Annotated in this window: 52 protein-coding genes and 1 tRNA gene (1 of these 53 cut by a window edge); 22 read left to right on the top strand and 31 right to left on the bottom strand. The window is 64.5% G+C overall.

Annotated features, from left to right (window positions below; translation table 11 throughout):
- A protein-coding gene (locus tag EG244_RS09275) for an ABC transporter permease (protein ID WP_124964730.1) crosses the window boundary here: on the top strand, positions 1-1,693 show its 3' portion. 851 nt of this gene lie to the left of the window's left edge; 1,693 of the gene's 2,544 nt are visible here — the last part of the coding sequence; its start codon lies beyond the left edge, outside the window; the stop codon is at positions 1,691-1,693.
- Positions 1,694-1,815: 122 nt separating this feature from the next.
- Here EG244_RS09275 and EG244_RS09270 read toward each other — a convergent pair whose 3' ends face one another.
- Positions 1,816-2,775, bottom strand: a complete 960-nt coding sequence (locus EG244_RS09270; protein ID WP_124964729.1) for a phosphoribosylaminoimidazolesuccinocarboxamide synthase — start codon at positions 2,773-2,775, stop codon at positions 1,816-1,818.
- A gap of 89 nt (positions 2,776-2,864) precedes the next feature.
- A complete protein-coding gene (locus EG244_RS09265) occupies positions 2,865-3,284 on the bottom strand; it encodes a DUF1178 family protein (protein ID WP_124964728.1) in 420 nt (139 codons plus the stop codon).
- Between the two features lie 168 nt (positions 3,285-3,452).
- On the opposite strand from EG244_RS09265, the gene ygfZ reads away from it, so the two are divergent.
- Positions 3,453-4,214, top strand: coding sequence for a CAF17-like 4Fe-4S cluster assembly/insertion protein YgfZ (gene ygfZ, locus EG244_RS09260; protein WP_124964754.1), 762 nt, complete (start codon positions 3,453-3,455; stop codon positions 4,212-4,214).
- Between the two features lie 7 nt (positions 4,215-4,221).
- Here the strand turns inward: ygfZ and EG244_RS09255 are convergent, their stop codons facing one another.
- The 5 genes from EG244_RS09255 to EG244_RS09235 form a co-directional block, all read right to left on the bottom strand.
- Positions 4,222-5,340 carry an N-acetylglucosamine-6-phosphate deacetylase gene (locus EG244_RS09255; RefSeq protein ID WP_124964727.1) on the bottom strand — a complete coding sequence of 373 codons (1,119 nt, stop codon included), beginning with the start codon at positions 5,338-5,340 and terminating at the stop codon, positions 4,222-4,224.
- Positions 5,340-6,185 carry a BadF/BadG/BcrA/BcrD ATPase family protein gene (locus EG244_RS09250; protein ID WP_124964726.1) on the bottom strand — a complete coding sequence of 282 codons (846 nt, stop codon included), beginning with the start codon at positions 6,183-6,185 and terminating at the stop codon, positions 5,340-5,342. Before EG244_RS09250 ends, EG244_RS09255 begins: the two co-directional genes overlap by 1 nt.
- Positions 6,186-6,297: 112 nt before the next feature.
- Entirely contained in the window at positions 6,298-6,615 is a 318-nt protein-coding gene (locus EG244_RS09245; RefSeq protein ID WP_124964725.1) for a hypothetical protein, read from the bottom strand.
- A 137-nt stretch (positions 6,616-6,752) separates the two neighbouring features.
- Complete coding sequence (gene lepA, locus EG244_RS09240) at positions 6,753-8,552, bottom strand: translation elongation factor 4 (protein ID WP_124964724.1); 1,800 nt, start codon at positions 8,550-8,552, stop codon at positions 6,753-6,755.
- 182 nt (positions 8,553-8,734) lie between these two features.
- A complete protein-coding gene (locus tag EG244_RS09235) occupies positions 8,735-9,376 on the bottom strand; it encodes a hypothetical protein (RefSeq protein ID WP_124964723.1) in 642 nt (213 codons plus the stop codon).
- 123 nt (positions 9,377-9,499) lie between these two features.
- On the opposite strand from EG244_RS09235, the gene infC reads away from it, so the two are divergent.
- A complete protein-coding gene (gene infC, locus EG244_RS09230) occupies positions 9,500-10,120 on the top strand; it encodes a translation initiation factor IF-3 (RefSeq protein WP_267900266.1) in 621 nt (206 codons plus the stop codon).
- Between the two features lie 142 nt (positions 10,121-10,262).
- Here infC and EG244_RS09225 read toward each other — a convergent pair whose 3' ends face one another.
- From EG244_RS09225 to EG244_RS09205, 5 genes are all read right to left on the bottom strand, one after another.
- Positions 10,263-11,573 carry a branched-chain amino acid ABC transporter permease gene (locus EG244_RS09225; protein WP_124964722.1) on the bottom strand — a complete coding sequence of 437 codons (1,311 nt, stop codon included), beginning with the start codon at positions 11,571-11,573 and terminating at the stop codon, positions 10,263-10,265.
- Positions 11,570-12,580 carry a branched-chain amino acid ABC transporter permease gene (locus EG244_RS09220; RefSeq protein ID WP_124964721.1) on the bottom strand — a complete coding sequence of 337 codons (1,011 nt, stop codon included), beginning with the start codon at positions 12,578-12,580 and terminating at the stop codon, positions 11,570-11,572. Before EG244_RS09220 ends, EG244_RS09225 begins: the two co-directional genes overlap by 4 nt.
- A 77-nt stretch (positions 12,581-12,657) precedes the next feature.
- On the bottom strand, positions 12,658-13,368 hold the full coding sequence (locus EG244_RS09215) for an ABC transporter ATP-binding protein (RefSeq protein ID WP_124964720.1): 711 nt from the start codon (positions 13,366-13,368) through the stop codon (positions 12,658-12,660).
- On the bottom strand, positions 13,361-14,152 hold the full coding sequence (locus EG244_RS09210) for an ABC transporter ATP-binding protein (RefSeq protein WP_124964719.1): 792 nt from the start codon (positions 14,150-14,152) through the stop codon (positions 13,361-13,363). The genes EG244_RS09215 and EG244_RS09210 overlap by 8 nt, the downstream gene beginning before the upstream one ends.
- 107 nt (positions 14,153-14,259) lie before the next feature.
- Positions 14,260-15,447, bottom strand: a complete 1,188-nt coding sequence (locus EG244_RS09205) for an ABC transporter substrate-binding protein (RefSeq protein ID WP_124964718.1) — start codon at positions 15,445-15,447, stop codon at positions 14,260-14,262.
- A gap of 299 nt (positions 15,448-15,746) precedes the next feature.
- Between EG244_RS09205 and EG244_RS09200 the strand changes: the two genes are divergently transcribed.
- From EG244_RS09200 to EG244_RS09190, 3 genes are all read left to right on the top strand, one after another.
- Entirely contained in the window at positions 15,747-16,121 is a 375-nt protein-coding gene (locus tag EG244_RS09200) for a DUF805 domain-containing protein (RefSeq protein ID WP_124964717.1), read from the top strand.
- A 19-nt stretch (positions 16,122-16,140) separates the two neighbouring features.
- Entirely contained in the window at positions 16,141-17,241 is a 1,101-nt protein-coding gene (locus EG244_RS09195) for a PQQ-dependent sugar dehydrogenase (protein WP_124964716.1), read from the top strand.
- A 98-nt stretch (positions 17,242-17,339) separates the two neighbouring features.
- Positions 17,340-18,710, top strand: a complete 1,371-nt coding sequence (locus EG244_RS09190; RefSeq protein ID WP_124964715.1) for a class II 3-deoxy-7-phosphoheptulonate synthase — start codon at positions 17,340-17,342, stop codon at positions 18,708-18,710.
- Positions 18,711-18,874: 164 nt separating this feature from the next.
- Here the strand turns inward: EG244_RS09190 and EG244_RS09185 are convergent, their stop codons facing one another.
- The 3 genes from EG244_RS09185 to EG244_RS09175 are packed head-to-tail and all read right to left on the bottom strand — an operon-like array spanning position 18,875 to position 21,589.
- Positions 18,875-19,516: a hypothetical protein gene (locus EG244_RS09185; RefSeq protein WP_124964714.1), complete on the bottom strand. Its 642-nt coding sequence runs from the start codon at positions 19,514-19,516 to the stop codon at positions 18,875-18,877.
- 1 nt (position 19,517) lies between these two features.
- Positions 19,518-19,994, bottom strand: a complete 477-nt coding sequence (locus EG244_RS09180) for a DUF6869 domain-containing protein (RefSeq protein ID WP_124964713.1) — start codon at positions 19,992-19,994, stop codon at positions 19,518-19,520.
- Entirely contained in the window at positions 19,991-21,589 is a 1,599-nt protein-coding gene (locus EG244_RS09175) for a peptide chain release factor 3 (protein ID WP_124964712.1), read from the bottom strand. Before EG244_RS09175 ends, EG244_RS09180 begins: the two co-directional genes overlap by 4 nt.
- A gap of 845 nt (positions 21,590-22,434) precedes the next feature.
- On the opposite strand from EG244_RS09175, the gene EG244_RS09170 reads away from it, so the two are divergent.
- A complete protein-coding gene (locus tag EG244_RS09170; RefSeq protein WP_124964711.1) occupies positions 22,435-22,872 on the top strand; it encodes an MmcB family DNA repair protein in 438 nt (145 codons plus the stop codon).
- A gap of 1,025 nt (positions 22,873-23,897) precedes the next feature.
- On the opposite strand, the gene cobT is transcribed toward EG244_RS09170, so the two are convergent.
- Positions 23,898-24,908, bottom strand: a complete 1,011-nt coding sequence (cobT, locus tag EG244_RS09165; RefSeq protein WP_124964710.1) for a nicotinate-nucleotide--dimethylbenzimidazole phosphoribosyltransferase — start codon at positions 24,906-24,908, stop codon at positions 23,898-23,900.
- Between the two features lie 65 nt (positions 24,909-24,973).
- Between cobT and cobS the strand changes: the two genes are divergently transcribed.
- Together cobS and EG244_RS09155 are read left to right on the top strand one after the other, a co-directional pair.
- The gene (cobS, locus tag EG244_RS09160) at positions 24,974-25,765 is read left to right on the top strand and encodes an adenosylcobinamide-GDP ribazoletransferase (RefSeq protein WP_124964709.1); all 792 of its coding nucleotides are present in this window, start codon (positions 24,974-24,976) and stop codon (positions 25,763-25,765) included.
- Positions 25,766-25,794: 29 nt separating this feature from the next.
- Entirely contained in the window at positions 25,795-28,230 is a 2,436-nt protein-coding gene (locus EG244_RS09155; RefSeq protein WP_124964708.1) for a heavy metal translocating P-type ATPase, read from the top strand.
- An 11-nt stretch (positions 28,231-28,241) separates the two neighbouring features.
- Here the strand turns inward: EG244_RS09155 and EG244_RS09150 are convergent, their stop codons facing one another.
- From EG244_RS09150 to EG244_RS09135, 4 genes are all read right to left on the bottom strand, one after another.
- Positions 28,242-28,877 carry a hypothetical protein gene (locus EG244_RS09150; protein WP_124964707.1) on the bottom strand — a complete coding sequence of 212 codons (636 nt, stop codon included), beginning with the start codon at positions 28,875-28,877 and terminating at the stop codon, positions 28,242-28,244.
- A gap of 76 nt (positions 28,878-28,953) precedes the next feature.
- Positions 28,954-29,823 carry a DMT family transporter gene (locus EG244_RS09145; protein WP_124964706.1) on the bottom strand — a complete coding sequence of 290 codons (870 nt, stop codon included), beginning with the start codon at positions 29,821-29,823 and terminating at the stop codon, positions 28,954-28,956.
- A 98-nt stretch (positions 29,824-29,921) separates the two neighbouring features.
- Positions 29,922-31,199: a phosphopyruvate hydratase gene (gene eno, locus EG244_RS09140; RefSeq protein WP_124964705.1), complete on the bottom strand. Its 1,278-nt coding sequence runs from the start codon at positions 31,197-31,199 to the stop codon at positions 29,922-29,924.
- A 39-nt stretch (positions 31,200-31,238) separates the two neighbouring features.
- A complete protein-coding gene (locus EG244_RS09135; protein WP_124964704.1) occupies positions 31,239-32,138 on the bottom strand; it encodes a DMT family transporter in 900 nt (299 codons plus the stop codon).
- A gap of 140 nt (positions 32,139-32,278) precedes the next feature.
- Here EG244_RS09135 and ribB point away from each other — a divergent pair, with 140 nt between their 5' ends.
- The 6 genes from ribB (at position 32,279) to EG244_RS09105 (ending at position 35,941) form a co-directional block, all read left to right on the top strand.
- Positions 32,279-33,403, top strand: a complete 1,125-nt coding sequence (gene ribB / locus EG244_RS09130) for a 3,4-dihydroxy-2-butanone-4-phosphate synthase (RefSeq protein WP_124964703.1) — start codon at positions 32,279-32,281, stop codon at positions 33,401-33,403.
- Positions 33,404-33,405: 2 nt separating this feature from the next.
- Positions 33,406-33,921, top strand: coding sequence for a 6,7-dimethyl-8-ribityllumazine synthase (locus tag EG244_RS09125; protein ID WP_124964702.1), 516 nt, complete (start codon positions 33,406-33,408; stop codon positions 33,919-33,921).
- The gene (gene nusB / locus EG244_RS09120) at positions 33,918-34,436 is read left to right on the top strand and encodes a transcription antitermination factor NusB (protein WP_124964701.1); all 519 of its coding nucleotides are present in this window, start codon (positions 33,918-33,920) and stop codon (positions 34,434-34,436) included. Before EG244_RS09125 ends, nusB begins: the two co-directional genes overlap by 4 nt.
- 18 nt (positions 34,437-34,454) lie before the next feature.
- Entirely contained in the window at positions 34,455-34,808 is a 354-nt protein-coding gene (locus EG244_RS09115) for a CidA/LrgA family protein (RefSeq protein ID WP_124964700.1), read from the top strand.
- Entirely contained in the window at positions 34,801-35,517 is a 717-nt protein-coding gene (locus EG244_RS09110; RefSeq protein ID WP_124964699.1) for an LrgB family protein, read from the top strand. Before EG244_RS09115 ends, EG244_RS09110 begins: the two co-directional genes overlap by 8 nt.
- Before the next feature lie 103 nt (positions 35,518-35,620).
- Entirely contained in the window at positions 35,621-35,941 is a 321-nt protein-coding gene (locus EG244_RS09105) for a hypothetical protein (RefSeq protein ID WP_124964698.1), read from the top strand.
- A gap of 68 nt (positions 35,942-36,009) precedes the next feature.
- Here EG244_RS09105 and EG244_RS09100 read toward each other — a convergent pair whose 3' ends face one another.
- The gene (locus tag EG244_RS09100) at positions 36,010-37,113 is read right to left on the bottom strand and encodes an outer membrane protein transport protein (protein ID WP_124964697.1); all 1,104 of its coding nucleotides are present in this window, start codon (positions 37,111-37,113) and stop codon (positions 36,010-36,012) included.
- Positions 37,114-37,231: 118 nt separating this feature from the next.
- Positions 37,232-37,651 (bottom strand): Fur family transcriptional regulator, encoded by a 420-nt coding sequence (locus tag EG244_RS09095; protein ID WP_124964696.1) that lies wholly within the window; start codon positions 37,649-37,651, stop codon positions 37,232-37,234.
- 175 nt (positions 37,652-37,826) lie between these two features.
- Between EG244_RS09095 and argE the strand changes: the two genes are divergently transcribed.
- The 3 genes from argE to cysS all read left to right on the top strand — a co-directional run bounded on the left by argE (position 37,827) and on the right by cysS (position 41,809).
- Positions 37,827-38,987, top strand: a complete 1,161-nt coding sequence (argE, locus tag EG244_RS09090; protein ID WP_124964695.1) for an acetylornithine deacetylase — start codon at positions 37,827-37,829, stop codon at positions 38,985-38,987.
- The gene (locus tag EG244_RS09085; RefSeq protein ID WP_124964694.1) at positions 38,984-40,327 is read left to right on the top strand and encodes an NAD(P)/FAD-dependent oxidoreductase; all 1,344 of its coding nucleotides are present in this window, start codon (positions 38,984-38,986) and stop codon (positions 40,325-40,327) included. Before argE ends, EG244_RS09085 begins: the two co-directional genes overlap by 4 nt.
- Before the next feature lie 87 nt (positions 40,328-40,414).
- Positions 40,415-41,809 carry a cysteine--tRNA ligase gene (gene cysS, locus EG244_RS09080; protein ID WP_124964693.1) on the top strand — a complete coding sequence of 465 codons (1,395 nt, stop codon included), beginning with the start codon at positions 40,415-40,417 and terminating at the stop codon, positions 41,807-41,809.
- A gap of 751 nt (positions 41,810-42,560) precedes the next feature.
- On the opposite strand, the gene EG244_RS09075 is transcribed toward cysS, so the two are convergent.
- From EG244_RS09075 to mazG, 6 genes are all read right to left on the bottom strand, one after another.
- Positions 42,561-42,634 (bottom strand) — tRNA-Gly (locus EG244_RS09075).
- A 65-nt stretch (positions 42,635-42,699) separates the two neighbouring features.
- The gene (locus EG244_RS09070) at positions 42,700-43,371 is read right to left on the bottom strand and encodes an SDR family oxidoreductase (RefSeq protein WP_199737912.1); all 672 of its coding nucleotides are present in this window, start codon (positions 43,369-43,371) and stop codon (positions 42,700-42,702) included.
- Between the two features lie 103 nt (positions 43,372-43,474).
- The gene (purF, locus tag EG244_RS09065) at positions 43,475-44,950 is read right to left on the bottom strand and encodes an amidophosphoribosyltransferase (protein WP_124964691.1); all 1,476 of its coding nucleotides are present in this window, start codon (positions 44,948-44,950) and stop codon (positions 43,475-43,477) included.
- An 83-nt stretch (positions 44,951-45,033) separates the two neighbouring features.
- Positions 45,034-45,627 carry a CvpA family protein gene (locus EG244_RS09060; RefSeq protein ID WP_124964690.1) on the bottom strand — a complete coding sequence of 198 codons (594 nt, stop codon included), beginning with the start codon at positions 45,625-45,627 and terminating at the stop codon, positions 45,034-45,036.
- 41 nt (positions 45,628-45,668) lie between these two features.
- Positions 45,669-47,033, bottom strand: a complete 1,365-nt coding sequence (gene radA / locus EG244_RS09055; protein WP_124964689.1) for a DNA repair protein RadA — start codon at positions 47,031-47,033, stop codon at positions 45,669-45,671.
- Positions 47,034-47,132: 99 nt separating this feature from the next.
- Positions 47,133-47,993, bottom strand: a complete 861-nt coding sequence (gene mazG / locus EG244_RS09050; RefSeq protein WP_124964688.1) for a nucleoside triphosphate pyrophosphohydrolase — start codon at positions 47,991-47,993, stop codon at positions 47,133-47,135.
- 64 nt (positions 47,994-48,057) lie between these two features.
- On the opposite strand from mazG, the gene EG244_RS09045 reads away from it, so the two are divergent.
- Positions 48,058-49,221, top strand: a complete 1,164-nt coding sequence (locus tag EG244_RS09045) for a M20 aminoacylase family protein (protein WP_124964687.1) — start codon at positions 48,058-48,060, stop codon at positions 49,219-49,221.
- Positions 49,222-49,798: 577 nt separating this feature from the next.
- Here EG244_RS09045 and EG244_RS09040 read toward each other — a convergent pair.
- From EG244_RS09040 to ccmI, 3 genes are read right to left on the bottom strand one after another with little or no spacing between them, the layout of a single operon-like run.
- Positions 49,799-49,996, bottom strand: coding sequence for a DUF1289 domain-containing protein (locus EG244_RS09040; RefSeq protein WP_233588957.1), 198 nt, complete (start codon positions 49,994-49,996; stop codon positions 49,799-49,801).
- Positions 49,997-50,001: 5 nt separating this feature from the next.
- Complete coding sequence (gene ruvX / locus EG244_RS09035) at positions 50,002-50,478, bottom strand: Holliday junction resolvase RuvX (RefSeq protein ID WP_124964685.1); 477 nt, start codon at positions 50,476-50,478, stop codon at positions 50,002-50,004.
- Positions 50,475-51,713 (bottom strand): c-type cytochrome biogenesis protein CcmI, encoded by a 1,239-nt coding sequence (gene ccmI / locus EG244_RS09030; RefSeq protein ID WP_124964684.1) that lies wholly within the window; start codon positions 51,711-51,713, stop codon positions 50,475-50,477. The genes ruvX and ccmI overlap by 4 nt, the downstream gene beginning before the upstream one ends.
- Positions 51,714-51,881: 168 nt before the next feature.
- Here ccmI and purQ point away from each other — a divergent pair, with 168 nt between their 5' ends.
- The 3 genes from purQ to EG244_RS09015 are packed head-to-tail and all read left to right on the top strand — an operon-like array spanning position 51,882 to position 55,703.
- A complete protein-coding gene (gene purQ / locus EG244_RS09025) occupies positions 51,882-52,547 on the top strand; it encodes a phosphoribosylformylglycinamidine synthase subunit PurQ (protein ID WP_124964683.1) in 666 nt (221 codons plus the stop codon).
- A gap of 45 nt (positions 52,548-52,592) precedes the next feature.
- A complete protein-coding gene (locus EG244_RS09020) occupies positions 52,593-54,365 on the top strand; it encodes a sensor histidine kinase (RefSeq protein WP_124964682.1) in 1,773 nt (590 codons plus the stop codon).
- Between the two features lie 6 nt (positions 54,366-54,371).
- On the top strand, positions 54,372-55,703 hold the full coding sequence (locus EG244_RS09015; RefSeq protein WP_124964681.1) for a sigma-54-dependent transcriptional regulator: 1,332 nt from the start codon (positions 54,372-54,374) through the stop codon (positions 55,701-55,703).
- Positions 55,704-55,865 lie beyond the last annotated feature (162 nt).

Below are 55,865 nucleotides of genomic sequence, written 5' to 3'. Positions count from 1 at the left end.
CTCAGCCGTGCGCGCCTGGGCCGAGAGCAAGACCGCGACCATTGCCACGCTGAAGACTTTGGGCGCAGGCCAGGGGCTGATTTTCCGCATCGGCTTTTTGCAGATCGGTCTGCTGACGCTTTTGGGGATTGCGATTGGTCTGGTGCTGGGAACCGTTTTGCCGCTGCTGGCGGCCCCGGTGCTCAGCCGTCTGCTGCCGGTGCCGGCGGTCTTTGAGGTCTCAGGCCTGGCGCTGGCGGAGGCGGCTTTTTACGGCGCGCTGACGGCGCTGATTTTCACGCTCTGGCCGCTGGCGCGGATGGCGCGGATCCGGGCCGCTTCGCTTTACCGCGATGGGCTGGGGCGCGGCGAGGGGCCGGGTCTGGCGGCGGCGCTGATGGTGGCTTTGCTGGCGCTGGTGCTGCTGGGCGGTGCGGTGGCCTTTTCGGGCATGCCGGAGATTACGCTGGCGGCGGGCGGCGGCATCGCCCTGGCGCTGGGGGTTCTTTTGCTGGTGGCGGCGGGGCTGCGCCGTCTGGCGGGCTGGCTGGCGCGGCGGCCTTTGCTGCGGGGGCGGGTGGCTTTGCGTATGGCGCTGTCGTCCATGGGCGGGCCGGGGGGCGAGTTGCGCGCCGTGGTTCTTGCGCTGGGACTGGGGCTGACGGTGCTTTCCGCCGTGGGGCAGATCGATGCCAATCTGCGCCGGGCCATCGGGGATGAACTTCCTGAGCGCGCGCCTTCATACTTCTTCGTCGATATCCAGAATGACCAGATCGGTGACTTCCTGGCCCATCTGGAGGCGGATGCGGCGGTGCGCGATGTCGAGACCGCGCCGATGCTGCGCGGGGTTTTGAGCAAAATCAACGGCCGTCCCGCCAAAGAGGTGGCGGGCGAGCATTGGGTGGCGCGGGGCGATCGCGGGCTGACCTATGCCGATGCTTTGCCCAAAGGCACCAGGATCACCGCAGGCCGCTGGTGGGAACCGGGCCATGCCGGCCCCCCGGAGGTGAGTTTCGCGCAAAAAGAGGCCGATGAGATCGGGCTGAAGCTCGGCGACCGGGTCACGGTCAATGTGCTTGGCCGGGAGATTGAGGCGCAGATCACCTCGTTTCGGGAGGTGGATTTCCGCACCGGCGGCATTGGCTTTGTGATGCTGCTGAGCCCCGATGCCCTTGCGGGGGCGCCCCATACCCATATCGCCACGGTCTATTCCTCGCCCGAAGAAGAGGGCCGGGTGCTACGGGGAATTGCGCAGAAATGGCCCAATATCACCGCGATCCCGATCCGTGATGCGGTGGCGAGCGCCTCAGATGCGCTTTCGGCGCTGGCCACGGCGACCTCGGCGGCGGCGCTGGCGACGCTGCTGACCGGCTTTGTGGTGCTGGTCGGGGCCTCGGCGGCCGGAGAGCGGGCGCGGGTCTATGAGGCGGCGGTGCTGAAGGTTCTCGGGGCCTCGCGGGCGGCGGTGCTGGCGGGCTTTGCGCTGCGCTCGGCGCTGGCGGGGGCGGCGGCGGCCCTGGTGGCGGTGCTCGCGGGCTCCGTCGCCTCCTGGGCGGTGATGCGCTTTGTGATGGATCTGCCCTGGCGCTTTGCAGCGCTGCCGGCCGCGCTGATCATCGGCGGCGGTGTGCTGGTGGTGCTGGTCGCGGGGGCGGTGTTTTTATGGCGACCGCTGGCGGCACGGCCTGCGGGGGTGCTGCGGGCGCAGGACTGAGGGCGCAGGACTGAAGGTGCGGGCCGTTGGCCCCGGCGGAGAGGCCGGGGAGGGCGCTGCCCTCCCCGGACCCCACCCGGAGTATTTGGAAAAAGCCAAAGACCGGGCGGGGGAGAGGCGGCTTACCGCGTGAAGTAAGGCGCGAGGTTTTGGCGGACGCGGTCGAGCACCGAGGCCCCGGAGGCATCGGGGATGAAGGTCTGGCCGGTGATCATCTCAAAGGCCTCGATATAGGTGGCCGAGGTTTGGGCGATCATATCCGCCGGGATTTCGGGGATCGCGTCTTTATAGGGATCGACGCGGGCGGCGACCCAGGAGCGGATGACGTCTTTGTCAAAGCTTGGCGGGCGCGCGCCGGCCTCGAAGGCGGCTTCATAGCCGTCGGCCTTCCAGTAGCGGCTGGAATCGGGGGTGTGGATCTCATCAGCGATGCGCAGCACGCCGTCTTGATCGAGGCCGAATTCATATTTGGTGTCGCAAAGGATGAGGCCTTTTTCGGCGGCCTCTTTCTGGCCGCGCTCGAAGAGGGCGAGGGCGACGTCGGAGACCTGATCCCAGAGCGCTTTGGGCAGCAGGCCGGTGTTGATGATTTCATCGGCCGTCAGCGGCTCATCATGGCCGCCGTCGAATTCTTTCGAGGTGGGGGTGATGATGGCCTGGGGGAGCTTTTGGTTGTCGCGCAGACCTTCAGGCAGGGTATGGCCATACATCTCGCGCACGCCCTGTTTGTACATGGTCAGCACCGAGGTGCCGGTGGTGCCTGCGAGATAGCCGCGTACCACCACTTCGACCGGCAGGATCTTCAGGTGACGCCCGATGACCACATTCGGGTCCGGATAGGAGAGGACATGGTTGGGGCAGATGTCTTCGGTGCGGTCAAACCAGTAGCGCGCAACACCGGTCAGCACCTGGCCTTTCCAGGGGATGCAGGCGAGGATGCGGTCAAAGGCCGAGATGCGGTCCGAGGAGATCAGGATGCGGCGCGCGCCCTCCCCCTCATCGGGGAGGTCGTAGCAATCGCGCACCTTGCCGCGATAGAGGTTCGGCAGTTCCGGGATAAGGGCGTCGGGAAGGGTGCGCATGATGCCTCGCTTGGATCTTGAGCGGCGTCGGGGGTGACTGCGCGCGCTATCCGCCCTTTCGGGGGGCAAAGTCAAGCGAAGGGGGGCTTTCAGTTCGCCTTGGCCGCCGGTTTGAACGGCAGCGGCAGCACCGGAAGGCCGTCTTCGATCATGGCGCGGGCGTCTTCGGGCTTTGCCTCGCCCCAGATGGCGCGTTCGGGGGCGCGGCCTTCATGGATGTCGCGGGCCTCGCGGGCGAAGGAGACGCCGACATATTCGGAGTTCTGCTCAACCTCGCGGCGCAGCTCTGCGAGGGCGGCTTCGCGCTCATTGCGGGGCTGGGTGAGGGGCGCGGGCTTTGTGGCGGTTTTGCTGACCGCCGGGGCCATCAGCATTTTGTCGATCTTCACCGAGCCGCAGTCGGGGCAGCCGACATGGCCGGCGGTCTGCAGCCGCTCAAAGGCGGCGGCTGAGGCAAACCAGCTGTCGAATTCATGGCCCTGATCGCATTTCAGATCATAGCGGATCATTTCATCGTCCCCGTCGCATCCCTTGGGGGAGACTTAACCTCTCGGGCTGCGGTTGCAAGGGGGCGGCGGGGAAGCTGAGGTCTGTCGGTAAAAAATCTTAAGGCTCTGGCTGTCCTGGGGTGGTGGCCTATATGTGGGGAAAGGTTCACGAAAGGGGCGCAGATGTCGATGGGTGAGGCAGATCCGGGTCGGGTGGTGCTGGAGATTGCGGGGGCAGACCGTGAGAGTTTTCTCCAGGGGCTGATCACCCAGGATATCCGTCGGCTGAGCGCGGGGCCGCTTTATGCGGCGCTGCTGACGCCGCAGGGCAAATATCTGGCGGATTTCCTGCTGGTGGCAGCGGGAGAGGTGATCCTTCTTGATGTGAGCGCGGCTCAGGCGGGGGATCTTTTGCGGCGGCTGACGATGTACCGGCTGCGGGCCGATGTGCAGATCACGCAAAGCGCGCTGAAGGTCAGCCGCGGTCTGGGCGAGGCACCTGAGGGGGCGGTCAGCGATCCGCGCCACCCGGCACTTGGCTGGCGGCTTTATGCGCCGCTTGAGGGGGGGGCGCCTTCGGTGGACTGGGATGCGATCCGCGTGGCCCATGTGATCCCCGAGGCCGGGATCGAGCTGATCCCCAATGAGACCTATATTCTGGAGGCCGGTTTTGAGCGGCTGTCGGGGGTCGATTTCCGCAAGGGCTGCTATGTCGGCCAGGAGGTCACCGCGCGGATGAAGCATAAGACCGAGCTGCGCAAAGGCTTTGCCCAGGTCTCGGTCGAGGGGGAGGCGGTGCCGGGCACGCCGATCCTTCAGGGCGGAAAAGAGGCGGGTATGCTGTTCACCCGCGCGGGCGGGCGCGCCATTGCCTGGCTGCGCTTTGACCGGGCAGAGGGCGAGATGCAGGCCGGAGAGGCCAGGGTGCGGCGGGTGGACCCCGCCGCCTGAGGCACGCTTAGGTCAGGCGGGTGCCGTTTTTCCAGACGGCACCCAGCCGCCCCTCGGGCGAGAGGGTCAGAAGATCCGCCGGATGTCCGGCTGCGATCCGGCCTGCCTTTGCACGGAGAAGATCGGCCGGGACTGAGGTCGCCATGGCAAGCGCGCGGGCCGGGTCAATGCCCGCCTCGCGGCTCAGCACGGCCACGCTTTCGGGCAGGGTGATATCTGCGCCCGCCAGAGTGCCGTCCGAGAGCGTCAGCCGCCCGTCCTGGCGCAGCACCTTGCGTCCGTTCAGGGTGAAGGACAGATCAGGCGTGCCCGCCACCGCCATCGCGTCTGAGACGAGATAAATCCCCCTCGGGCGGGCGCGCAGCGCGATCTGCATCATGGGGATCGAGACGTGATGGCCATCCGCGATCAGACCGGCGCAAAGCGATCCCGCCAGCACGGCCCCGGCCAGTCCGGGCGCACGGCCCTGGGGCTGGCTCATGGCGTTGAAAAGATGGGTGGCACAGCGGGCTCCGGCGCGGGTCGCCGCTTCGGCCGCCTCAAAGCTGCAGTCGCTGTGGCCAAGCGCCACGATCACGCCGCCCGCCGCAAGCCGTGAGATCTGCTCTGAGGTGGCCGCACCAGGGGCAAGGGTGACCATCAGCGCCGGAAGCGCCGCCGCCGCCGCCAGCAGGCGGGTCAGATCCGCCTCTGTCATGGGGCGGATCAGGGCGGGGTCATGGGCGCCCTTGCGCGCCGGGTCGAGATGCGGCCCTTCGAGATGCAGGCCGAGAAAGCCCGGCAGATCGCGGCAGGCGAGACCGGCCTCAATGACCCGCGCGGTGACTTCGGGGCTGTCGGTGATCAGCGTGGGCAGGATGGAGGTCGCGCCGAGCCGGGCATGGGTGGCCAGCAGACGGGCGATCTGCGCGGCATCGGTCCGCGGCCCCAGCATCTCGCCGCCGCCGCCATTGACCTGCAGATCGACCATGCCGGGGGTGACCAACCCCTCGGCACGCAGTTCGGGCAGGCTGCCGCTGCGATCGGAAAGCGCGGTGATCCGGCCCGCTTCGATCTGCACCACGACATCCTCGTGGAACCTCTCGCCGTCAAAGAGACGCGGGGCAATCAGGGCAAAGCGGTCCATCACGCCTCCCGCAGTGAAAAGGCCAGCGCCAGAGCGCCGTCGAGGGCCGAGCCGCAGGGCGCGCGCGCGGGCCAGCGGCTGCCGATCCGCGCGGCCCAGAGGGGCCCCAGCCCGCCGGTCCAGGTGACGGGCAGGGGGGCACCCGCCTGCAGGCGCTCGATCAGGGCGGCGACCTCCTCTGCGGCAGCGCTCAGGATGGCGGCGGCCATGGGGTCTGTCGCCTGATCAAAAAGCGCCGGTGCCAGGCGTGCGTAATCTGCGGGGGCGGCGCTTTGCGCGAAACCCGGGAGTGCCGCGGCACCGCCCAGGGCCTGGAGCGTGGCCTGACCAAGGGGGGTCAGCGGGGCGATTGCATCGACGCCGCGCAGGGTGGCGCTCAGACGCATCCGGCCCAGCACAGCGCCCGAGCCTTCATCGCCCAGATGAAAGCCCCAGCCGCCAATCTGGGTATAAACCCCGCCCCGCATCGCAGCAAAAACCGAGCCGGTGCCGATGGCCGCAACAAGGCCGTCCTGCCCCCCAAGCGCACCACGGGTGCTGGTCCAGGCATCGGTTACCACCTTTGCGCGCGCATAGGGCAGCGCCTGCGCCCAGGTCTCAGCATCCGAGACATTGACCCCGGCAAGCCCCAGACCTGCCGTGACCCCGTCCAGCGCCGAAGCCGGCAGGCCCGCCTCGTCCAGAGCCGCCCGGCTGGCTGCGAGAATGTTGCGCAGCGCCCCCTGCGGATCGGTGGCGATATTCGCCGGACCCTCTGCCGTTTCCGCCAGCACCCGGCCTGCGCTGTCGCAAAGCCGCAGACGGCATCCGGTGCCGCCGCCATCAACCCCAAGGAAATACTGCATAAACCTGCTCCTTCCCGGCCAGTTTAACGCGCCGGGTCTGTCTCTGCCAGGGGGTCTGTCATGGGGGGGCGGTCGGCAGCCGTATCGGCAAAGAGCTGCGCGGCCCCGGTCCTTAATCTTCCGTCGCCGAGCAGACGGCAGAGACGACATTGTTGTCAGGATGGCGGATCGGGACCGTGGTCTCGGGGGCCACGCTGACCCAGGAGTTGCGCGACAGGGCCTTGCCGGCGCCATCGCGAAGAATGCAGGTGATGGTGCGCCCGGCGGTGGGGGTGGCCGCCGTCACTTCATAAAATCCGGCGGTGCTGGGTTTCAGCGAGGTGACCTTCACGCTGTCACCGGCAAAGCCCGGCTGCGGCAGGGACAGCCCGAACAGCAGCGCCATCAGAGGGCGTGTCAGCAGGACAGGGCGGCAGGACAGGGAAATCATGATCATGGTCCGTGAGCGGCAGAGACTGAGCGGACAACGCGGCCCGTCAAAAGGGGCTGCGCCGGAGCGAAGGCAAAATCGCGTGACCGAAAAACACAAGGTCGGCAACCCTGGGGCTGCCGACCTGAACTCGTGGATCAGTTGTCCATTTTCAGCGCGTTGATGAAGGCTTCCTGCGGAATCTCCACCTTGCCGAACTGGCGCATCTTCTTCTTACCGGCCTTTTGCTTCTCCAGAAGTTTCTTCTTCCGGGTGGCGTCGCCGCCATAGCATTTCGCGGTCACATCTTTGCGCATCGCGCTCAGGGTTTCGCGGGCCACCACGCGGCCACCGATGGCCGCCTGGATCGGGATTTTGAACATGTGACGCGGGATCAGCTCTTTGAGCTTTTCCACCATCGAGCGGCCACGGCTTTCGGCGCGGTCGCGGTGGACCATCATCGAAAGCGCATCGACCGGCTCATCGTTCACCAGGATCGACATCTTCACCAGGAAATCTTCCTGATAGCCGGTGATCTGATAGTCAAACGAGGCATAGCCCTTGGTCACCGACTTCAGGCGGTCGTAGAAGTCAAAGACCACCTCATTGAGCGGCAGATCATATTCGACCATGGCGCGCTGACCGGCATAGGTCAGGTTCTGCTGCACACCGCGGCGATCCTGGCAGAGCTTCAGAATATCGCCAAGATATTCATCGGGCACCATGATGGTCGCTTTGATGCGCGGCTCTTCGATGTGATCGACATAGGTCAGATCGGGCATATCAGCCGGGTTGTGAAGATCCTTCACGGTCCCGTCTTTCATATGAAGGTGATAGACCACCGAAGGCGCGGTGGTGATCAGATCCATATCATATTCCCGCTCAAGGCGGTCACGGATCACTTCGAGGTGCAAAAGCCCCAGGAAGCCGCAGCGGAAGCCAAAGCCCAGAGCGGCCGAGGTTTCCATCTCATAGCTGAAGGAAGCGTCATTCAGCGCGAGCTTTTCGATCGCATCGCGCAGCGCCTCAAAGTCGGCAGCATCGACCGGGAAAAGGCCACAGAAGACCACCGGCTGTGCCGGCTTAAAGCCCGGCAGCGCCTCAGCGGTCGGCTTTTTCTCATGGGTGATGGTGTCACCCACGCGCGTATCGCGGACCTGTTTGATCGAGGCGGTGAACACACCGATCTCGCCCGGGCCCAGCTCGGGCCATTCGACCATCTGCGGACGCAGAACGGCCAGGCGGTCGATGCCATAGACCGCGCCGGTCTGCATCATCTTCACCCGGTCGCCCTTTTTGATGACGCCGTCCATGACGCGGATCATCACGACCACGCCCAGATAGGCATCATACCAGCTGTCAACCAGCATGGCTTTCAGCGGCGCATTGCGGTCGCCCTTCGGCGGCGGCAGGCGGGTGACGATGGCTTCCAGCACATCGGGGATGCCAAGGCCGGTCTTGGCCGAGATCATCACCGAGTCGGACGCATCAATACCGATGACGTCTTCGATGTTTTCTTTGACGCGCTCAGGATCAGCGGCGGGCAGGTCGATCTTGTTGAGGACCGAGACGATCTCATGGCCCGCGTCAATCGCCTGATAGACATTGGCGAGGGTCTGAGCCTCGACGCCCTGCGAGGCATCCACCACCAGCAGCGAGCCTTCAACGGCGCGCATCGAGCGGGAGACCTCATAGCCGAAGTCAACGTGGCCGGGGGTGTCGATCAGGTTCAGAACATAGGTCTGCCCGTCCTTGGCCTTATAGTCGATCCGGACGGAGTTGGCCTTGATCGTGATACCGCGCTCGCGCTCGATATCCATGCTGTCGAGCAGCTGCGCCTTCATATCGCGGTCAGCCACCGTGCCAGTGCCCTGGATCAGCCGGTCGGCGAGGGTGGATTTGCCGTGGTCGATATGGGCCACGATGGAGAAGTTGCGGATGAGGTTCAGCTCGGTCATGGCGGGCGTATATCCTGCCCGCAGTGAGCCGTGAAGAGGAATTGCGAGACCGCGAAAATGATTTTGCCGCAGGCGGCTGTCGCGGGGACCCGGAGGGGGCCTTTCCGGGGGGGAACCGGCCCGGAAATGGCAAAGGGGCCGCGCTCAGGCGCGGCCCCTTTTCTGGTTCAGACCGGCAGGTTTCAGCGGCCGAGCGCGGTGCGCAGACGCTCCAGCACCGGCTCGATGAGGGCCGGATTGCTGCGGGTGGTTTCCACCGCGAGTTTCAGCTGTGCTTTGGTGGCCGCATCCAGCGAGGAGGCCTCGATCAGCTCCAGCGCGCGCTCAGCGGTGAAGTTCGCGGCATCCAGCGCGGCTTCGCCTGCAGCGGCGGCGGCATTGCCTGCGGCTTCAGCGGCCTGATCGGCGGCGGTGGCTGCGGCTTCGGCGGCTGCGCCGGCAGAGGGGGCGAGGCTGTCTTTGACGGCGCCCATCGCCTCGGCTGCGGCATCGGCGGCTTTCTCAGCGGCGTCTGCAGCGGCGTCTGCGGCCGCACCGGCGGCCTCCCTGGCCTTTTCGGCGGTCTCGCGGGCGGCGGCTTCGGCGGCGGCAGCGGCCTCCTGCGTGGCCTTTGCTTCGGCGGCGTCAGCTTCGGCTTTCAGGCGGGCGGCTTCGGCGGCATCGGCCTCGGCTTTCACGCGGGCTTCTGCAGCCGCTTTGGCTTCGGCGGCGGCGCGTTCGGCCTCAAGATGCGCGGCCTCCTGGGCGGGCAGGTGAACGAGTTGATAATAGCCGCCGCCTGCCAGAAGAACGAGCAGAGCGCCGAAGAAAACGGACTTGTTCATGAAACCTCCTCATGATCTTTGACACCCCGGGCGCCGCGCGCCTGAGGGATTACCGGGGTTGATTATGCGCAAATCCGGCATTTTGCACGCTGTTTTGCGACCGTCAGGACGGCTGCGCAGGGGGTGCGCTGCGAATGCGGGTTGAAACTCAGGCCCGGTAGGATTATTTTGCGCGTAAGTTTTCCCTGCTTACGGAGAGAGACCATAGCACGCAGACCTCATAATGCCCCGCCGCAACGTGAAACGGGGCCGCGCGTAAACGATCGTATCCGCGCAACGGAGATTCGCCTCATCGGGGCGGATGGCGAGAACGTCGGCGTTGTTACGCCCGCTCGCGCTATGGCAATGGCCGAGGAGGCCGGGCTTGACCTGGTCGAGATCTCGCCCAACGCCGAGCCACCGGTCTGCAAGATTATGGACTTTGGTAAGTTCAAATACGAATCGCAAAAGCGCGAAGCCGAAGCCCGCAAGAAGCAAAAGATCATTGAGATCAAGGAAATCAAGTTCCGTCCGGGTACGGATGAGCATGATTACCAGGTCAAGATGCGCTCGGTCGTCAAGTTCCTGACCGAAGGCGACAAGGTGAAAGTCACCCTGCGCTTCCGGGGCCGTGAAATGGCGCACCAGCAGCTTGGTATGGAACTGCTGAACCGCGTTTCGGCTGAAGTCACCGAGATCGGCAAAGTGGAATCGATGCCGAAGCTTGAAGGCCGTCAGATGGTCATGATGATCGGCCCGAAATAAGGCTTTGATCCTTAGACTTCAAAAGCCCCGCCCGGATCTCCGGGCGGGGCTTTTTGCTGTCAGTCGCTTTCAGGGCGGGGTGAGTGTCCTGCCGTGGCAAAAGAACCGCAGGGCCGGGCAGAGGCCCGGCCCTGGGCGGCAGTTACTTTTCGGGCAGCAGCCCGCGCGGGCTGAAGCGCAGCACCAGCAGCAGGATCACCCCCATGGTCAGCATCCGCATATGGGCGGCGCTTTCGATCAGGTGTTTCTTCAGCCAGTAGCCCTCAGCCATGCCGGAGGTGATGAGCTGCATCAGCCACAGGCCCATCGGCTCCACCATAATCCAGAGCCACCAGATCAGCATCCCGCCCAAGAGCGAGCCCCAGTTGTTGCCCGAGCCGCCGACGATCACCATGACCCAGATCAGGAAGGTAAAGCGCAAGGGCTGGTAGCTTCCCGGCGTCAGCTGCCCGTCAAGCGTGGTCATCATCGCGCCCGCAACCCCGACCACGGCAGAGCCGAGGACGAAAATCTGCAGATGGCGGCGGGTGACATCTTTGCCCATGGCGGCCGCCGAGACCTCATTGTCGCGGATGGCGCGCATCATGCGGCCCCAGGGGCTGCGCCAGGACAGCTCGACCAGGGTGATGAGGATCAGCAGAACCATCAGAAACAGCCCGGCATAGCTCAGCTTGACGATGATGCTGGACGCCGTGGCCGCACTCGCGCCCCAGTCCGCCGCCCAGGCCAGAAAGCCCTGATCCTGCTGCAGCTGCACCTCATAGGGGACGGGCCAGGGCCGCGGGATGCCGATGACGTTTTTGACGCCGCGGTTCAGCCAGTCTTCGTTCTTCAGGATCGCGATGATGATCTCTGAAATCCCCAGCGTGGCAATCGCGAGATAATCCGAGCGCAGACCCAGAGCAGTTTTTCCGATGATCCAGGCCGCACCCGCAGCGAGAAGACCGCCTGCGGGCCAGGCAAAGAGAACCGGCAGGCCCAGACCGCCCAGAAAGCCGGTCCCGGCCGGGTTCACCGCCTCAACCGCGCTGACGGCGGGCGAGAAGATCTTGCCGTAAAGCCAGAATCCTGCGACCAGAAAGATCACGATGATCAGCCCGCGCAGCTTTCCGGGCGGCAGTTTCTTCCACAAAAGAACCGCGCCCGCGATGGTCGCAGCCCCGATCAGCAGACCCAACACAACCCCCATGCCGCCCGCCGCCCAGGCCTCGGGCACCGGCGGGATCGAAATGAGCACCGCCGCCAGACCGCCAAGCGCCACAAAGCCCATGATGCCGATGTTGAAAAGCCCGGCATAGCCCCACTGCATATTGACGCCGAGCGCCATGATGGCACCGATCAGCCCCATATTGACGATGGCCAGCGTCAGGTTCCAGCCATAGACATAAGCCGTCGCCAGATAGAGAAGCGCCACCGCGCCGAAGAGAAGAACGGGACGAAGACGCGCGCTCATACCGATTTTCCTTTGAAGATGCCGGTCGGTTTGATCAGCAGAACCACCACCAGGATCGCGAAGGAGACGGCGAATTTGTAATCCGTCCCCATCAGCTGCATCAGCCCCTCAGGCGCAAGGCTCTCGGGCAGCACATAGGTCGCCACCTTCTTCCAGGCATAGGTGACGGTGACCTCAGAAAAAGCGATCACGAAGCCGCCGGCGATGGCCCCCAGCGGATTGCCAAGCCCGCCGACAACGGCAGAGGCAAAGATCGGCAGCAGAAGCTGGAAATAGGTGAAGGCTTTGAAGCTCTTATCCAGCCCGTAAAGCACACCCGCCGTGGTCGCCAGCGCCGCCACGATCATCCAGGTCACCCGCACCACATGGTCCGGGTTGATGCCCGACAGCAGCGCCAGATCTTCGTTGTCCGAAAACGCCCGCATGGATTTGCCGGTGCGGGTGCGGTTGAGAAACCAGAACAGCAGCGCCACGGCGATGGCGGCCGTCACCAGAGTAATCACCTGGGTCATGCGCAAAGCCAGCGGCTCTGCGAGGCCTGTCGCTTCGCGAAAGCCGCGGGCGGTGATCAAAAAGCGCTCGCCATCGACGAAATTGATGTCTCCGACCCCGATGATAAAGCGGTTCAGGCCGTTCATCACAAACATGATCCCCATCGAGACCATGACAAAGATCACCGGCGCGGCCTTCACGCGGCGGTAAAAGCGGTAGACCAGCCGGTCGGTGCCCAGCAGCAGCGCAATGGTGGCCGCGATCCCGAAGGGCAGAGCCAGCAGCGCGGTGGGCAGCGGCCCGAAGGTGATGCCAAGCGCCGTCAGCCCCCAGGTCACCAGAATGGTCGCCGCGGTCCCGAAGGCCATGGTGTCGCCATGGGCAAAGTTAGAGAACCGCAGGATGCCGTAAACCAGTGTCACCCCAAGCGCGCCAAGCGCGAGCTGCGCGCCATAGGCCGCGCCGGGGATCACCACGAAATTGAGAAGCGCCACAATGGCGTTGAGGATATCCATCAGACAGTCTCCCCGCGGAAGGGAACGGGGCTGCGCGGCGCAGGGCGCACGCGATGTGAAACGGGGTTCATCATGCCTCAGCCTCCCAGGAAGGAACGGCGGACCTCCGGGTCGGCCATGAGGGCCTTGCCGGTGTCGGTGAAGCGGTTGGCGCCCTGGACCAGGACATAGCCCTTGTCGGCGATCTCCAGCGCCTGACGGGCGTTCTGCTCAACCATCAGGATCGAGATGCCGCTGCGGGCGATCTCAATGATGCGGTCAAACAGCTCATCCATCACGATGGGAGAGACCCCGGCCGTCGGTTCATCCAGCATCAGAACCTTCGGGCGCGTCATCAAAGCGCGGCCCACGGCGACCTGCTGGCGCTGACCGCCCGAAAGCTCGCCCGCGGGCTGGTTGCGCTTTTCTTTCAGAATGGGAAACAGATCATAAACCTGCGCCATGGTATCGCGGAAATCATCGCGCCGGATGAAGGCGCCCATCTCCAGGTTCTCCTCCACCGACATGGAGGTGAAGATATTCTGCGTCTGGGGCACAAAGCCCATGCCCCGGACCACCCGGTCCTGAGGGCTGAGGGCGGTGATATCCTCACCGTCAAAGCGCACCCGGCCTGCGCGCAGCTTCAGCATGCCAAAGACGGCTTTCATCGCGGTGGATTTCCCCGCGCCATTGGGGCCGACGATCACGGCAATCTCGCCGCGCTCAACCGCCAGAGTGCAGCCGTGCAGAATATCTGCGCCGCCGTAACCCCCGGTCATGGTCTCGCCGATCAGGAAGGGCTCAGCCATGAGCGGCCTCATCTTTCACTTTGTTTTTCAGCCCCGTGCCGAGATAGGCCTCGATCACGCGCTCATCGTTTTTGACCTCATCAACGGTGCCTTTGGCGAGGACCTTGCCCTCTGCCATGACGATCACCGGATCGCAGAGCCGCGCGATGAAATCCATGTCATGCTCAATCACGCAGAAGGTATAGCCGCGCTCACGGTTCAGCCGGATGATGGCATCGCCGATGGTGTTCAGGAGCGTGCGGTTCACGCCCGCGCCCACCTCATCGAGAAAGACGATTTTGGCATCGACCATCATGGTGCGGCCCAGCTCAACCAGCTTTTTCTGCCCGCCCGAGATCTGGCTCGCCTTCTGGTCGGCCAGATGCGAGATGGTCAGAAACTCCAGCACCTCATCGGCTTTGGCGCGCAAAGCCCGCTCTTCGTCCGCAATGCGTTTGCGGCCAAACCAGGTGTTCCACAGCGTCTCTCCGGCCTGATGCGGCGGGACCATCATCAGATTCTCGCGCACCGTCATGGAGCCGAATTCATGGGCGATCTGAAAGGTTCGCAGCAGACCTTTGTGAAAGAGGACATGCGGCGGCAGGCCGGTGATATCTTCTCCCGCCATGGTGACACGGCCCGATGTGGGCGGCAGTCTTCCTGCTATAACGTTGAATAATGTGGTTTTTCCGGCTCCGTTCGGGCCGATCAGCCCGGTGATGGATCCGGTTTCGATGGTCAGTGATGCACCGTCAACGGCGTGAAATCCGCCGAAATGTCGGTGGAGATTCTCCACGACAATCATTTGCAGCTCCCCGTGCGGGCCGTGCCTTCCGATGGGCCGGCCGCGTTTTCTTCTGGGTCTTTGAGAAAGGAGCTGCCTGCGACGGTGCCGCAGGCAGCCCCGTCAGATCAGCGGTACTTCACCACAGTGAGTTTGCCGTCCTTCATCTCGGTTTCGCGGTAGTTGCCCGCACTTTCGCGACCGTTCACGAAGGTCACCGAAGTGGCGCCTTCATAATTCACCGTGCCGCCACCGTTGAGGATCTCCAGCGCTTTGGCCAGCTCGCCCGGATAGATTTTCTCGCCTTCGCCATTGGCGACGCCGAGGATCTCTTTTTTGTAGACGGCCGGATCGCTGGATTTGGCTTTCGCCATGGCCAGCAGCATCAGCGCTGCGGCGTCATAGCCTTCGGCGGCAAAGGCAGAGTTGCCGTCAAAGCCTGCGGCTTTGGCCAGTTCCATGAACTTGTCACGGCCTTCACCCTCAGAGGCGGGGTTGGTGCCGAAAGAGCCGTCAATCTGGGTGCCGAAATTGGTCTCCAGCGGGGTGCCGACCATGCCATCGGGGAAGAGGAAGGTTTCAAACGCGCCCGAATCCAGCGAGCCGCGGATGATGCCCGAGCCGCCCTGATCGACGTAGCCGGCCAGCACAAGGACCTCGCCGCCGGCCGAGGCCAGCGCGCCGACTTCCGCGGTGTAGTCGGCTTTGCCGTCTTCATGCGGGGCGTTGATGGTGACTTTGCCGCCGATGGCTTCAAAGGCAGCCTGGAAGGCATCGGCCAGACCCTTGCCGTAGTCGTTGTTGGTATAGGTCACGGCGACGGTTTTGAAGCCGCGCTCCTGCAGTACTTCGGCCATGACCACGCCCTGACGGGCGTCAGAGGGCGAGGTGCGGTAGAAGAGGTCATTGGCCTCAAGCGAGGACAGCGCCGGCGAGGTGGCCGAGGGAGAGATCATCACAACGCCGTTCGGCATGGCGACGTTTTGCAGCGTGGCGGTGGTCTCGCCCGAGCACATGCCGCCGACGATGCCGCGCACTTTGTCCGAGGTCACGATGCGCTCCATCGCGGCCGTTGCGGCGGCGGCGTCGATGCAGGTGCTGTCGGCCTTGTACGTGGTAATGGTCGAGCCATCAAGCAGCAGACCGGAATCGCTGGCCTCTTTGAAGGCCATCTCAGCCGCAGCCGTGATCCCCGGAGCCATCGATTCCAGCGGCCCGGTATAGCCGATCGAGATGCCCATCGGGATCACCTCACCGGCCTGGGCAGCGGTGCCCAGAGCGAAAACAGCGGTGGAGGCAAGCAGAAGTTTTTTCATATCAATCTCCCTGTTTCGGAGGGCTGTGCCCCCCTGGTCTGCGGATCTTATGCCCGCTCCGGCCCTGACAGCCATTGGACGCCCCGCCGCGAAACACTGCGACGGCACGGTCAGGATCCGGCAAGCGCCGGAGAGGCAGAAAAAAGGCCCTGCATAAAGTGCTAACTGACAAAAACCACTCTGGATAGCCCCCGCGTAACGGCAGCCCCGCGCATCGGCGTTTGCGTCAAAGAGCGAAGCAGGTTTAACCTTTTGCCGGCTGCACAGCGCAGCAACAGCGATGGCAGCGGAGGACGGGAATGAAGATTGTGAAGGCGACCGGGCGGGCCTGGCGCGGGGTCACCGATTACCAGGGCCGGGCGGGGCGCGGCGAATACTGGTGGTTTATGCTGTTTTGCGTGCTGGTCGCTGCGGTTCTGATCGGCCTCGATATGATGACGCAGGGCTGGTCCTACCGCTTTGGTCTGGCCGATATCTGGGCGCTGATGAGCGTGGTGCCACTGGCGGCAGCGGGGGCGCGGCGGCTGCATGATACCGGGCGCTCCGGCTGGTGGCAGCTGGTGGTGCTGGTGCCGGTCTTTGGCGCACTTTTGCTGATGGCCTGGCTGGCAAAGCCCTCTGATGCAAAGAAAAACGCCTTTGGTCGCCCGGTGCCGCCTTTGGTGAAACTTTAAAAGGTAAAGGACGATCGTGATGCGCTGGCTTCTGGCTTCTGCTTTTCCTGCGGCCCTTTCTGCCGCCCCGATGGCTGCGGCGCTGCCCTCTTCTGCGGGGGAGCTGAGCATTGAGCGCATCACCGATGGTCTGACCGAGCCCTGGGCTTTTGGCTTTCTGCCCGGCGCTGAGGGCGTTTTGATCACCGAGCGCGGCGGGCGGCTGTTGTGGCTTCGGGACGGTCAGCTGAGCGCGCTCGGCGGGCTGCCGCAGACGGCGCAGGGCGGGCAGGGCGGCCTGCTGGATCTGCTTGTTCCGAAAGACTTTACCCGCAGCCGCGAGGTCTATCTGCTGTATTCTGCCGCCGCGCCCGGCGGATCAGCCATCACTCTGGGGCGCGGGCGGCTTGACGTCGGGTCATCAGCGCTCAGCGGCTTTGTGCCGCTCTGGTCTGGTGACGGCGCTTCGGCGACCCGGCATTTCGGTGCGCGGATGGTTGAGACGGCAGAGGGGCATCTGCTGGTCGGGCTGGGCGACCGCGGCACCGGCCCGGGCGGTCAGGAGGCGCAGGATCTGAGCCTGAGCCACGGCAAGATCATCGCGCTGTCGCGCGCGGGCGCGGCGCTGGCGCTGGCACCCGGTCTGCCGCGCGGCGTGCTCAGCTATGGTCACCGCAATATTCAGGGCGCAGCGCTTGATGCAGAGGGGACACTTTGGGTGAGCGAGCATGGCGCGCGCGGCGGCGATGAGATCAACCGCATCCGTCGCGGGGGCAATTACGGCTGGCCGGTCATCAGCTATGGCCGCAATTATACCGGCACGAAGATCGGCATCGGCACCGAGGCACCGGGGATGGAGCAGCCGGTGCTGTACTGGGACCCCTCTATCGCGCCCTCCGGTCTTGTGGTGCTGCAGGGCGGGGGCTTTGCGGGCTGGAACGGCAGCCTGCTGGCGGGCAGTCTGAAGGCGGATCACATCGTCCGTCTCGACCCGAAGGCGGGCTTTGCGCAGGAGGTGCTGCGCGCCCCCGAGATGGCCCGGGTGCGCGATCTGCGCGAGGCGCCGGACGGAAGTCTGTGGTTCCTCTCGGTTGGCAGGGGCGCGCTTTACCGGCTCAGCCCCGCCGCTCCGTCACGCTGAATTGCACCCGCCCTGAGGGGCGGGCGCAAATACGGGTGGCGCGGCGAAGCACCGCGGCCTATATCCCAAATATTAACTGCCGTTTACGGAGAGACCCCATGACACTGGGCTGGAACAAATCTGACTGGCGCAACATGCCGCGGATCCAGATGCCGGATTATCCGGATCAGGATGCGCTGCACGCGGTTGAGGCTCAGCTGGCGAAGTTTCCCCCCCTGGTTTTTGCGGGGGAAGCGCGCAAGCTGAAAAAGCAGCTCGCAGAAGCGGGCGCAGGCCGCGCCTTCCTTTTGCAGGGCGGCGACTGCGCCGAGAGCTTCGCGGAATTCTCTGCCGATAACATCCGCGACACCTATAAGGTGCTGTTGCAGATGGCGGTGGTGCTGACCTTTGGCGCGAAAGTTCCGGTCATCAAGATCGGCCGGATGGCCGGGCAGTTCGCGAAACCGCGTTCGGCCCCGACCGAGGTGATCGGCGGCGTCGAATATCCGAGCTACCGCGGTGATATCATCAATGGCTTTGACGCCACCGAGGCTTCGCGCCGTCCGGATCCGAACCGGATGCTGCAGGCCTATACCCAGGCCGCGGCCTCGCTGAACCTGCTGCGGGCGTTCTCGATGGGCGGCTATGCCGATATCCACCGGGTGCATTCCTGGACGCTGGGCTTTGCCGAATACGACAAGGTTGAGCGCTATAAGGCGCTGTCGGACCGGATCTCGGATGCGCTGGACTTCATGCGGGCGGCCGGGGTGGACGGCGGCAATGTGCATCAGCTCTCGACGGTGGATTTCTACACCAGCCATGAGGCGCTGCTTCTGGAATATGAAGAAGCGCTTTGCCGGATCGATTCGACCACCGGTCTGCCGGTGGCAGGCTCGGGCCATATGATCTGGATCGGCGACCGCACCCGTCAGCCTGAGGGCGCGCATGTGAATTTCTGCCGCGGGGTGCAAAACCCGATCGGGCTGAAATGCGGCCCCTCGATGAGCACGGATGATCTGAAAAAACTGATGTCGCTGCTGAACCCGGAAAATGAGCCGGGCCGTCTGACCCTGATTGCGCGTTTTGGGGCGGGGAAGGTGGGCGATCATCTGCCGCGTCTGGTGCGGGCGGTGCAGGAAGAGGGCGCCAATGTCGTCTGGTCCTGTGACCCGATGCACGGCAATACGATCAAAGCGGCCAGCGGTTATAAGACCCGGCCCTTCGATTCGGTGCTGCGCGAAGTGCGTGAGTTCTTCGGGGTGCATAACGCCGAAGGCTCGATCCCGGGCGGCGTGCATTTTGAGATGACCGGTCAGGATGTGACGGAATGCACCGGCGGTCTGCGCGCGGTCAGCGATGAGGATCTGTCGGATCGCTATCACACCGCCTGCGACCCGCGGCTCAATGCCTCGCAGTCGCTGGAGCTGGCCTTCCTGGTGGCGGAAGAGCTTTCGGCGCAGCGCGACCGTCTGCGGGCCGTTGCGGGCTGAACGCCCGCCCCCGAAGGGTTGACGACAGACCCCCGGTGCCTTGCGGTGCCGGGGGTTTTTTCTGGCTCTGTCGGGCGGCTGTGAGGGGCTTGCGATCCCGGCGTGGGGCGTGGGGAGAGCGCAGAAGATGAGTATTTGAGAAAAGCCAAAGAGCGCGGCGGGGCTTAGCCGCGGTGGTCGGGCCAGGAGGCGCGGTCGGCTGCGGGGGTGAGCGCGGGGGCGTAGCCCTCCTGCAGGACACGGATCAGGGGGAGGGGGGTCAGCAGAAGGACGCGGCCTTCCGGGCGCTTCAGGGGCTGGCCATAGCCCGCTGCCGTGAGGGGCAGGAGCGCATCGCCGAAAAGGCGCCCCATGTGGCTTTCGCTGCGGATGATGCTGTGATCTGGCAGGGCGGCGCAGTCGGCCTCGCGGATGGCGGGCTGGCGCTTTGGGGTCAGGCGCGCGGCGTGCAGGTGGCGGTCAATCTCTGGTGCGCGATCTGACAGGCCGGTGGCGGCGGCCCAGGCGCTGCGGAACCCGGTAAAGGCCTGACGGCGGCAGAGCGCGCAGGGGCGGTGCCCCGCCGCCAGGGCCACGGCCTCATCGAGAAAGAAGAGCGGCGTGTAATGGCCCGGCGCGGTCAGCGGCAGTTTTGCCCGATCCGCGCGCTGATTGAGGGTGCAGCTGATCCAGGCCTGGTGCCGCCAGCGGGCTGTGGTCGGATTGCCGGCCGCATCATGCAGGATGCCGCGGTTTCCGGTTAAGCTCCCCCGCGCGCCGTGAAAGGCGAAGCTGCCATCGGCCATGACGCGGTGGGGGAAGGGCATCTCAACCCTCGAGGTCGTCCGGCTCGGCGGCGGTCTCGCCGAGTGCGCGGATGGCTTTCCAGAAAGGCGTACCGGCTGAGCCTTCCGCAGACGCGCCTGACAGCAGAAACGCAAAGCGCGGGTATTTTTGCGCGGCCGCCTCAATGAGGGGTAAAAGTGCGGCGGCGGATTTTGCGTTCAGGAGCTCATCCAGCGGGCCGGAGGCGATGAGGTCCGCCTCATCAAAGCGGGTGATCTGCGTGGTCATCTCAAGCAGGGTGGCCAGCGCGAGTTCGGCATGATCGGCGATGAGGCCGCCGTAAAGCGCGAAGGTCCAGGCTTCGGGATGGGGGGCATCGGCTTCCTGCAGGAAGCTCTCGCTCAGGAAGTCGAGAAACCTTGCGGCCAGCCGCGCCACCGGCAGATCGCCCGGCGGCAGCGCCTCGGGCGCGACCCCCAGAACGGTGGCAACCAGAGTTCTGGGGATCACATCTGTCATACCATCAGTTCCTTGGTGGCGGTGAGTTTCAGGGCCGGATAGTCGCGCACCACCCGGTCGATGTCCCATTGCAGCCGGGTCAGGAAGACCAGATCGCCGTCGTTATCGGTGCTGATATGCTGTTTGTTGATGTTCACCAGCTTCTCGATCTCGGCCTCATCGCCCGAGATCCAGCGCGCCGAGCTGAAGGCTGAGCCTTCAAAGCGCACGGGGATACCGTATTCCAGCTCGATGCGTGAGGCCAGCACTTCGAACTGCAGCGCGCCGACGACGCCCACAATGAAGCCCGAGCCGATCATCGGCTTAAAGACCTTGGCGGCCCCTTCTTCGGCGAATTGCATCAGCGCCTTTTCGAGGTGCTTGGCCTTCATCGGATCGGTGGCGCGGACAGATTGCAGAAGTTCCGGCGCGAAGCTGGGGATGCCGGTGAAGCGCAGGGTTTCCCCCTCGGTCAGCGCATCGCCGATGCGGAGCTGCCCGTGGTTGGGGATGCCGATGATATCGCCGGCCCAGGCCTCATCCGCCAGTTCGCGGTCGGCGGCGAGGAAGAGGACCGGGTTGGTCACCGCCATGGGCTTTTTCGAGCGCACATGCATCATCTTCATGCCGCGCTCAAAATGCCCCGAGGCGAGGCGCACAAAGGCCACGCGGTCGCGGTGCTTGGGGTCCATATTGGCCTGGACCTTGAAGACAAAGCCGGTGACTTTCGTCTCATCCGCGCCGACCGGGCGTTCGGCGGTCTTCTGGGTCTGGGGTTCGGGACCAAAGGTGCCGATGCCGTCCATCAGCTCTTTGACGCCAAAGGAGTTGATGGCCGAGCCAAACCAGATCGGCGTCATCGAGCCGTTGAGAAAGCTCTCACGGTCAAAGGCGGGCAGCAGCTCGCGCGCCATTTCGACCTCTTCGCGCAGCTTTGCCAGCTGGTCGGCGGGGATATGTTCGGCCAGCTTTGGGTCATCCAGGCCCTTGATCTGCACCGATTCCGCCACTTTGTTGCGGTCGGCGCGGTCCATGATCTCAAGGCGGTCGTTCAGCAGATCATAGGCCCCAAGGAAATCTTTGCCCGAGCCGATCGGCCAGGAGGCCGGCACCACGTCAATGGCCAGGTTTTCCTGGATCTCATCGATGATATCAAAGGTGTCGCGGCTCTCGCGGTCCATCTTGTTACAGAAGGTCAGGATCGGCAGATCGCGCAGGCGGCAAACCTCAAAGAGCTTGCGGGTCTGGCTTTCCACACCCTTGGCGCCGTCGATCACCATGATCGCCGCATCCACCGCCGTCAGCGTGCGGTAGGTGTCTTCCGAGAAGTCCGAGTGGCCGGGGGTATCGACCAGGTTGAAGCGGAACTCTTTATATTCAAAGGACATGGCCGAGGCCGAGACCGAGATCCCGCGGTCCTGTTCCATCTTCAGGAAGTCCGAGCGCGTGCGGCGGGCTTCGCCCTTGGCGCGGACCTGACCGGCCATCTGAATGGCGCCCCCGAACAGGAGGAACTTTTCAGTCAGCGTCGTTTTGCCGGCGTCGGGGTGCGCGATGATCGCGAAGGTCCGGCGGCGGGCGATTTCGGGCGGAAGTTTGGGGGCATTGTCCAGCATGGCGCGCGTTCTACCGCTTTCACAGCGCCGCGTCTATGGGGTCGCCGGGGGCGCGGAGCGGCAAAACGCATCATGGGCAGGGGAAGGTGCCTGAAACAAACGGACCCGCTGCCCGGGAGGAGAGGCAGCGGGTCCGCCGTGGTCAGATCGCGCCACAGAGGGGATTTCAGCCGGGGGGCGAACCGGCTGGTGGCAGCAATCTGCAGTCCGGCCGCGTCAGGGGGGCTGACAGGACGGCCGAAGCTTCAGAACCGGGTCTGCCCTGGAGCGCGGCCAGAGGCCGGCTCGCAGGGCGGATGAAGACGGTCGCACCGATCCCCATCATCCGTATGCCGAGGGAAAGCAGCGTCCGAGGGGTGATTTGCAGCTCTGTCCGTCTTCTCCGGTTCCGGTCATCAACACTTCACCGGGCGAATGGCTCCGCTCCGGCGCAAAAATCCTGCGCGATTTTTACAGATTTTAACTAAGATGCCGGAGAGAGCAGAAAATTCCCGCGGGCCGGGCGGGCCAGCACCTCAAAAAGCCGGCAGGTTGAAAAGAGGGTGGGGTGGCGGAAACCGCAGCAGCCGTGAAGGCTGGAATTTCCCGAGAGCCTGAGTGATCAGGTGGGCACCAGGTATCCGGACCAGGATCCGAACAGAGCCAGCACCCTCGGAAATGCTTATCGGCCACTGGAAAAGGGCCTCGCACGCGAAGAGCAGTAACCGCCGACACCTGAGGTAAGCGCTTCGCGCCCGCGGTGCAAGGGGCTGCGCAGCGAACCGCCTGCGGCATCCTGGAGGGCTGGACAAATGTTTACGATATGTTCACATCTGCCCGGGTAAAACCGCGGGTGAGATCTCAGGATGAGCGATCAGGAAGACAGCCGGGAACGGCCGGGTATCACCCTCGCACGCGGGGTCTGCCGTTTGCTGCGCAGCCACGGCTTTGCGCCGCTGACGGAATATGTGCCGGGGCCGGGGCTCAGGGTCGATGTCATGGCGCTGGGTCCGAAGGGCGAGATCTGGGTGGTGGAATGTAAGTCCTGCCGCGCGGATTTCCTGTCGGACCGCAAATGGGCGGGCTATCTCGACTGGTGCGACCGCTATTTCTGGGCGGTGGATGCGGCCTTTCCGCAGGATCTGCTGCCCGAGGACACCGGCTTGATGATGGCCGATGCCTGGGGCGGGGAAATCCTGCGTATGGCGCCCGAGCATAAGCTCGCAGGCGCCCGCCGCGCTGCGGTCACGCGCGGCTTTGCCCGCGCCGCAGCCCTGTCGCTCCAGCGCCTGCGCGAGGGCTGAGGCCCGGGTTTTGCCTGCAGGCGGAGCGCTTTCGCGCCGGGTCCGGGCAGCAGATTTCAGATGAGCAGGCGGCAGAGCGGTGACTGGATTCTGAGGGCTGGCCTTGCGGACTCCAGGTCAGCGGAGCCTTTGGCAGGAGTGCCGCCGGATCCCATCCCGGAAAGGCTGCGGAAAAATCAGGTGGCAGAATATTTTAGCTGTCGCGCCAGATTGTCATCATCTCAGCGGCAACTGCTCTGCATCACCGGTCATACCAGGCAGACGCTGGCTGTGACGCGCCAGGAGGGGATGAAATCACCCAATAAATCAAAGTGATTTTTGCCTTTGACTGCAGCGGAAATGCCGATTGATCGCCGTTTGCAGGATTGGATTTCATTCGGCCTGTCAGCAAGCGAGCTAAATCGCCTGGCTCAAAGGCCACAGGGCAAGGCCGTAAGTTTTTTCTGAACGCCTGACTTTCTCAGCACCCTGCCGAAGCGTCTTCGGCAGCCCCTTGATGCGCCTCCCGGCTTAAAGGGCCGCTGGCAAAGTAAGTCCGAGGGTTTTTGGGAGACAGCTTCCCGAAATCGAACTGAACTTTCGCGACAAACCTGCCTGAAGTGGGGGAGCAGAGGCTGATCCTCCGCATTTCCGCGACAGCCTCTCTCCGCCTTCGCCTTTTTGGTGCAGCCCCCTCTCTGAGCCTGACGCGGTTGCCGGGGACTTCTGAAGTTCAAAACAGAGCCTGAGGCGAGCGGAAAGGGGTACTCAGCTGCCCATATGTTCTCTTTTTGTTTTCATACGTCCAATTTCCCCCGCGAGCCGTCTCTAAGCCCTTCAAGAGCAGGAGTTTTCCCCCGGCGCGCTGCAGGAAACCGGGTTGAGGGAGTGCGGGCCGGGCTATTCACCGGCTTATAATGTTCCCTATTTGCTTCAATCTCAGCCGGCCGCCTGCCTCTCAGCACGCCAGGCTTTGCCCAAAGCAGGCCCTTGTCCTCAGCGCGCGGGAGGGGCGCTGAGGACATGTCGCAGCGAGGGGGCTGCGCTCAGGCGCTGCTGATGCCCGCCTCGGCAAAGGTGGCCATGCCCGAATGGCAGGCGATGGCACCCTGCAACACGCCAATGGCCAGGGCCGCACCGGTGCCTTCGCCAAGGCGCAGGTCAAGCTGCAGCAGGGGCGCTTTGTTCAGCGCCTGCAGCAGGCGGGCATGACCTGGCTCCTGTGAAACGTGACCCGCCACCGCGTGATCGAGCGCGCCAGGCACCATCTTCTCCAGCACCGCAGCAGAGGAGGTGCAGATAAAGCCATCAAGGATCACCGGAATCGACAGGCTGCGCGCCCGGGCAATCGCGCCGGTCATGGCCGCAAGCTCACGCCCGCCAAGGCAGCGCAGCACCTCCTGCGGGTCGCTGAGGGCGGCCTGGTGCCGCTCCAGCCCCTCTGCCACCACGGCGGCTTTGCGGGCAAGGCCTGCATCATCAAGCCCGGTGCCGCGCCCGATCCAGGAGGCGGGATCGCCGCCGTAAAGCGCCGCGGCGATGGCCGCTGCGGGGGTGGTATTGCCGATGCCCATCTCGCCGGTGATGAGGAGATCTGCCTCAGGATCAACCGCAGCCCAGCCGATGCTCAGCGCCTCTGCCAGCTCACTCTGGCTCATGGCGGGCATTTCGGTGAAATCCCCGGTCGGCTCATCGAGGCGGATCGGATGCACGGACATCTTCGCCCCAAAGCAGCGCGCCAGCTGGTTGATCGCAGCGCCGCCCGCCTCAAAATTTGCCACCATCTGCGCGGTGACGGCTGCGGGAAAGGCCGAGACGCCCTTTGCGGTCACGCCATGATTGCCCGCAAAGACAAGGATCTGCGGCGCGCGCAGCTGCGGGCGCTCTTCACCGCGCCAGCCCGCATACCAGAGGGCCAGATCCTCAAGCCGCCCAAGCGCGCCCGGCGGCTTCGTCAGCTGACCATTGCGGGCCTCTGCCGCCGCCCGCGCCGGGGCATCGGCATGCGGCAGAGCAGAGAGGGCAGCGGCAAACTCGGCAGGGGTCTGGAAAATCATGGTCTTGCTCGTCCTTTTGGTCTCGTGGCAAACCCCTGAGGATCCCGGAGCCGCCAGAGGCCGCTATGCCAGAGCCCTTTCCCGAACATCAAGCAAAACCGCGCTGGTTTGACCCTCGTGATGCGGGCGCGGGCTTTGGCCTGTTGAGCCGTCTGCCCTTTGGGGGGCCGGGGCGCGGGGGGGCGGATGCCATGGCGCAGGCCTGCTGGACCTGGCCTCTGGTGGGGGTGGCGGTCACGCTGCCGGCCATAGGGGCGGGGCTGCTGGCGCTGCATCTGGGGCTGCCTGCGGGCTGGGCGGCGGCGCTGGTGCTGATGATCCAGGCGGCGCTGACGGGGGGGATCCATGAGGATGGTCTCGCCGATACCTTCGACGGGATGGAGGGCGGCAGCACGCGCGAGCGGCGTCTGGAGATCATGCGCGACAGTCGCATCGGCTCCTATGGCGCGCTGGCGCTTTTGCTGGTGACGCTGGCGCGCTGGTCGGCGCTGGTGGTGGTGCTGCCGCAAAGCCCCTGGGCGGTGCTGGCGGTGGCGGCGCTGTCGCGGGCGGGGATGGCGGCGCTTATGGCGGCGCTGCCGCCTGCGCGCAGGGACGGACTTTCCCAGGGGGCGGGGCAGCCGGGGCGGGGCGCTGCGCTGCGGGCGGTTCTGGTGGCGCTGGGTCTGGCCCTGCTTTTCGCGGGCAATCCCGTCACAATTGCGCTGGTGACGGGGGGCGTTTTTCTGGCCCTTGGCCTCAGGGCGCGGGCGCGGCTGGGCGGACAGACCGGGGATATCCTTGGGGCAGGTCAGCAGATCTCTGAGGCCTTTTGTCTTGGGGTCCTTGCGGCGGCCCTGCCGATGGCCAACATCTGAGCGGGCATCCCTTACCAAAGGAGCGGGCTGTGGCGACCACCACCATAGGTCTTGAGGGGCTGTTCTGCGCAGCCTGTGTCGGGCGGGCAGAGCGTGTGCTGGGCAAACTCCCCGGCGTCACCGGAGTAAGCGTGAGCCTTGCCCGGGAAGAAGCGCGGATTGAGAGCGAGGCTCCGGTCGATCTTCAGACCGCGGGAGAGGCGCTGGGTCGGGCGGGCTATGGGCTGCGTCAGCTCAGCACGCAGCTGTCGTCCGAGGGGATGAGTTGTGCCAGCTGTGTGGCGCGGGTTGAAAAGCTTGCGCTTGCAGAGCCGGGGGTGATCTCTGTCTCGGCGATTTTTTCCGACGGGCTGATCACCCTGCGCCATGCCGATGAGGCCGGGCTGATCGCAAGGCTGCAGACGCGGCTGGCCGCTGCGGGCTATCCGGCTGTGCTGGCCGAAAGCGAAGATCCGGCCGCGCGTCAGGCCGCCCGTGAGCGCGATCTGGCGCGGCGCGCGCGTCTCGCGGCGCTGCTGACCCTGCCGGTCTTTGTGACCGAGATGGGCGGGCATATGATCCCGGCCTTTCATCACTGGCTCCATGCGGTGATCGATATCCAGGCGCTCTGGTGGATGCAGGCGGGGCTGACGGCGGCGGTTCTGCTGGGGCCGGGGCGGATGTTCCTGACCCGCGGGGTTCCGGCCCTGCTGCGGCTTGCGCCGGATATGAACAGCCTTGTCGCGCTGGGCACGCTTTCGGCCTTTGTCTATTCGCTGGTGGTGCTGATCGCGCCCGGCCTGCTGCCCGAGGCAGCGCAGGTGGTCTATTTTGAAGCCGCCGCCGTGATCGTCACGCTGATCCTGCTGGGCCGCTGGCTGGAGGCCCGCGCGCGCGGCCAGACCGGAGGGGCGATCCGCGAATTGATGGCCCTGCAGCCCGATGTCGCGCTGATCGAGGGGCCGGAGGGCCCGGTTGAGCGGCCAAGTGCGGCGCTTTCTGCCGGGGAGATCCTGCTGGTCCGCCCCGGAGAGCGTCTGGCGGCGGATGGGGTGATCCTCAGCGGGCGCTCGCATATCGATGAAAGCATGCTGACCGGAGAGCCGCTTCCCGTGGCGCGCGAAGCCGGTGCAGAGGTCACGGGCGGCACCATCAACGGCAGCGGCGCGCTGCGGGTTGAGATCACCCGCGCCGGTGCGTCTTCGCGGCTGGCGCAGATCGTGGCCATGGTGGGCGAGGCGCAGGCCGGAAAACTGCCGATCCAGGGCCTGGTTGACCGCGTGACCGGGGTCTTTGTGCCGGTGGTCATGGCGATTGCGGCGCTTTCGGTGCTTGCCTGGCTTATGCTGACCGGAGAGGTGGCTGAGGCCCTGGTTGCCGGGGTCTCGGTGCTGATCGTCGCCTGTCCCTGCGCCATGGGTCTGGCCACGCCGGTCTCGATCATGGTGGGGACCGGGCGCGCGGCGCGGCTGGGGGTGCTTTTTCGCAAAGGAGAGGCGCTGCAGCGGCTGGCCTCGGTGCAAGCCCTGGCCTTTGACAAGACCGGCACTCTGACGGAGGGGCGGCCGGAACTTGTAGAGCTGGTGCCGCTTGCGGGGGAGGATCCGGACCGGCTGCTGGCGCTTGCGGCCGCAGCTGAGGCGCTTTCAGAGCATCACATCGCCAAAGCGGTGCGGCGTGCCGCCGAGGCGCGGGGCCTGCTGGCAGAGCCTGCCGCCGAGATGGAGACCCTGCCCGGACGCGGCCTGCGCGCTATGGTCGGAGGGCAGATGGTGCGGCTGGGGCATGAGGCTTTCCTCAGCGACGAGGGCGTGAGCGGGGGGACAGAGCTTCTCGCGCAGCGCCCGGATGCACGGGCCGCAGGGCAGAGCCTGCTGCTGATGGCGCTTGGATCGCGCGCGGTGGCTTTGCTGATCGTCGCTGATCCGGTCCGGGCCGGCTCCGCCGCGGCGGTGGCGGCGCTGCACGGCCAGGGGCTGAGGGTGCGGATGATCTCGGGCGATGCTCAGGCCACCGCAGAGGCCGTGGGCCGCAGTCTCGGGATTTCCGAAGTGATGGGCGGCGCGCTGCCGCAGGACAAGCTGGCGGCCATTCAGGCCAGCCCGGCCACCGCCTTTGTCGGCGACGGCATCAATGACGCGCCGGTTCTGGCGGCGGCGGATGTGGGGATTGCCATGGGCGGCGGCACCGATGTCGCCATTGAGGCCGCAGATGTGGTGCTGGTCGGAAGCGATCCGCGCGCCGTTGTCACCGCACTTGAGATTTCTCGTGCAACGATGCGGAATATCAAAGAAAACCTGTTTTGGGCCTTTGCCTATAACACCGCGCTGATCCCGGTTGCGGCGGGGGTCCTCTGGCCCCTCTGGGGGATCCGGCTTTCGCCGGTGCTGGCCGCCGCGGCCATGGCGCTGTCGTCGGTCTTTGTGATCAGCAACGCGCTGCGCCTGCGGCGGGCGGGTCGGGCGGCGGTGGAGATACGGGGCTGAGCGCGGCGGCCTCAGAATTCAAACCAGCTTCCCAGACGCAGCTCGCGAAACCCGGTGTCGCTTTGCCAGACCCCGGCCGTGACGCGCAGCTTATCGGCCAGATTTAAGATCGCCGTGGCACCGATCTTATGGCTGGCGGGCTGGTTTTTTGAATAGTCATGCTCCCCCTGCAAGAGCGCCGCAATGCGGGGATGGAGCTGCAGGCCAAGGCTCCAGTCTGACATCACTTTGGGGGTGATCGGATGGTGCTCATAGGCGGCCGCAGCGGTCACCCAGCCCGAGACGGGCGTGCTGAGGCCCATGCCAAGGCTGACGCCGATCCGGAGGGCGCTGTCGTAAAAGCCAAAGGCATCGCGGCTGACCTCGCCCCGGGTGTGGACCGCGGCCACCACCCGCTCGCCCGGAGATCCGGGCAGCGGCAGGACCTGGTTGAAAATCAGCGCCCCGGTCAGGCTGCCATCCGCGTCGCGGCGCAGATCGGCGGCGATCCAGCGGGTCTCGCGCAGACCATATTCCGCCCAGAACGACAGATCCGCCGCACCGCGTGAGAGCGCGAAGAACGCCCCCCCCTCAGACCTTGGCCATGGTCCGGCCAGGGCCGCGGCGGAGGGCAGGCAAAGCGCAAGGGTCAGGGCGGCAATACGCATTCCTCTCCTCCCGCCTTAAGCTTTGCCTAAGGAGTGTTAGGAAAGGGTTAAGGCAGACCGCCACGGCCCGGTGCTGTTAGCTGGCCTTGGGCCGCAGGCGCAACAGCGGAAGCGTGGTTGCCAGAACGATGGTCACGATGCCCGCAACCTCCAGCGCACCGGGGCGGTTGTCGAAGAAGAAAAGATCAAAGCCCGCCGCCCAGATCAGCGCCGTAAACTCAAAAGCCGCCAGCGCCGAGACCGGAGCCCGGGCCGTGGCCTCGGTCATGGCGATATGGCCAAGCCCGCCAAGCAGACCCGCCAGCAGCATCAGCGGGAAGAGCGCAGAGGTCAGCTCCCCCGCCCAGGTCCAGGGCGGTGAGAGGATCAGCCCCATCGCTGCCGCCGCAATGGTGAAGGTAAAGGCGATGGCCCCGGCGCTTTCCGTGGCGGTCATATGCTTGATCTGAATACGGTTAAAGGCAATGCAGACCGCAAAGCCCAGCCCGCAGAGCACGCCGGTGACCTGTCCCTCACGCGGGGCCTCAATGGCATGGGCCAGCACCATCAGTGCCCCGGCAAAGCCAAGAAGCACGCTCACGAGAACGCCGCCGGAGATCTTTTCGCGCAAAAACAGCGCCGCAAGCGGCAGCGAGAGCACCGGCCCCAGAAAGCCAAGGCTTTGGGCGGTGGCGACGGGCAGATAGGCCAGCGACAGGAAATTCAGGCTCATGGCGGCGGCGCCGACCAGGCCGCGCACGACATGTTTGCCGGGATGGCGCGTGCGCAGGGTCCCCAGTTCGCGCCGGAGCGCGAGATAGATCAGGATCGGCACCATAGAGACCAGCGCGCGCCAGAACATCAGCTGTCCCGTGGGCACATCGCTTTTGCCAAGCTGGTGAATGACTGCCGACAGCGAGGTCAGCAAAAAGATCGCCACAAGGCGCAGAAGAACACCGGCGAGCATCAGGGGTCTTTCAAAAATCACGTCATGAAAAAGCCGGCCCCGCGCAGACGGGACCGGCAATCAGAAAAAAGGCGGACCCGTAGGCCCGCCTTTAAAAATCAGCCGCGCAGGATGGATTTGCCTGCATATTCAGCGACATCGCCCAGCATTTCCTCAATACGGATCAGCTGGTTGTATTTCGCAAGCCGGTCCGAGCGGGCCAGCGAGCCGGTTTTGATCTGGCCGCAGTTGGTGGCGACGGCGAGATCGGCAATGGTCGAATCTTCCGTCTCGCCCGAGCGGTGCGACATGACCGAAGTATAGCCCGCACGATCGGCCATGCGAACGGCGTCGAGGGTCTCGGTCAGGGTGCCGATCTGGTTCACTTTCACCAGCAGCGAGTTGCCGCAGCCGCGCTCAATGCCTTCGGCCAGACGGGCGGGGTTGGTGACGAAAAGATCGTCGCCGACCAGCTGCACGCGGTCACCCAGCGTGTCGGTCAGCAGCTGCCAGCCGGCCCAGTCGTCTTCCGCACAGCCGTCTTCGATCGACAGGATCGGGTAATCGGCGCAGAGTTTCGCGAGGAAGTCGACGTTTTGTTCCGGCGTGAAATCAAGGCCTTCGCCGACCATCTTATAGCGGCCGTCGCGGAAGTATTCGGTCGAAGCACAGTCCAGCGCCAGCATGATGTCTTCGCCCGGCTTGTAGCCCGCGATCTCGATCGAACGCAGAATGAAATCAAGCGCTTCGCGGGCGGACTTCAGGTTCGGCGCAAAGCCGCCCTCATCGCCCACGCCGGTGTTGTGGCCTGCGGCTTTCAGTTCTTTTTTCAGAACGTGGAAGACTTCGGCACCGGTGCGGATCGCCTCTTTGATATTGCCGGCAGAGACCGGCATGATCATGAATTCCTGAATGTCGATCGGGTTGTCGGCATGCTCGCCGCCGTTGATGATATTCATCATCGGAACGGGCAGCAGGCGCGCGCCGGTGCCACCGATATAGCGGTACAGCGGCTGGCCGGTGGCCTGAGCGGCGGCTTTGGCAACAGCCAGCGAGACGCCGAGGATGGCGTTGGCGCCAAGGCGGGCTTTGTTCGGGGTGCCGTCCAGCTCGATCAGGGTGCGGTCGATGCCGATCTGCTCGGTCGCGTCAAAGCCGGTCAGGGTCTCGGCGATCTCGCCATTGACGGCGGCCACGGCTTCGAGAACGCCTTTGCCAAGGTAGCGCGATTTGTCGCCGTCGCGACGCTCAACAGCCTCATGGGCACCGGTTGATGCGCCCGAGGGAACCGCCGCACGGCCTTCGGCGCCGCTTTCCAGCAGCACGTCGACTTCGATGGTCGGGTTGCCGCGGGAATCGAGGATCTCGCGGGCGTGAATGTCGATGATCGTGGTCATGGGAGGATCCCTTTGGGTAATCTCGCGGCTTCCTAGCGGTTATGCGGCGCGTTTGGAAGCGTGGTAGCGCTCACGCAGGAAGGTATAAACGCCGGAACCGACGACCATCACCGAGCCGAGGATCATATAAGCGTCGGGCGTTTCGCCAAAGAGCAGCGCCCCAAGGCCCAGTGCAAAGATCAGCCGGGTGTAGCGGAAGGGCATGATGGCCGAGATCTCACCGATACGGCTTGCGGCGATCAGCAGCAGATAGCCGATCAGCCCGCAGGAGGCGATCACCACGATCAGCGCCAGATCGCGCGGGGCAGGCAGATCAAAGCCATGCGCACCAAAGGGCAGCAGCAGCGCGCCCGCGATCATATAGCTGAACATCCCCCAGACGGCGAGCGAGGTGGAATTGATCCGCGCCGGAATGCGCCGCGTGGCCAGATCCCGTGCCGCCAGTGAGAAGACCGCCAGCATCGAGGCCCCTGCCGCGAAGGGGTCAAACCCCGCTCCGGTGGGGCGCAGAATGACCATGACGCCCAGAAAGCCCACGGCCACGGCCGTCCAGCGCCGCCAGCCGACTTTCTCGCCAAGGAAAATCGCCGCCCCCATGGTGATCGCCAGCGGCAGCGTCTGAAAGAGCGCCGAGGCCATCTGCAGTGAGAGCATCACCAGCGCGGTGACAAAGCCGATCGCGCCCAGCATCTCACAGATGTTGCGCAGCAGGACCGCCGGGTGAAAGAAGTCCCGCGAAAACAGCGGCGCGCCGTTGCGCAAAGCCACCACCAGCATGACGCAGGTTGAAAAGCCGCCGACCAGCAGGATCAGCACCCCCACCGAGACCGAGCCCGACAGCAGTTTCATCAGCGCATCTTCGGCGGCAAAGCCCGCCATCGCCAGAACCATCAGCAGGCCGCCGCGAAGATTGTCGTTCTGTAGTCCGGGGCTGCTCATGATTACTCCTGCACGCTGTTTTCGCCGCTGCGATGCGCTGCACAACGGCCAAGGTCAAGGCGGGAAAGAGCGGCAAACCCTCTGGTATCCCCGCATCTGCTGCGCTATCTCCGGCTTAGCAACAATGCGGGGACGCAGTCATGGCCATCGAATTCGAGACCCCTGGGCCGGTAGAACGCGACTGGAGCGAGGCAATCTCTCCGATCGAAGCGATCATTGAGGATGCGCGCAACGGGCGTATGTTCATTCTCGTGGACCATGAGGACCGCGAAAATGAGGGTGATCTCGTCATTCCGGCGCAGATGTGTACCCCGGAAGCGGTGAATTTCATGGCGACCCATGGTCGCGGCCTGATCTGTCTGGCGATGCCGGCAGCCCGGGTGGACACCCTCGGTCTGCAGCTGATGAGCCCGAAAAACTCGTCGCGCCATGAGACGGCTTTCACGATGTCGATTGAGGCGCGCGAAGGCGTCACCACCGGCATCTCGGCCCATGACCGCGCCCGCACCATCGCGGTGGCGATCGACCCGACCCGGGGTGCGGCCGATATTGCGACCCCCGGTCACGTCTTCCCGCTGCGCGCCCGCGATGGCGGCGTTCTGGTGCGTGCCGGTCACACTGAAGCGGCTGTGGATATCAGCCGTCTTGCCGGTCTGAACGCCTCGGGCGTGATCTGTGAGATCATGAACGACGACGGCTCGATGGCGCGTCTGCCCGATCTGGTGGCCTTTGCGCAAAGGCACGGGCTGAAGGTCGGCACCATCTCGGATCTGATCTCTTACCGCCGCCGCCACGACAACCTGGTGAAAGAGGCCGCTGTGCGTTCGGTCACCTCGTCCTATGGCGGCGACTGGCTGATGCGCATCTTCACCGATGAGACCCAGGGCGCAGAGCATATCGTTCTGTCGAAGGGCAATCTCAGCGGCGCAGAGCCGGTCCTCGTCCGCATTCACCAGCTTGACCCGCTGACCGATGTGCTGGGCCTCTCGGCAGAGCGTTCGGGCGAAATGGCCTCGGCCATGAAGCTGATCGCAGAGGCCGGGCAGGGTGCCGTGGTTCTGCTGCGCGATACCGCAATGAAGCTTGCTCAGGAGGGCGAGGTTTCGCCCCACACGCTGCGCCAATATGGCGTGGGCGCACAAATCCTGTCCGCGCTTGGTCTGACCCAGATCGAGCTTGTTACCAATTCGGCGCGTCCGAAGGTGGTGGGTCTTGAGGCTTATGGCCTGACCATCACCGGCACGCGCCCGATCCCCAAGGAGTAATCATGGCCGGGATTTCCCACTACACCCTGCCGGCACCGGTGTTTGATAAACCCGTAAAGCTGCTGATCGTGGTGTCGCCGTATTATAAAGAGATTTCCGACTTTCAGATTGCCGGAGCCCGTGCGGCGGCGGCAGCCTGCGGGGCGGAGGTCGATCTGATCGAAGTGCCCGGCGCGCTGGAAATCCCGACCGCGATTGCGATGGCGGAAAAGCTGTCGAACTACGATGGCTATGTCGCGCTTGGCTGCGTGGTGCGCGGTGAGACCACGCATTACGACACCGTCTGCAATGACAGCTCGCGCGGCATCACGCTGCTCGGGCTGCAGGGCGCGCTGATCGGCAATGGCATTCTGACCGTTGAAAACTATGAGCAGGCCCTGGTGCGTGCGCGTCCCGACGATCAGAACAAAGGCGGTGGCGCTGCCATGGCAGCACTGCATCTCATTGCGCTGGCGCGCAAATGGACCGGCACGCCGCGTGGCGTTGGCTTTCGCACCGATGAGGGGTTTCGCGCATGAGCACTGAGACCGACAAACCCGAAGGCAACAAAGAAGAGCGCCGCCGCGCCGCTCAGGCTGCCAAACGCCAGCAGAAATCGACCTCGCGTCTTTATGCGGTGCAGGCGCTTTATCAGATGGAAATCGGCGGCCAGACCGTTGAGCGTGTGGTTGCTGAGTTTGAGCAGTTCCGCTTTGGCATGACCCTCGATGAGTCCGAATTCGCCGACGGCGATGCGGTGCATTTCCGTGCGCTGGTCGATGCGGCGGTGAACTTCCAGGCAAAGATTGACCAGATGACCGACCGCGCACTTGCGGCCGCCTGGCCGATCGACCGGATTGATCCGGTGCTGCGCGGCCTCTTCCGCGCTGCGGGTGCCGAACTGCTGATCCCGGGCACGCCCCCGAAGGTCGTCATCACCGAGTTCGTGGATGTGGCGAAGGCCTTCTTCCCCGAGGGCAAAGAGCCGAAATTCGTGAATGCCGTGCTCGATCACATGGCGCGCGAAGCCCGCCCTGAGGCCTTTCAGGCTTAATCGGCAGGGGTCAGGCAGATGATCTTTTCGGTCACCCTGATCTTAGTCTTTCAGCTTGCAGGGGTTGTGCTTGTGCAACTCCTGCATCTGCCTGTTCCGGGCCCGGTTGCGGGCATGGCGCTTTTGCTGCTCGCCATGCTGCTGGTGCCTGCGCTTTATGACAAAGTGCGTCCTGCCGGGCAGGGCATTCTGCAGCATCTGTCTTTGCTCTTTGTGCCTGCGGGAGTGGGCGTTGTCGGTCATATCGGCACGCTCGGCTCTCAGGGCTGGGGGATTGCCGTGGCGCTGATCGGCTCAACGCTGCTGGCTTTGCTGGCAGGGGTTTTTGCGTTTCTGGCGCTGGCGAAGCTGACCGGGGCGGCGGATGACTGATTTCGCGGAAATCTGGGGCTATCTGGGGCGCGATCCGCTGTTGTGGCTCACGCTGACGCTGGGGGCCTATGTGGTGGGCGATGCGGCCTCGCGCGCCTCGGGGCGCAATCCGCTGGTCAATCCGGTGCTGATCGCCATGATCATTCTTGGCACCACGCTCTGGGCCACGGCCACGCCCTATCCCGTGTACTTTGAGGGCGCGCAGTTTGTGCACTTCATGCTGGGCCCGGCCACGGTGGCGCTGGCGGTGCCGCTTTATGGCCAGATCCACCGCATCCGCAAGGCCGCCCTGCCGCTGATCGGGGCGCTGCTGGCGGGGGTTGTCACTTCGGTTCTCAGCGTGGTCTGGATCGGCGAGGCCATGGGGCTGGAGCGCCAGGTGCTGCTGTCGCTGGTGCCGAAATCCGCGACCGCCCCGGTGGCGCTTGGCGTCTCGGAAAGTCTGGGCGGCTCACCGACGCTGACGGCGGTGCTGGTGATCCTGACCGGGATCTGCGGCGCGGTGGTGGTGACGCCTTTGATGAACGCGCTTGGCATCCGGGACTGGCGGGCGCGGGGCTTCTCGGTTGGCGTGGCGGCCCATGGCATTGGGGCGGCCCGGGCATTGCAGGTCAATGAGACCGCCGGGGCTTTTGCGGCCGTGGGCATGGGGCTTTCGGCCATTGCCACGGCCTTTCTGGCACCGATCCTTGCGGGGTGGCTGCTGTAAGGGTCTCGGCGGGAAATGGCCTGCGGTATTCCCGACCTGACGCCGCCTCTGGCGCATCGCAAAATTCGGTTTACCTTTCAGGTACCTGTTGAGGAGAATCACCATGCCGAAGCTTGTCCGGATGTATCTGATCAATGTGGCCACAGGCTTCGGAATTGCGGCGATGTTTCTCGTCGGGATGCTCTGGGCGGATGTGGCGGGCCTTGGTCGTCTGGTCATGGAGAGCCCGCAGGGCTGGATTGCGGCGCTGATGATCTTCATGGGCGCGGGGACGCTCTTCGCCGGGGTGCAGTTCGCGCTGCGCGTGATGGCCATGGCTGAAGAGGCGCCGCGTGGCCCGCGGGGCGGTCTGCGCCAGCAGCTGGTGCCGATCCCGGTGCGCCGCGATGAGCAGCGCGGTCCGGCGGCCCGCCGTCTGCGCTGAGAGTTTCGGACTTTATGTGAAAGGCCGCGGCAGATCTGCCGCGGCCTTTGCTGTTGGAGACTGCCGGATCAGAAGCTGAAGGCGACTTTCATGCCGACACCGATGGCTTTGCCTCCGGTGAAATTCGCCCGTGCGGTATTCGCGGTCTGCGGCGAGGCATCCCCGAGCCGGGTGTAATTGATGCCCGTGGTGATCTTCATCGCATCGCGGGTATAGACCGCAGCAAGGGTGGCCCCCAGACGACCCGCGCTTGGCGCCAGGGGCGAGACCAGGCGGGAGCCCGCTTTCTCATAGCTGAGCGAGGCTGACCCCGCCCAGGTTTCTGAGAATTTGCGCCCCACGCCCAGGGTCCAGGTCGTGCTGTCTTCCAGATTGATCAGCCCGCCGCCCGATGCACCGACGAAGCTCTGCGGATCGAGCCGGAACTCACTCCATTTCACCCAGCGCACAGAGCCGAAGAGCAGGGTATCGGCGGCGACACCCGTTTGAAATTCCAGGTTCAGCGAGCGGGGCGTTTTGACCTTTGTGGTGGCGGTGGTGGTGGTGGCCCCGCCGGAGAAGGTCTCATGCGGCGTATAGCTGTGGCTGATCTCTGAGTTATAGGTCAGCGCGACCCGTGCGGCGATCTCGGGGCGCTCCCAGGCGGCGCCGGCGACATAGCCCAGAGCGGTATCCCGGTCGAGCGTGACGTGATAGCCGCTCAGGCCGCCGTAAGCTGCCCCGCCCAGGGTCACAGAGGCGCTTGACTGCTGCAGGCGCAGACCGCCGTGGACAGAAAAGCCATTGCCCATCTGATAGCGCATCAGCGCCGTCAGCGCCCGGGCATCGGCTTTTGCTGCCGTCCCGCCCAGAAGCACAGAGGCTCCGGCAGGGTAGCTGACATCGGCCCCGAAAGGCTGATCCAGGATGACGGCCCAGGACAGACGGTCATTCAGATCGGCCTTATAGGCAAAGCCGAAGCTCCGGAAATCTTTCGCAACGTTTCCGGAAGCACTGCCGGTAAGGTCGGTGCCGGACAGCGTGGGGCTGACCGTACCGGCCGAGATCTCAGCTACGCGCCCCTTTTCAAAAAGGATGCCTGCGCTTTGCGATGTGCGTTCGATGCCGCCCGCAGATACGCTGCCTGCGGTCAGCGCGGAAGCTGCGGCAATGAGACAGATGGTCGTTTTCATAATTGGTCTCCCGGATATGGCGAACACTCCCCTGTTCGTCACAGAAGATCTTCCCGTGCCGGACGGGGATCGCAAAGGTTGTCCGAAGGTCAGCCTGGTGGCTGACGTCGCGGCAGGTTCAGGATTTCTTCTGCGGCAGGCGGATGCCGTAAAGCTCCAGCCGGTGGCCTTTCAGCTGAAAGCCCAGTCTTTCAGCAATCAGCTCCTGCAGAGCCTCAATTTCGGGATCGACGAATTCGATCACCTCTCCCGTGGCCAGATCGATCAGATGGTCATGATGCTCGCGGGCGCTGTCTTCATAGCGCGCGCGGCCGTCACCGAACTCCAGCCGCTCAAGGATGCCGCTTTCCTCAAAGAGCTTCACCGTGCGGTAGACCGTCGCCAGCGAGATCCGCGCATCCAGCGCCATGGCGCGGCGGTGCAGCTCCTCCACATCGGGGTGATCTTCCGCGGCATCCAGCACCTGGGCGATCAGCCGTCTGGCTCCGGTCATGCGCATGCCGCTGGCTTCGCAGCGCGCGATGAGATTTTTTGCCATTCTGCGGCCTCCGGATCAGGACGGATCTCTGCCCATAGCGCAGGCAGCGCTGCTCGAAAACCCGTCAACTGCAAAGACCGGGGCCTGGTGCGACAAACCGTCATTCGGGTGCTTGACCTTTGCGCAGGGCGGCGACAGCCTGAGCGCAGACCGAACCCCCCCCCGGAGAACTTTGATGCCTCTTACCTCCCGCGAAATCCTTGACCGTCTTGTGGCCTTCCCGACCGTCAGCCGCGACAGCAACCTGCCGCTGATCGACTGGGTGCAGGACTACCTGACCGGAGAGGGGATCTCTGCGACCCGCCTGATGTCGCCCTGTGGCACCAAGGCGCATCTTTATGCCTCGGTCGGGCCGGATGTGGCGGGGGGCGTGATGCTCTCGGGTCATACCGATGTGGTGCCGGTGGATGGTCAGGCCTGGACCACCGATCCCTGGACGGTGACGGAGAAGGACGGCAAACTCTTTGGGCGCGGCTGCTGCGATATGAAGGGCTTTGATGCCCTGGCGCTGGCGGCGCTGGTGCGGGGCAAAGATCTGCCGCTGAAGCGCCCGATCCAGATTGCGCTCTCTTATGACGAAGAGATCGGCTGTATCGCCGCCGCCGATCTTGCGCGTGAGGCTTCGGTCACTTTGCCGAAAGCGGCCGCCGTGGTGGTGGGCGAGCCTTCGATGATGAAGGTGGTCACCGCGCATAAGGGTGGCCTTGGCATCAATATTCACGTCCATGGCTTTGAGGTGCATTCCTCGCTGCAGCCCTATGGCGTCTCGGCGATCCATGAGGCGGCAAAGCTGATCCAGTGGTGCAATGAACAAAATGAGCTGAACGCCGCAAAGCCCGTCAATCCGCTGGCGGAAGGCTTTGATCCGCATTACACCACGCTGCATGTCGGCGTGATTGAGGGCGGCACCGCCCATAATATCACCGCCAAAGACTGCATCTTCAAAATCGGCGTCCGCGCCGTGCCGGGCGAAGATCAGAACGCCTGGCGCGATGCGGTCTATGCCGCCGCCGAGCGGATCTCGGAAGGCATGCGGAAGATCCATCCCGAGGCTTATATTGAGTGCAGCACCCAGTTCCTGGTGCCCGCACTCGCACCCGAAGTGAATGGTGCTGCCGAAGAGATCACCCGCCGTCTGACCGGCGACAACGCGAAAAACGTCGTCAGCTACGGCACCGAGGGCGGGCAGTTCCAGGTGGCGGGCGGCTATTCCACCGTGGTCTGCGGCCCGGGCGATATCGCCCAGGCGCACCAGCCCGATGAGTGGATCTCGCTGGAGCAGTTCGCCGCCGGCGAGGCCTTTATGGACCGTCTGCTGGCGGAGCTGCAGAAGTGACAGCCTTCCCCTTTGCAGAGACCACGCCGCTGCGCTTTCGCGATGATCTCCCCGAGGCCTGCGATCTGGTGATCCTCGGCGGCGGGGTGATCGGCGTCAGCACGGCGATCTTTGCCGCCCGCAAGGGGCTGAAGGTGGTGCTTTGCGAAAAGGGTCTGGTGGCGGGCGAGCAGTCCTCGCGCAACTGGGGCTGGATCCGCCAGCAGGGCCGCGATCTTGGCGAATTGCCGATCGTCATGGAGGCCAACCGCCACTGGCGCGCCTTTGATCAGGAGATCGGCGGTGATCACCTGGGCTTTCGCATCACCGGCATTCTGAAGGCCGCGCGATCTGAGGCCGCGATGGCGCGTTATGAGCGCTGGCTGGATCAGGCAAAGCTCTTTGGTGTCGACAGCCGCATGGTGTCGAAAGCTGAGATGCAAAGCCTGACCCCTGGCGCTGCGGTCGATTACGCAGGCGGTCTGACCACGCCCTCGGACGGGCGGGCAGAGCCCTGGGTGGCGGTGCCGCTGCTGGCAGAGCTTGCGCGCGCGCTTGGCGTGGTGATCCGCGAGCATTGCGCGGTGCGCGCCCTTGATCTGACGGGCGGCGTGGTGACGGGGGTTGAGACCGAGGCCGGGCGGATCCGCGCCGGGCAGGTTCTGGTCGCCGCCGGGGCCTGGTCGCGGCTGTTCCTTGGCCAGCATGGGGTGAAATTTCCGCAGCTTTCCGTGCTGTCGTCGGTCGCGGCCACCACCCCGGTGCCGTCGCTTTTTCCGGGGGGCTATTCGGATGGGGACTATGCCTTCCGTACCCGCAAGGATGGCGGGCTGACGCTGGCCCCGGGATCGGAGCATGATTTCTTCATCGGCCCCGATGCTTTTGCGAGCTTCTTTCCCTTCCTGCCGACCCTGAAGCAGGATTTCAAATCCACCCATTTCGGGGTTTTCGCCCCGAAAGGCTTTCCCGATGCCTGGTCAACCAACCGCCGCTGGACCGGGGAAAGCCCCTTTGAGCGGATGCGCATTCTGAACCCGCGCCCGAACCTGCGCACGCTCGGGCGCGCGAAAGAGGCGCTGATCCGCGCCTTTCCGGCGGCGCGGGATCTGCAGTTCCGCACCACCTGGGCGGGGATGATCGACACCATGCCCGATGTGGTGCCGATCGTGGATCATGTGCCGGGCCTTGGGGGCGTGATCCTTGCGACCGGCATGGCGGGGCATGGCTTTGGCATTGGCCCGGGCTTTGGCCGCATCCTTGCGGATATGGCCACGGGCGGGGCTGCGGGCCATGACATGTCGCGCTTCCGCTTTGGCCGCTTCAGTGACGGCTCAAAGATCGATATGGGGGCCGCCCTCTGAGGCGGTTCCCAAAAGCCTCCGGACCTGCTAGTGCGGCCCCCGAGAGAACGGCGGGCGGCAGAGCCCCCTGAGACCGGAGACCGGACGATGACAGCCCTCAGACTGCGCAACACCCTGACCCGTAAAGTTGAGGAGTTTATCCCCCTCGACCCGAGCAATGTGCGCATCTATCTCTGTGGGCCGACCGTCTATGACCGCGCCCATATCGGCAATGCGCGCAATGTGATCGTCTTTGACGTGCTCTATCGGCTGCTGCGGCAGATCTATGGCCAGGCGCATGTCAGCTATGCGCGCAATTTCACCGATGTCGATGATAAGATCAACGCGCGCTCATTGGAAAGCGGCCGCCCGATTTCAGAGATCACCGCCGAGACCACGCAGTGGTATCTCGATGATATGGGCGCTCTGGGCAATCTGGAGCCCGACCACATGCCGCGTGCCACCGCCTATATCGGCGAGATGGTCGCGATGAATGAGGCGCTGATCTCACGCGGGCATGCCTATGTGGCGCAAGGCCATGTGCTTTTTGATGTGCGCTCTTTCCCGGATTACGGCAAACTCTCGGGGCGCTCGGTTGATGATATGATCGCCGGTGCCCGGGTCGAAGTGGCACCCTATAAGCGCGATCCGATGGATTTCGTGCTCTGGAAACCCTCGGATGCGGAGCTGCCCGGCTGGGACAGCCCCTGGGGCCATGGTCGTCCGGGCTGGCATATCGAATGCTCCGCCATGAGCCATGCGCTCTTCGGGGCGAGCTTTGATATCCACGGCGGAGGCATCGATCTGCAGTTCCCGCATCATGAAAATGAGCTGGCACAAAGCTGCTGCGCCCATCCCGAGGGCAGCTTCGCGCGCTATTGGGTCCATAATGAAATGCTGATGGTGGAGGGCAAAAAGATGTCCAAATCCCTTGGCAATTTCTTCACCGTGCGCGATCTGCTGGATCAGGGCTTCGCCGGTGAGGTGATCCGCTTTGTCTATCTGATGACGCATTACACCCGCCCGATGGACTGGACCGACACCAAGGCCCGTGAGGCCGAGGGCGTGCTGCGCAAATGGCGCGGGCTCGCGGATCAGGTGAACCCGGCCGATCTGGACAGCGCTGAGGCGCATGCCGGGGTGGTCCAGGCGCTCGGCGACGATCTGAACACGGCGGCGGCCCTTGCCGAACTCCACCAGCTTTATGCGGAGGCGGCCGAAAAGAAGGGGCCTTACATCGCGGTGCTGATCAAATCCGCCCGCCTGCTGGGTTTGCTGGAAGACCAGATGGGCGCCTGGGTGACGGGTGGCGCAGATCTGACCGTCTATGCCGACCGCCTTGTCGCCCTGCGGGCAGAGGCCATGGCGAGCAAAGACTTCAGCGCCGTGGATGCCCTGAAATCCGCGCTGCTGGCGGCGGGTGCCGAGGTGCGGATGTCCAAATCCGGTGTTGAGGTGCAGCCCGGGCCGGGGTTCAAAGCGGAGAGCCTTCCCGAGGTGTAAGCCAGCACTCCGGACTGTCGAAAGCCCTGCGCCAGCCGCAGGGCTTTTTCATGGCGGCGCAGTGAGTTGCTGTCCCGGCCGGAAATGGCCCGGAAAGGCGGGTTTTTCCCATGGGAGAGGGGGGCGGGTCGTGCGGTAAGCACCTGAATTACTGCCGCTTTCTCGGAACAGAAGTTCAGATATGGCCAGGGGCCCGGGGGATATGGCCAGAGGAAAGTCCGGCTGAGAATTCAGGATCGGGGCCATCTCGCACCGTGGCTTGAGAAGGGCCAGGGCCACCCGGATCGTCAAATCGGTATACGCGGGAACGGACGGTAAATTCCGCAGCAGCTTTATCTGGCAACCGGCTGATCCGGTCGAAATTTTCGCTCTGCCGACAGAGGTCGCAAAGCTGGGATGCGGATCATCCTGCACGAAGCTCTCTGCCAGACTGTCGTCCGGGTGGGCCAGTTCTGCCTCCGAGGCTCGGGGCTGACTCCATTCGGCTCTGTAGCATAAACCCGCGCAGCTGCCCTGCCGCTCTTTCAAGGGGAGGAGTAAGTGCGGGCAGGGGAAACAGCGATCTCTGGCGCGGTCCCCGGGTCAGGCCGCCTGGCCTCCCGCTCTCTGGCGCTCGTTTGCTGCGGACCGAAGAGACCTCATGCGGCACCCGGCGGGCTTCAACATAAGCCTGCCTGCGCGCGTCTATGCAGAGCGGGGCGCAGGGTCATCACTGAATTTGCTGAAAATTATGGTCAGTGATGAAGTTCACTGGAGCGGGTAGCGGGAATCGAACCCGCGCGTTCAGCTTGGGAAGCTGACAGGCTACCATTACATCATACCCGCGCTGAGGGGGTTTTAGCGCCTCAGGATTGCCCCTGGCAAGGGGCAATCTGCAGAAATCTGCGGTTTCAGATCAAAGAGATAAGCCGCTCAGCCTCATCGCGGGGCTGCGCGAGGGGCGCGCGGTCTTCGCCGGGGAAAAACCGCGCCCGGGTCGCCGTCGCCAGCGGTGCCGGGGTCTCAATCAGAACGCGCGGGGCGGTGGTGACGGTCTCGGCCTGCCAGGACCGCGCCAAAGCGATCTGCGCGGCTTTGGAAGCGCCATAGGCAGAGAAGAATTTCGCGCCCGCGCGCGGATCCTCAAAGAACATCGCAGTGCCGGTCGGGGAGGCGCGCAACAGCGGCTCAACCATCGGGATCAGCATGCCGGTGGCGCGGATATTGATGCTGACCGATTTGTCCCAGTCTTTGTGGTCCAGATGGCCCGCCGGGCTCAGCGGTGCGGCATGAACCGCGCTGTGCACCCAAAGATCCAGCCGCCCCCAGCGGTCATGAACCGAGCGGCAGAGATGGCGCATCGCATCATCATTGGTGATGTCCATCGGCGCCAGGGTCAGCGCGCCGGCACCGGGCAGGGCGAGGGCGCGCAGACGGTCGTCCACCTCTTCCAGGCCACCAACAGTGCGGGCCACGGCAATCACCTGCCAGCCACGGGCGGCAAGCCCTTCGGCCATGGCAGCCCCAAGGCCGCGCGAAGCACCGGTTACGAGAGCGATTTTGGCAGAAGCGGAGGTCATCAGCGGCGCATCCTGTCTGAAAGCAAGCCCGGGGCGCTGCTCCGCACCCCGCTGTCGTTGAAAAAGAAAAAGGCCGCACGGGGCGGCCTTTGATTCCTGCCGCAGTTTATTCTGCAGGCTCTTTCATCTCAAAGCCCTCTTTCAGCTTGTCAGCCGGAGGGATCGGGTATTCGCCCGAGAAGCAGGCATCGCAGTAGCGCGGTGCATCCGGGTTGCGGCCATCCGGCTCACCCGCCGCGCGGTAGAGACCGTCGAGCGAGATAAAGCGCAGGCTGTCCACACCGATCCAGTCGCGCATCTCATCTTCCGACATGGTGGCCGCCAGCAGCTTGGAGCGCTCGGGCGTATCCACCCCGTAAAAGCAGGGCCAGGCGGTGGGGGGCGAAGCGATGCGGAAGTGGACTTCCGCCGCGCCTGCATCAAGGATCATATCCTTGATCTTGCGCGAGGTCGTGCCGCGCACCACCGAGTCGTCGACCAGCACCACGCGCTTGCCCTTGATAAGCGAGCGGTTGACGTTGAGCTTCAGACGCACACCCATGTTGCGGATCTGCTCGGTCGGCTCAATGAAGGTCCGGCCGACATATTGGTTGCGGGTGATCCCAAGCGCGAAGGGAATGCCCGACTGCTGCGAAAAGCCAATCGCCGCCGGGGTGCCACTGTCGGGAACCGGGCAGACCAGATCGGCCTCGACCGGGGCTTCTTTGGCCAGCTCAATCCCGATGTTGCGGCGCACCTCATAGACCGAACGGCCGCCGTAGCTGCTGTCCGGGCGCGAGAAATACACATGCTCAAAGATGCAGAACCGCGAGGGGGCGGGCGCAAAGGGGCGGTGCGATTTGATATGGCCGTTCTCAATGATGACCATTTCACCGGGATCGATTTCGCGCACGAATTCGGCCCCGATGATGTCGAGACCACAGGTCTCCGACGAGAGTGCCCAGCCCTCACCGATGCGGCCCAGAACCAGCGGGCGCACGCCCATCGGATCGCGCACACCGATCAGCTTGGTGCGGGTCATGGCGATGACCGAGAAAGCACCTTCCACACGGCGCAGCGCATCTTTCAGACGCTCCGCCAGGGTGGTCTGGATCGAGCGCGCCATCAGGTGAATGATGCACTCAGAATCCGACGAGCTCTGGAAGATCGAGCCGCGCTCAATCAGTTCGCGGCGCAGCGCTGCGGCATTGGTGAGGTTGCCGTTATGGGCCACAGCACAGCCGCCCATCGAGAACTCACCAAAGAAGGGCTGCACATCGCGGATCGCGGTGGCCCCCTTGGTGCCCGCCGTCGAGTAGCGCACATGGCCGATGGCGATCGGACCAGGCAGGCCCTTCATCACATCGGCGCGGGTAAAGTTATCGCGAACATAGCCAAAGCGGCGGGCAGAATTAAAGCCCTGGATCGGATCGTGGCTGACGATGCCGCCTGCTTCCTGCCCCCGGTGCTGCAGCGCATGCAGGCCAAGAGCGACGAAGTTCGAAGCGTCATGGACGCCTGTCACCCCGAAGATACCGCATTCTTCCTTCAGCTTGTCGCCATCAAGGGCGCAGTCGAAGGGGGTTCCTGGGAGGATATTCATAGGAAGGCTCCGAATCCGGTCTCGGTTCGGAGCCTCCTTAACGCCTTGTTACGGCAGTGTCACGTCACGAAGGCAAGATTGTCTCAGTTGCCTGAAGGTTGTGCCGCAGGCGTCCCCGAAGCCGGTGCGCTGCAGTGGCCGACCAGCGATTCATAGCGGCTGACAACCCAGCCAGGCGCATCCGCCGGGATATTGCTCTCCAGCGAGGTCTTCAGGCTCGCAAAGACATGGGCCGAGCGCGACTGATCGACCATGGCAATCGCCTCACCACCGGCCGCGCGGTCATAAACGATAAAGGCCACCGCAATCAGCAGCACGCCACGCAGCACGCCAAACAGGAATCCCAGCCCCTGGTCGATCCCCCCCAGCACCGAGCGCTGCACGATCGACGAGAAAAGCGGCGTGAAAAGCGCCATCACAATCAGCCCGACGGCAAAGACTGCGGCAAATCCGCCGATGGTCGACAATTCGCAGCTGTCACGCAGAAAATCCCCCACCATGGGGATCTCACGGATCAGCGGTTCGGCCTGGCGGGCGAACATAAAGGCCAGGATCGCCGCCACGACCCAGCCCGCAATGGCCAGAGCCTCGCGCACCAGACCGCGCGAATAGGCAAGGATCGCCGACAGGACGATGACCGCAGCCACGATCGCGTCAATCAGGGTGAAACCATCCATCATTCATCTCCTGCAGGCGCTTTTCGCGCCCCCGACCGGGTTTATCCCGCGCCGAACATGTCCCCGACAACCGAAATCAGATCGGTCATCGTCTTGATCTGCATCCCCTCCGCATCCCCAAGACGGGAGCGTGACGGCACGACAGCCTGTGAAAAACCAAGTTTCTGCGCTTCTTTCAACCGATTTTCCGTCTGCGACACCGGCCGCAGCGCCCCGGAGAGGGAAATCTCGCCGAAAAACACCATGTCTGGCGGAATGGACACATCTTCGCGCGCCGACAAAAGCGCCGCTGCCACCGCCAGATCCGCCGCAGGCTCCGAGATGCGCATGCCCCCCGCGACGTTGAGGTAAACATCAAGCCCGGTAAAGGGAATGCCGCAACGCGCCTCCAGCACCGCCAGAATGGTCGACAGCCGCCCCGAATCAAGCCCCACCACCGTGCGCCGCGGCGAGCCCGGCGGCGCGGGCGAGACCAGGGCCTGGATCTCGGTCAGAACCGGCCGCGTCCCCTCAATCCCGGCAAAAACCACCGAGCCCGGGGCCGGCGCATCGCGCGACGACAAAAACAGCGCCGAGGGGTTCGAGACCTCCGCCAGCCCCTGACCCGTCATCTCAAAGACCCCGATCTCCGCCGCAGGCCCAAAGCGGTTCTTCACCGAGCGCAGAATGCGGAACTGATGCCCGCGCTCGCCCTCAAAATAAATCACCGTATCGACCATATGCTCAACGACCCGCGGCCCCGCGATCTGACCCTCTTTGGTCACGTGACCGACGATAATCACCGAGACACCTTTGCGCTTGGCAAAGGTCACCAGCTCATGCGCCGCCGCCCGCACCTGGCTGACCGATCCCGGTGCTGCCTCAACGGTATCAAGCCACATGGTCTGGATCGAATCGATGATCGCCAGATCCGGCGCTTCTTCATCCAGCGTCGTCAGAATATCCCGAAGCGCGGTCTCGGTCCCCAGCTTCACCGGCGCCTCCCCCAGCCCCAGCCGCTGCGCGCGCAGCCGCACCTGGGCCGAGGCCTCCTCGCCCGAGATATAAAGCACCTTCGCACCCTGCCGCGCGAAACTCGCCGCCGCCTGCAGCAGCAGCGTTGATTTGCCGATCCCCGGATCGCCACCGACCAGAATGGCAGATGCCGGAACGAGGCCGCCGCCCAGCACCCGGTCAAACTCATCCATGCCACTGGAGATGCGCGGCGGCGGCGCCTCTTCATGCGCCAGATCGGTCAGGGGGATGGTCTTGCCACGATGCGACAGCGTCTTAGAGCCCGGGCCCTTCGACAAAGGCGCCTGCTCTGAGATGGTATTCCACTCGCCGCAGCCGTCGCAGCGCCCGGCCCATTTGCGATAGACCGCACCACAGGAGGCGCAGGAGAAGGTAGGGGATGACTTGCTCATCGCTATGGTCTGCCTTTGTTCCGAATAACCCGCAAGCAAAAAGCGCCGCCGCCACCTTCACCGCGCCGCCCGTGCCTGTCTTTGGCTTTTCTTAAATACTCACTCTTCTCTGACCGCCCTGACGGCGCGCCCGCCCGCCAGCCGTCCCGCCTTATCAAGCCCCTTGGCCTCATCCCAAAGCCGGTCCATCTCCGCCAGATCGCTCTCAGCCGGGCTCCGGCCCTCCGCCTGAAGAACATCCTCAATATGCGTGAACCGACGGATGAATTTCTCATTGGCCCCGCGCAGCGCCGCTTCGGGGTCGATTTTCAGATGCCGCGCCAGATTGGCCATGACAAACATCAGATCGCCGAATTCCTCGCGCAGCTCTTCCGGCCCAAGGCTGTCTTTCGCCTCGACCAGCTCGCGGCTCTCCTCCAGCAGTTTGTCCAGCACCTGCACCGTCTCGGGCCAGTCAAAGCCCACCCGCGCCGCGCGGTTTTGCAGCTTCACCGCCCGCGTCAGCGCCGGCAGCCCCAGGGCCACCCCATCGAGAACCCGCGCCCCGCCGCGCTCGGCGGCTTTCAGCGTCTCCCAGTCGATCTTCTGCTGCTCGGGGGTCTTTTCGTTCGACTGATCGCCAAAGACATGCGGATGACGCGCCACCATCTTGTCGCAGACCGACTGCACAACCCCATCAAAATCAAACCGCCCGGCCTCTTCGGCCATGCGGGCGTAAAAGACCACCTGCAGCAGCAGATCCCCCAGCTCCCCCGGCAGCTCCTCCCAGGCCTCACGGGTGATGGCATCCACCACCTCATAGGCCTCCTCAATCGTATAGGGCGTGATCGAGGTGAAGCTCTGTTTCACATCCCAGGGACAGCCATGAACCGGGTGGCGCAAAGCCTCCATAATGGCGAGAAGCCGGGCCACTCCGGCGCTGCGGTCATGGATGAGTTGCGACTCTGCGGGGTTTTGCATGGACGGGGCCTCAGCTAATACGGTCAGTGCCGAATATCGCTGAACGGCCCCAGGAGTCTATCGCATGCCCGTCTTGAACCGGATTGCCGCCTTTGCCGACGAGATGAAAGGCTGGCGCCGCCACCTTCACGCTCATCCTGAGCTGGAGTTCGACTGCTTTGAAACCGCCGCTTTTATTGAAGCCCGTCTGCGTGAGATCGGCGTCGATGAGATCCACACCGGCATCGCAAAGACCGGCATCGTGGCGGTCATTAATGGCGCAGGACCCGGGCCCGTCATCGGGCTGCGCGCCGATATGGACGCGCTGCCGATCATTGAGACCAGCGGCGCAGAGCATGCTTCCACCGTTGAGGGGCGCGCGCATTCCTGTGGCCATGACGGCCATGTGACCATGCTGCTTGGTGCGGCAAAATACCTCAGCGAAACCCGCCGCTTTGCCGGCAAAGTCGTGCTGATGTTCCAGCCTGCCGAAGAAGAGGGCGGCGGCGGTGAGGTCATGGTGAAAGAAGGGGTCATGGACCGCTTCAATATCGCCCAGGTCTACGGCATCCATAATGCGCCGAACCGCCCGCTCGGGCAGTTTGTGACCACGCCGGGGCCGCTGATGGCGGCGGTGGATACGCTTTATCTGACCGTCTCGGGCAAAGGCGGCCATGCCGCCAACCCGCATGAGCTGGTCGATCCGCTGATCGCGGTGACCGGCATCGCAATGGCGCTGCAGACCATCGTGTCGCGCAACACCGATCCGAACGACAGCCTGGTGATCTCGGTCACCCAGATCCATGGCGGCACGGCCACCAATATCATCCCCGAAACCGCGATGATGACCGCCACCATCCGCAGCTTCAGCCCTGAGATCCGCGATATGGCCGAGGCCCGCATCCGCGCCATTATCGAAGGCCATGCCGCCGCCTATGGCTGCCGCATCGATCTGACCTATGAGCGCGGCTATCCGCCCACCGTGAATGATGCCGCCAAGGCTGATTTCGCAGCGGAAGTGGCCCGCGAAATCTCCGGCGCCGATCTGGTCGACGCCCGCGTGACCCGCGAAATGGGTGCCGAGGATTTCAGCTATATGCTCGAAGCCCGTCCTGGCGCTTATCTCTTTATGGGCACCGGCAAAGGCCCGGGCCTGCATCACCCGGCCTATGACTTCAACGATGAAGCCGCCCCCATCGGTGCCAGCTTCTTCGCCCGTCTGGTGGAGCGCGCACAGCCGCTGGCCTGATCACTAAGCAACAAAAAAACGCCGCCGCAGGGATCTGTGGCGGCGTTTTGCTGTCCGGCCTCCGGCTCATCCGCAGAGGTGCTGCGGGGGATCAAATACCCGGGCGCGGCGGACCACCCCAGCCATAGCCGGGGGCGCGACTGCCTGTGTAGCCATGGCCCGCGTCACCACGCGGCCCCGGGTGTGAGGGCAGGGCTGCGGATCCTGTGGGGTGCCAGAGCTGCGCATCCCTTGGCCTCTGCGCGGGATGATGCCCTGGCTGCCGGTGCGCGGCCGGCCTGCCGGAGGGGCCGGGCTGGTGCCAGACCTGCACATGGGCGGGCGGACGGGCGGGATGGCCCGGATGCGGCACAGGCCGCACGCCATGACAGCGCCGGTCGCCCGGATGGCAATGGCTGTGCGTCGGAAAGGGGTCATAGGCGACGCTGGCCGTGCAGCCGCTGAGGGTGGCCACAATCAGCAAAAGCCGGAAATGCCGGAGCCGGGGATACAAGGGAGCCTCCATCACTGCGGGCCGAAGCACTGCGGGCCGAAGAATTGCGGGCCGAAGCGACAGGCGCGGCCCGCAGTGGGAAGGTTAGCCCGCGGACGGGAAATTGGAAATCACAGCTTCATCAGTGGCAGCGGCGGCCCGGGCGGCGAGTTCGGCCATGATCCCCAGGCGCTCTGCGGAGGTCAGCGCCGACCAGGCCACAATCTCATCAAGGCTGCGCCAGCAGCCCGCGCAAAGCCCGTCATCGCGCAGAGTGCAGATATTGGTGCAGGGGCTTTCCACGGCGTTCAGTCGCGCGCCAGATGGGTCAGCCGGTCCAGCGCGCCCTGCAGGATATAGCCCGCGGCGACCTGATCGATGACCTCGGCGCGTTTTTTGCGCGAGGTATCGGCCTCCAGCAGCGCGCGCTCGGCGGCGACGGTGCTCAGCCTTTCATCCCAATAGGCCACGGGCAGCGGCGAGAGCCTGGCAAGGTTGCGCACGAAAGCCCGCGTCGACTGCGCGCGCGGGCCTTCAGAGCCGTCCATATTGCGCGGCAGGCCGATGACCAGCCCGGCAATCTGACGCTCGGTGCAGAGCTTCAGCAGCTGCGCGACGTCTTCGGTGAATTTGCTGCGCCGGATGGTGGTGATCGGCGTGGCAACCGAGCGGAAGCTGTCAGAGACGGCAAAACCGATGGTTTTGGTGCCCAGATCAAGGCCCGCAACGGCCCCGAACCGGGGCAGCACGGCTGCAAATTCACTCAGATCGTCGTAGCCGCTCATTCAAATCCCGCCGCTTTTCCGGCGGCGTTGATCCGCGCCAGATCATCGGGACGTGCCACGAAACGCTCCCGCGCTTCAAGAAGGATCGCCCGGCCACGTTCGGCATCGCCGAGGATCCCAAGCGAGCGGATGAGCTGCGCCCATTCCTCAGAGCTGCCGCCCTCAGAGCCGAGGCGGGTCATCAGACCCTCGACCATCGAGCGCACCATCTCGGTCCGTGCCTCCGGTGTCATTTCGGCGGCGGCTTCCACGGCGGCGGCATCCGGGCCACGGGTTCCGGCAGTCAGCGGGGCCATCTCATAGCGGTGCTGACCGGCCGCCCAGGCCAGATCGGGCAGCTGGCTTTGCAGGACGGGGACCCAGGGGTCACTCTCGCGGCTGTCGGTCCAGAGCGGTGCCCAGAAGCGGAAGGCCAGATCATAGCGCCCGGTCTCGGCCAGCGAGAGGCCCGAGTAATAGCGCGCAAGGCCATTGCTGCGGTCCAGCGCCAGAAGGCGCGTCAGCACCTCTTCGGCCTCAGGGGTCACGCGACCGCCTGCGGCCATGATCATCATATCGGCCTGAGCTTCCAGATCGGCGATGCCGGCCTTCTCACCCAGCAGCGCATTGACCCGGCCCTGGGCGGCGGCGGCGGCGGCGATATTGCCCAGCAGCGCCTCATTGCGGGCCAGCAGGCGCTGGCCGTCGAGATCCTCCGGGCGCTCGGCCACGGCTTTGCGCAGCTGCTCCACCAGATCGGCGTGGCGCTGATCCGCGGGCGCGGGCAGGGGGCCACGGGCGGCGGCAGCGGCGGCCTCGGCCTCGGCCTGCGACGGGCGGGCGGCGCGCAGATCCGCGGCAGCCGCCAGGCGCTGCGCCATGGGCTGATCGCCAAGCGCGGGATGGCCCTTCATGTAATAGACGCCGTAGCCCGCCACCAGGATCACCGGCAGGATGCTCAGCAGCGTGACCAGCTGCGAGGGGCCGCGCGGGCCCGTCGCATCGGCGGCCCGCTGCGTGGTATCGGCGGTGAGGATGCGCCGGCCGATCTCGGTGCGCAGCCGTGCCGCCTCTTCTTCGGCGATCAGCCCGCGCTCAAGGTCGCGGGCGACATCACGAAGCTGGTCTTTGTAAACTTTCAGATCGGCAGAGGTGTCAACCGCCCCCTCGCGCCCGCGCGCTGCGGCGGCAAGCATCAGTCCGATAACGGCAAAAGCGAGGGCGAGGGTGATCACCCAAAACAGAATATCAGCCATGAGGCCTCCTTGCTGGCCCTGTCTTTAGCGGAAAGGGCCCCTCATGCAAATCCCTGCCTCCTCCGCCTATTGTCGCACAAGCCTTCTGCTTTCGGCGGTCCGGGGCTGGCGGCGGGCGTTTTGTCGGTATAAGGAGGCGCCAAGCACACCATGCGACCGGAGACCGCCATGAAAGCCGCTGTCATCACCTTCCCGGGGTCCAACTGCGACCGTGATCTCGCCACTGCCTTTGAGCAGGCCGGCTATGAGGTCGCCCGCATCTGGCACAAAGACAGCGAGCTGCCCCAGGGCGTCGATGTCGTGGGCGTGCCGGGCGGCTTCAGCCATGGCGATTACCTGCGCTGCGGCGCGATCGCTGCCCGCGCTCCGGTCATGGATGCGGTCCGTGCCCATGCCGCGCGCGGCGGCTATGTGCTGGGGATCTGCAACGGGTTTCAGATCCTGACCGAGAGCGGCCTTCTGCCGGGTGCGCTGATGCGCAACACCGGTCTGAAATATATCTGCCGCACCATTGGCCTGACCGTGACCGCTGAAAGCGCCTTCACGGCGGGCTATAAAGTCGGTCAGCAGATCGCTCTGCCGATCGCGCATCACGACGGCAACTTCCAGGCCGATGCGGAGACCCTGGCGCGTCTGAAAGGCGAGGGCCGCGTGGCCTTTACCTATACCGACAACCCCAATGGCGCGGCGGAAGACATCGCAGGCCTTCTGTCGGAAAATCGCCGTGTTCTCGGGATGATGCCGCACCCCGAGCGCGCTGCGGATCCGCGTCTGGGCAATACCGATGGTCAGGCGATGTTCCGCGCACTTGCAGGCGCTCTGGCGCTGGCCTGAGGCCTGCAGCTTGTGGCGGGCAGCGCCCCGCCATAAGATGCCCCCATGAGCGGGGCTGAGACTGACGACACCGAAGATCATGCAGCGCGCGACGGCAAACGTCGCACGCTGATTTTGCGTTGCCTGGCGCTTGGCGTGGTCGCTCTGGCCATTGCGGTGGTCTGGTTTACCCATCAGTTCCTGACCGACCGCTATTCGCAGACCACGCGCTCGCGATCCGAACTGCGTCTGGCGCTTTATACCGGCAACCTGATGTCGGAGCTGCAGCGCAGCTCGGTGGTGCCGATCCTGCTGTCGCGCGATCCGGCGCTGACGGGTGCGTTGGATAAGGCGGATTACTCCGTCACTTCGCAGCGTCTGATCGATCTGCAAAGCGAGCTCGGCACCGCAGCGCTGATGCTTTTGGATGAAAACGGCCGTGTGGTCGCCTCATCGGATCGCAAGCGCCTTGGCACCACCCATATGGAAAAGCCCTACTTCCAGGAGGCTGCCGCAGGGCGTGAGACCATGTTTACCTCCTGGCCGCGCGATGAGGGCGGCTATGGCTTCAGCTTTTCGCGCTCGGCCTTTTCTGAGGGGTTCTCGCGCGGCGTGATCGTGGTGGAAGTCGATCTCGCGAAATATGAGCGCGCCTGGTCGGGCTGGGCCGATGCCGTGGCGGTGATGGACGGGGAGGGCACGGTTGTGCTGGCCACCGAGCCGCGCTGGCGCGGGCTGGCGCTGCCGGATGCGCTGCGGGTGCGCGACGCGCCCACGGCGCTGCAACGCGCGTTTCAGATGACTGCCGACTGGACGCAGAGCCCGGCGGATGTCTGGCTCAGCGGCGAGGCGGTGATGCAGGTCGAGGCGCGGGTGCCGTTCCGCGGCTGGCAGATGGTGATGTTCTCGCGTTATGACACCGTCCGCGAAAAGGTGAACACCTTCCTGGCCCTTGAAATTATGGGCTTTGCGCTGCTGCTGGCGGGGGGCTTTTACTGGCTCTCGCGTCAGGCCCGCAGCCAGAGCCGCGTTTTTCAGCGCGAGTCTGAGGAACTGCGTCGGCTTGCTGCGCGTTTACGCCGCGAAATCGCAGAGCGGGAGCGTATGCAACAGAACCTCGCCGTGGCCGAGCAGACCCTTGCGCAGTCCTCGAAACTTGCTGTTCTGGGGGAAATGTCGGCTGCCGTCAGTCATGAGTTGAACCAGCCTCTGGCGGCGATGAAGACCTATCTCGCCGGTGCGCGTCTGCTGCTGCAGCGCCGCAAGGGCGATGAAGCCTTGGCCTCTTTCCAGCGCATCGACGATCTGATCGACCGGATGGGGGCAATCACCCGCCAGCTGAAGTCCTATGCCCGCAAGGGCGGCGAGGCTTTCGCGCCGGTCGATTTCAAAGCCTGTATTTCTGAAGCCCTGGCCATGATGGAGCCGCAGCTGAAAACCCGTCGGGTGCGGATCAACCGTCAGGTTCCCAAAGAGCCGGTGATGATCATGGCCGACCGCATCCGGCTGGAGCAGGTCATCATTAACCTTTTGCGCAACGCGCTGGATGCCACCCGCGATGTGGCTTTGCCGCAGATCGACCTGATCGTGACGACAGGGGATACCGCGCGGCTGGTGGTCTCGGACAATGGCCCCGGGATCTCGGATCTCGACAATCTTTTTGAACCCTTCTGGACGACGAAAAAGCCCGGTGAAGGGGTTGGACTTGGACTGGCGATTTCTTCGGGAATCGTCGCCGATCTGGGGGGACGCCTGACCGCCCGGAACGGAGAGCAGGGCGGCGCGATCTTTGATCTGCAGCTGCCGCTCATCGATAAAACTGCACAGGCAGCTGAGTGAGGATGAATGGCACGCGCGATGAAAGTTGCGATCGTCGATGACGAAGCCGATATGCGGCAGTCGATCAGCCAGTGGCTGGCGCTGTCGGGCTTTGACACGGAGACCTTCGCCTCGGGCGAAGAAGCGCTGAAAGCGATTGGCTCGGATTTCCCCGGCGTGGTGATCTCGGACATTAAAATGCCCGGGATCGACGGGATGACGCTGCTGAAAAAGCTGATGGGGATGGATTCGGGGCTGCCGGTCATCATGATCACCGGCCATGGCGATGTGCCGATGGCGGTGGAAGCCATGCGGATCGGCGCCTTCGATTTTCTGGAAAAGCCCTTCAACCCGGACCGCATGACGGAGCTTGCGAAAAAGGCCACCAATCAGCGCCGCCTGACGCTGGACAACCGCGCTCTGCGCAAAGAGCTGTCCGATGGCACGACGCTGATGAAAAAGCTGATCGGCACCAGCCCGGCCATGGAGCGTCTGCGCGAAGACATCCTTGATCTCGGCCAGGCCGACAGCCATGTGCTGATTGACGGCGAGACCGGCACCGGCAAGACCCTGGTCGCCCATGCCATGCATGCGGTGGGACCTCGGGCGAGCCGGAAGTTCGTGACGATCTCCTGTGCGGCCTATTCGGAACAATCGCTCTCTGAAAAGCTCTTCGGCCCGGTGGCCGAGGGCGCAGGCCTGCCGCTGGTCGAAGAGGCCCGCGGCGGCACGCTTTGCCTTGAAGATATTGAGGCGCTGCCGAACGCGCTTCAGGCGCGGCTTTTGACCTTCATCAATGAGCAGGGCACATTGCCTGAGACCCGCATTATTGCGATCTGCAATGAACATGCGCCCGATAAGACCCTCGAAGATCTGCTGCGGCCCGATCTTTATTACCGCCTTGGCGCGATGAAGATCACCCTGCCGCCGCTGCGGACGCGGGGCGAAGATATTCTGATCATGTTTACGCGACTGGCCGATCAGTTTGCCGATGAATACGGCTGTGACGCGCCGCAACTCACCGCCCAGGAGGCGGCACAGCTTCTTCAGGCGCCCTGGCCGGGCAATGTGCGGCAGCTTGTGAACATCGTTGAACGGGCGGTGCTGCAGAACCGCCGTGGCTCGGGCTCGATTGCCTCGCTGCTGATGGCGGATAACGAGGCCTCCGATCTGGCGATGACCACCGAGGGCAAGCCGCTGAAAGAATACGTCGATGCCTTTGAGCGGATGCTGATCGACAATACCATGCGCCGTCACAAAGGCTCGATCGTGGCCGTCATGGAAGAGCTGTCGCTGCCGCGCCGCACGCTCAATGAGAAGATGGCCAAATATGGCCTGCAGCGTCAGGATTACGTCTGAACCCAAGGGATTCTGCCACCATCGGGAAGGGCTCAGGTCCTTCCCGGCTCGGGTCTTTGCGTCTTTTTATTAAGATGAACGGGCAGGGTGACGGATGCCCGCGACAGATCGTTAAATATTTTACCCTAAAATAAGTCATTGTATTCGGCAGGGCTTTGCCGC

The organism is Falsigemmobacter faecalis (assembly GCF_003863335.1).
Classification (GTDB): Bacteria; Pseudomonadota; Alphaproteobacteria; order Rhodobacterales; family Rhodobacteraceae; genus Wagnerdoeblera; species Wagnerdoeblera faecalis.
Note: the sequence above shows the minus strand (reverse complement) of the source record. Positions and strands in the feature narration are given on the sequence as shown.

Bases quoted from the DNA above. Each gene is read 5' to 3' on its own strand.
- lepA (WP_124964724.1), bottom strand. From the start codon at position 8,552: ATGACCGAGCTGAACCTCATCCGCAACTTCTCCATCGTGGCCCATATC.
- EG244_RS09110 (WP_124964699.1), top strand. From the start codon at position 34,801: ATGACTGATTTCGCGGAAATCTGGGGCTATCTGGGGCGCGATCCGCTG.
- EG244_RS09185 (WP_124964714.1), bottom strand. From the start codon at position 19,516: ATGCCCTTCCCCCACCGCGTCATGGCCGATGGCAGCTTCGCCTTTCAC.
- ruvX (WP_124964685.1), bottom strand. From the start codon at position 50,478: ATGAGCGGCTACGACGATCTGAGTGAATTTGCAGCCGTGCTGCCCCGG.
- EG244_RS09100 (WP_124964697.1), bottom strand. From the start codon at position 37,113: ATGAAAACGACCATCTGTCTCATTGCCGCAGCTTCCGCGCTGACCGCA.
- EG244_RS09195 (WP_124964716.1), top strand. From the start codon at position 16,141: ATGCGCTGGCTTCTGGCTTCTGCTTTTCCTGCGGCCCTTTCTGCCGCC.
- EG244_RS09255 (WP_124964727.1), bottom strand. From the start codon at position 5,340: ATGGACCGCTTTGCCCTGATTGCCCCGCGTCTCTTTGACGGCGAGAGG.
- mazG (WP_124964688.1), bottom strand. From the start codon at position 47,993: ATGCAAAACCCCGCAGAGTCGCAACTCATCCATGACCGCAGCGCCGGA.
- argE (WP_124964695.1), top strand. From the start codon at position 37,827: ATGCCTCTTACCTCCCGCGAAATCCTTGACCGTCTTGTGGCCTTCCCG.
- cobT (WP_124964710.1), bottom strand. From the start codon at position 24,908: ATGATTTTCCAGACCCCTGCCGAGTTTGCCGCTGCCCTCTCTGCTCTG.
- EG244_RS09225 (WP_124964722.1), bottom strand. From the start codon at position 11,573: ATGAGCGCGCGTCTTCGTCCCGTTCTTCTCTTCGGCGCGGTGGCGCTT.
- radA (WP_124964689.1), bottom strand. From the start codon at position 47,033: ATGAGCAAGTCATCCCCTACCTTCTCCTGCGCCTCCTGTGGTGCGGTC.
- purF (WP_124964691.1), bottom strand. From the start codon at position 44,950: ATGAATATCCTCCCAGGAACCCCCTTCGACTGCGCCCTTGATGGCGAC.
- EG244_RS09205 (WP_124964718.1), bottom strand. From the start codon at position 15,447: ATGAAAAAACTTCTGCTTGCCTCCACCGCTGTTTTCGCTCTGGGCACC.
- EG244_RS09210 (WP_124964719.1), bottom strand. From the start codon at position 14,152: ATGATTGTCGTGGAGAATCTCCACCGACATTTCGGCGGATTTCACGCC.
- EG244_RS09245 (WP_124964725.1), bottom strand. From the start codon at position 6,615: ATGATTTCCCTGTCCTGCCGCCCTGTCCTGCTGACACGCCCTCTGATG.
- EG244_RS09150 (WP_124964707.1), bottom strand. From the start codon at position 28,877: ATGCGTATTGCCGCCCTGACCCTTGCGCTTTGCCTGCCCTCCGCCGCG.
- EG244_RS09235 (WP_124964723.1), bottom strand. From the start codon at position 9,376: ATGAACAAGTCCGTTTTCTTCGGCGCTCTGCTCGTTCTTCTGGCAGGC.
- nusB (WP_124964701.1), top strand. From the start codon at position 33,918: ATGAGCACTGAGACCGACAAACCCGAAGGCAACAAAGAAGAGCGCCGC.
- EG244_RS09250 (WP_124964726.1), bottom strand. From the start codon at position 6,185: ATGCAGTATTTCCTTGGGGTTGATGGCGGCGGCACCGGATGCCGTCTG.
- cobS (WP_124964709.1), top strand. From the start codon at position 24,974: ATGCCAGAGCCCTTTCCCGAACATCAAGCAAAACCGCGCTGGTTTGAC.
- ygfZ (WP_124964754.1), top strand. From the start codon at position 3,453: ATGGGTGAGGCAGATCCGGGTCGGGTGGTGCTGGAGATTGCGGGGGCA.
- EG244_RS09190 (WP_124964715.1), top strand. From the start codon at position 17,340: ATGACACTGGGCTGGAACAAATCTGACTGGCGCAACATGCCGCGGATC.
- EG244_RS09115 (WP_124964700.1), top strand. From the start codon at position 34,455: ATGATCTTTTCGGTCACCCTGATCTTAGTCTTTCAGCTTGCAGGGGTT.
- cysS (WP_124964693.1), top strand. From the start codon at position 40,415: ATGACAGCCCTCAGACTGCGCAACACCCTGACCCGTAAAGTTGAGGAG.
- EG244_RS09015 (WP_124964681.1), top strand. From the start codon at position 54,372: ATGGCACGCGCGATGAAAGTTGCGATCGTCGATGACGAAGCCGATATG.
- EG244_RS09045 (WP_124964687.1), top strand. From the start codon at position 48,058: ATGCCCGTCTTGAACCGGATTGCCGCCTTTGCCGACGAGATGAAAGGC.
- EG244_RS09270 (WP_124964729.1), bottom strand. From the start codon at position 2,775: ATGCGCACCCTTCCCGACGCCCTTATCCCGGAACTGCCGAACCTCTAT.
- purQ (WP_124964683.1), top strand. From the start codon at position 51,882: ATGAAAGCCGCTGTCATCACCTTCCCGGGGTCCAACTGCGACCGTGAT.
- EG244_RS09215 (WP_124964720.1), bottom strand. From the start codon at position 13,368: ATGGCTGAGCCCTTCCTGATCGGCGAGACCATGACCGGGGGTTACGGC.
- EG244_RS09125 (WP_124964702.1), top strand. From the start codon at position 33,406: ATGGCCGGGATTTCCCACTACACCCTGCCGGCACCGGTGTTTGATAAA.
- eno (WP_124964705.1), bottom strand. From the start codon at position 31,199: ATGACCACGATCATCGACATTCACGCCCGCGAGATCCTCGATTCCCGC.
- EG244_RS09200 (WP_124964717.1), top strand. From the start codon at position 15,747: ATGAAGATTGTGAAGGCGACCGGGCGGGCCTGGCGCGGGGTCACCGAT.
- EG244_RS09020 (WP_124964682.1), top strand. From the start codon at position 52,593: ATGAGCGGGGCTGAGACTGACGACACCGAAGATCATGCAGCGCGCGAC.
- EG244_RS09135 (WP_124964704.1), bottom strand. From the start codon at position 32,138: ATGAGCAGCCCCGGACTACAGAACGACAATCTTCGCGGCGGCCTGCTG.
- EG244_RS09180 (WP_124964713.1), bottom strand. From the start codon at position 19,994: ATGACAGATGTGATCCCCAGAACTCTGGTTGCCACCGTTCTGGGGGTC.
- EG244_RS09145 (WP_124964706.1), bottom strand. From the start codon at position 29,823: ATGCTCGCCGGTGTTCTTCTGCGCCTTGTGGCGATCTTTTTGCTGACC.
- EG244_RS09170 (WP_124964711.1), top strand. From the start codon at position 22,435: ATGAGCGATCAGGAAGACAGCCGGGAACGGCCGGGTATCACCCTCGCA.
- EG244_RS09095 (WP_124964696.1), bottom strand. From the start codon at position 37,651: ATGGCAAAAAATCTCATCGCGCGCTGCGAAGCCAGCGGCATGCGCATG.
- EG244_RS09265 (WP_124964728.1), bottom strand. From the start codon at position 3,284: ATGATCCGCTATGATCTGAAATGCGATCAGGGCCATGAATTCGACAGC.
- ccmI (WP_124964684.1), bottom strand. From the start codon at position 51,713: ATGGCTGATATTCTGTTTTGGGTGATCACCCTCGCCCTCGCTTTTGCC.
- EG244_RS09175 (WP_124964712.1), bottom strand. From the start codon at position 21,589: ATGCTGGACAATGCCCCCAAACTTCCGCCCGAAATCGCCCGCCGCCGG.
- EG244_RS09105 (WP_124964698.1), top strand. From the start codon at position 35,621: ATGCCGAAGCTTGTCCGGATGTATCTGATCAATGTGGCCACAGGCTTC.
- ribB (WP_124964703.1), top strand. From the start codon at position 32,279: ATGGCCATCGAATTCGAGACCCCTGGGCCGGTAGAACGCGACTGGAGC.
- EG244_RS09220 (WP_124964721.1), bottom strand. From the start codon at position 12,580: ATGGATATCCTCAACGCCATTGTGGCGCTTCTCAATTTCGTGGTGATC.
- EG244_RS09060 (WP_124964690.1), bottom strand. From the start codon at position 45,627: ATGGATGGTTTCACCCTGATTGACGCGATCGTGGCTGCGGTCATCGTC.